At 71.3% G+C, this 57,671-nt stretch carries 42 protein-coding genes, 1 rRNA gene, 1 other RNA gene and 1 pseudogene (1 of these 45 running past the window's edge); 20 read left to right on the top strand and 25 right to left on the bottom strand.

From position 1 onward, the window contains the following. Together ACIOGX_RS05615 and ACIOGX_RS05610 are read right to left on the bottom strand one after the other, a co-directional pair. On the bottom strand, nucleotides 1-305 hold the 5' portion of the coding sequence (locus tag ACIOGX_RS05615; RefSeq protein ID WP_383973611.1) for a GNAT family N-acetyltransferase. 226 nt of this gene lie to the left of the window's left edge; 305 of the gene's 531 nt are visible here — the first part of the coding sequence; its start codon is at nucleotides 303-305; its stop codon lies off the left edge, out of view. Between the two features lie 95 nt (nucleotides 306-400). Next, complete coding sequence (locus tag ACIOGX_RS05610) at nucleotides 401-1,540, bottom strand: uroporphyrinogen-III synthase (RefSeq protein WP_401910631.1); 1,140 nt, start codon at nucleotides 1,538-1,540, stop codon at nucleotides 401-403. 527 nt (nucleotides 1,541-2,067) lie between these two features. On the opposite strand from ACIOGX_RS05610, the gene ACIOGX_RS05605 reads away from it, so the two are divergent. The 3 genes from ACIOGX_RS05605 (at nucleotide 2,068) to ACIOGX_RS05595 (ending at nucleotide 5,113) form a co-directional block, all read left to right on the top strand. Further along, nucleotides 2,068-3,120, top strand: coding sequence for a LacI family DNA-binding transcriptional regulator (locus ACIOGX_RS05605; RefSeq protein ID WP_401767836.1), 1,053 nt, complete (start codon nucleotides 2,068-2,070; stop codon nucleotides 3,118-3,120). A gap of 96 nt (nucleotides 3,121-3,216) precedes the next feature. Further along, a complete protein-coding gene (locus ACIOGX_RS05600) occupies nucleotides 3,217-3,909 on the top strand; it encodes an RraA family protein (protein WP_401767838.1) in 693 nt (230 codons plus the stop codon). A 151-nt stretch (nucleotides 3,910-4,060) separates the two neighbouring features. Continuing rightward, complete coding sequence (locus ACIOGX_RS05595) at nucleotides 4,061-5,113, top strand: hypothetical protein (protein ID WP_401910628.1); 1,053 nt, start codon at nucleotides 4,061-4,063, stop codon at nucleotides 5,111-5,113. A 36-nt stretch (nucleotides 5,114-5,149) separates the two neighbouring features. On the opposite strand, the gene ACIOGX_RS05590 is transcribed toward ACIOGX_RS05595, so the two are convergent. Then, entirely contained in the window at nucleotides 5,150-6,124 is a 975-nt protein-coding gene (locus ACIOGX_RS05590; protein ID WP_401910626.1) for a LysR family transcriptional regulator, read from the bottom strand. Between the two features lie 96 nt (nucleotides 6,125-6,220). On the opposite strand from ACIOGX_RS05590, the gene ACIOGX_RS05585 reads away from it, so the two are divergent. Beyond that, nucleotides 6,221-7,654 carry an MFS transporter gene (locus ACIOGX_RS05585; RefSeq protein WP_401910624.1) on the top strand — a complete coding sequence of 478 codons (1,434 nt, stop codon included), beginning with the start codon at nucleotides 6,221-6,223 and terminating at the stop codon, nucleotides 7,652-7,654. 44 nt (nucleotides 7,655-7,698) lie between these two features. On the opposite strand, the gene ssrA is transcribed toward ACIOGX_RS05585, so the two are convergent. From ssrA to ftsE, 5 genes are all read right to left on the bottom strand, one after another. After that, nucleotides 7,699-8,085: a transfer-messenger RNA gene (gene ssrA, locus ACIOGX_RS05580) on the bottom strand. A 149-nt stretch (nucleotides 8,086-8,234) separates the two neighbouring features. Next, entirely contained in the window at nucleotides 8,235-8,714 is a 480-nt protein-coding gene (gene smpB, locus ACIOGX_RS05575) for an SsrA-binding protein SmpB (RefSeq protein WP_129769107.1), read from the bottom strand. 34 nt (nucleotides 8,715-8,748) lie between these two features. Then, entirely contained in the window at nucleotides 8,749-9,936 is a 1,188-nt protein-coding gene (locus tag ACIOGX_RS05570) for a S41 family peptidase (protein ID WP_401910621.1), read from the bottom strand. Between the two features lie 67 nt (nucleotides 9,937-10,003). After that, entirely contained in the window at nucleotides 10,004-10,921 is a 918-nt protein-coding gene (gene ftsX, locus ACIOGX_RS05565; protein WP_129769109.1) for a permease-like cell division protein FtsX, read from the bottom strand. 53 nt (nucleotides 10,922-10,974) lie between these two features. Continuing rightward, a complete protein-coding gene (gene ftsE, locus ACIOGX_RS05560) occupies nucleotides 10,975-11,664 on the bottom strand; it encodes a cell division ATP-binding protein FtsE (protein ID WP_030355142.1) in 690 nt (229 codons plus the stop codon). Nucleotides 11,665-11,947: 283 nt separating this feature from the next. On the opposite strand from ftsE, the gene ACIOGX_RS05555 reads away from it, so the two are divergent. Beyond that, nucleotides 11,948-12,142: a hypothetical protein gene (locus tag ACIOGX_RS05555; protein WP_030355143.1), complete on the top strand. Its 195-nt coding sequence runs from the start codon at nucleotides 11,948-11,950 to the stop codon at nucleotides 12,140-12,142. Nucleotides 12,143-12,279: 137 nt separating this feature from the next. Here ACIOGX_RS05555 and ACIOGX_RS05550 read toward each other — a convergent pair whose 3' ends face one another. The 4 genes from ACIOGX_RS05550 to ACIOGX_RS05535 form a co-directional block, all read right to left on the bottom strand. Then, nucleotides 12,280-13,137 (bottom strand): hypothetical protein, encoded by an 858-nt coding sequence (locus ACIOGX_RS05550; protein ID WP_401767849.1) that lies wholly within the window; start codon nucleotides 13,135-13,137, stop codon nucleotides 12,280-12,282. A gap of 269 nt (nucleotides 13,138-13,406) precedes the next feature. After that, complete coding sequence (prfB, locus tag ACIOGX_RS05545; RefSeq protein WP_030355145.1) at nucleotides 13,407-14,513, bottom strand: peptide chain release factor 2; 1,107 nt, start codon at nucleotides 14,511-14,513, stop codon at nucleotides 13,407-13,409. A 151-nt stretch (nucleotides 14,514-14,664) separates the two neighbouring features. Next, on the bottom strand, nucleotides 14,665-15,912 hold the full coding sequence (locus ACIOGX_RS05540) for a serine/threonine-protein kinase (protein WP_356508752.1): 1,248 nt from the start codon (nucleotides 15,910-15,912) through the stop codon (nucleotides 14,665-14,667). 149 nt (nucleotides 15,913-16,061) lie between these two features. After that, nucleotides 16,062-17,699, bottom strand: a complete 1,638-nt coding sequence (locus ACIOGX_RS05535; RefSeq protein WP_401767852.1) for a serine/threonine-protein kinase — start codon at nucleotides 17,697-17,699, stop codon at nucleotides 16,062-16,064. A gap of 486 nt (nucleotides 17,700-18,185) precedes the next feature. On the opposite strand from ACIOGX_RS05535, the gene ACIOGX_RS05530 reads away from it, so the two are divergent. The 4 genes from ACIOGX_RS05530 to ACIOGX_RS05515 all read left to right on the top strand — a co-directional run bounded on the left by ACIOGX_RS05530 (nucleotide 18,186) and on the right by ACIOGX_RS05515 (nucleotide 25,715). Then, entirely contained in the window at nucleotides 18,186-21,863 is a 3,678-nt protein-coding gene (locus ACIOGX_RS05530; protein ID WP_401910616.1) for an FHA domain-containing protein, read from the top strand. Between the two features lie 204 nt (nucleotides 21,864-22,067). Then, nucleotides 22,068-23,480 (top strand): ABC transporter substrate-binding protein, encoded by a 1,413-nt coding sequence (locus tag ACIOGX_RS05525; RefSeq protein ID WP_401910613.1) that lies wholly within the window; start codon nucleotides 22,068-22,070, stop codon nucleotides 23,478-23,480. Between the two features lie 4 nt (nucleotides 23,481-23,484). Further along, the gene (locus ACIOGX_RS05520; RefSeq protein ID WP_383973634.1) at nucleotides 23,485-24,831 is read left to right on the top strand and encodes a carbohydrate ABC transporter permease; all 1,347 of its coding nucleotides are present in this window, start codon (nucleotides 23,485-23,487) and stop codon (nucleotides 24,829-24,831) included. Beyond that, on the top strand, nucleotides 24,828-25,715 hold the full coding sequence (locus ACIOGX_RS05515) for a carbohydrate ABC transporter permease (protein ID WP_356508762.1): 888 nt from the start codon (nucleotides 24,828-24,830) through the stop codon (nucleotides 25,713-25,715). The genes ACIOGX_RS05520 and ACIOGX_RS05515 overlap by 4 nt, the downstream gene beginning before the upstream one ends. Nucleotides 25,716-25,958: 243 nt before the next feature. On the opposite strand, the gene ACIOGX_RS05510 is transcribed toward ACIOGX_RS05515, so the two are convergent. Further along, entirely contained in the window at nucleotides 25,959-26,612 is a 654-nt protein-coding gene (locus tag ACIOGX_RS05510) for a TetR/AcrR family transcriptional regulator (RefSeq protein WP_401910609.1), read from the bottom strand. Between the two features lie 200 nt (nucleotides 26,613-26,812). Between ACIOGX_RS05510 and ACIOGX_RS05505 the strand changes: the two genes are divergently transcribed. Continuing rightward, nucleotides 26,813-27,715 carry an ABC transporter permease gene (locus ACIOGX_RS05505; RefSeq protein ID WP_401911972.1) on the top strand — a complete coding sequence of 301 codons (903 nt, stop codon included), beginning with the start codon at nucleotides 26,813-26,815 and terminating at the stop codon, nucleotides 27,713-27,715. A 31-nt stretch (nucleotides 27,716-27,746) separates the two neighbouring features. Next, entirely contained in the window at nucleotides 27,747-28,535 is a 789-nt protein-coding gene (locus tag ACIOGX_RS05500) for an ABC transporter ATP-binding protein (protein ID WP_401911969.1), read from the top strand. Between the two features lie 93 nt (nucleotides 28,536-28,628). Here the strand turns inward: ACIOGX_RS05500 and ACIOGX_RS05495 are convergent, their stop codons facing one another. Continuing rightward, the gene (locus ACIOGX_RS05495; RefSeq protein WP_401910606.1) at nucleotides 28,629-33,683 is read right to left on the bottom strand and encodes an NAD-glutamate dehydrogenase; all 5,055 of its coding nucleotides are present in this window, start codon (nucleotides 33,681-33,683) and stop codon (nucleotides 28,629-28,631) included. A 520-nt stretch (nucleotides 33,684-34,203) separates the two neighbouring features. Here ACIOGX_RS05495 and ACIOGX_RS05490 point away from each other — a divergent pair. Continuing rightward, nucleotides 34,204-34,770: a DJ-1/PfpI family protein gene (locus ACIOGX_RS05490; RefSeq protein WP_356508770.1), complete on the top strand. Its 567-nt coding sequence runs from the start codon at nucleotides 34,204-34,206 to the stop codon at nucleotides 34,768-34,770. Nucleotides 34,771-34,983: 213 nt separating this feature from the next. Here ACIOGX_RS05490 and ACIOGX_RS05485 read toward each other — a convergent pair whose 3' ends face one another. Together ACIOGX_RS05485 and ACIOGX_RS05480 are read right to left on the bottom strand one after the other, a co-directional pair. Further along, nucleotides 34,984-35,655 carry an HAD family hydrolase gene (locus tag ACIOGX_RS05485; protein WP_401910604.1) on the bottom strand — a complete coding sequence of 224 codons (672 nt, stop codon included), beginning with the start codon at nucleotides 35,653-35,655 and terminating at the stop codon, nucleotides 34,984-34,986. Nucleotides 35,656-35,773: 118 nt separating this feature from the next. After that, entirely contained in the window at nucleotides 35,774-36,280 is a 507-nt protein-coding gene (locus tag ACIOGX_RS05480; protein WP_356508774.1) for a DUF6912 family protein, read from the bottom strand. A gap of 436 nt (nucleotides 36,281-36,716) precedes the next feature. On the opposite strand from ACIOGX_RS05480, the pseudogene ACIOGX_RS05475 reads away from it, so the two are divergent. Continuing rightward, a pseudogene (locus tag ACIOGX_RS05475) lies at nucleotides 36,717-37,130 on the top strand (Rv3235 family protein); the annotation flags it as partial. A gap of 74 nt (nucleotides 37,131-37,204) precedes the next feature. Here the strand turns inward: ACIOGX_RS05475 and secA are convergent. Then, a complete protein-coding gene (gene secA, locus ACIOGX_RS05470) occupies nucleotides 37,205-40,033 on the bottom strand; it encodes a preprotein translocase subunit SecA (RefSeq protein WP_356508776.1) in 2,829 nt (942 codons plus the stop codon). 240 nt (nucleotides 40,034-40,273) lie between these two features. On the opposite strand from secA, the gene ACIOGX_RS05465 reads away from it, so the two are divergent. After that, on the top strand, nucleotides 40,274-40,864 hold the full coding sequence (locus ACIOGX_RS05465; protein ID WP_401910600.1) for a GNAT family N-acetyltransferase: 591 nt from the start codon (nucleotides 40,274-40,276) through the stop codon (nucleotides 40,862-40,864). A gap of 70 nt (nucleotides 40,865-40,934) precedes the next feature. After that, nucleotides 40,935-42,131 (top strand): winged helix-turn-helix domain-containing protein, encoded by a 1,197-nt coding sequence (locus ACIOGX_RS05460; protein ID WP_401910598.1) that lies wholly within the window; start codon nucleotides 40,935-40,937, stop codon nucleotides 42,129-42,131. Nucleotides 42,132-42,198: 67 nt separating this feature from the next. Here the strand turns inward: ACIOGX_RS05460 and ACIOGX_RS05455 are convergent, their stop codons facing one another. The 7 genes from ACIOGX_RS05455 to mtnA form a co-directional block, all read right to left on the bottom strand. After that, nucleotides 42,199-42,960 carry a response regulator transcription factor gene (locus ACIOGX_RS05455; RefSeq protein ID WP_129769387.1) on the bottom strand — a complete coding sequence of 254 codons (762 nt, stop codon included), beginning with the start codon at nucleotides 42,958-42,960 and terminating at the stop codon, nucleotides 42,199-42,201. Nucleotides 42,961-43,187: 227 nt separating this feature from the next. Continuing rightward, nucleotides 43,188-43,877 (bottom strand): ribosome hibernation-promoting factor, HPF/YfiA family, encoded by a 690-nt coding sequence (gene hpf / locus ACIOGX_RS05450; RefSeq protein WP_356508782.1) that lies wholly within the window; start codon nucleotides 43,875-43,877, stop codon nucleotides 43,188-43,190. A 314-nt stretch (nucleotides 43,878-44,191) separates the two neighbouring features. Next, a complete protein-coding gene (locus ACIOGX_RS05445) occupies nucleotides 44,192-44,914 on the bottom strand; it encodes a ComF family protein (RefSeq protein ID WP_356508784.1) in 723 nt (240 codons plus the stop codon). Between the two features lie 161 nt (nucleotides 44,915-45,075). After that, a complete protein-coding gene (locus ACIOGX_RS05440) occupies nucleotides 45,076-46,920 on the bottom strand; it encodes an LpqB family beta-propeller domain-containing protein (protein WP_383975039.1) in 1,845 nt (614 codons plus the stop codon). Further along, nucleotides 46,910-48,964: an MtrAB system histidine kinase MtrB gene (gene mtrB / locus ACIOGX_RS05435; RefSeq protein ID WP_401910594.1), complete on the bottom strand. Its 2,055-nt coding sequence runs from the start codon at nucleotides 48,962-48,964 to the stop codon at nucleotides 46,910-46,912. The genes ACIOGX_RS05440 and mtrB overlap by 11 nt, the downstream gene beginning before the upstream one ends. Nucleotide 48,965: 1 nt before the next feature. Beyond that, nucleotides 48,966-49,643 (bottom strand): two-component system response regulator MtrA, encoded by a 678-nt coding sequence (gene mtrA / locus ACIOGX_RS05430; RefSeq protein ID WP_005486885.1) that lies wholly within the window; start codon nucleotides 49,641-49,643, stop codon nucleotides 48,966-48,968. An 840-nt stretch (nucleotides 49,644-50,483) separates the two neighbouring features. Continuing rightward, nucleotides 50,484-51,626: an S-methyl-5-thioribose-1-phosphate isomerase gene (gene mtnA, locus ACIOGX_RS05425; protein WP_401910589.1), complete on the bottom strand. Its 1,143-nt coding sequence runs from the start codon at nucleotides 51,624-51,626 to the stop codon at nucleotides 50,484-50,486. A 194-nt stretch (nucleotides 51,627-51,820) separates the two neighbouring features. Between mtnA and ACIOGX_RS05420 the strand changes: the two genes are divergently transcribed. The 5 genes from ACIOGX_RS05420 to ACIOGX_RS05400 are packed head-to-tail and all read left to right on the top strand — an operon-like array spanning nucleotide 51,821 to nucleotide 57,260. Further along, nucleotides 51,821-53,056 carry a hypothetical protein gene (locus ACIOGX_RS05420; protein WP_401910586.1) on the top strand — a complete coding sequence of 412 codons (1,236 nt, stop codon included), beginning with the start codon at nucleotides 51,821-51,823 and terminating at the stop codon, nucleotides 53,054-53,056. Nucleotides 53,057-53,060: 4 nt separating this feature from the next. Beyond that, a complete protein-coding gene (locus ACIOGX_RS05415; protein ID WP_401910583.1) occupies nucleotides 53,061-53,750 on the top strand; it encodes a DUF4129 domain-containing protein in 690 nt (229 codons plus the stop codon). Further along, complete coding sequence (locus tag ACIOGX_RS05410; RefSeq protein WP_401910581.1) at nucleotides 53,747-54,937, top strand: DUF4350 domain-containing protein; 1,191 nt, start codon at nucleotides 53,747-53,749, stop codon at nucleotides 54,935-54,937. Before ACIOGX_RS05415 ends, ACIOGX_RS05410 begins: the two co-directional genes overlap by 4 nt. After that, on the top strand, nucleotides 54,934-55,935 hold the full coding sequence (locus ACIOGX_RS05405) for a MoxR family ATPase (RefSeq protein WP_356508796.1): 1,002 nt from the start codon (nucleotides 54,934-54,936) through the stop codon (nucleotides 55,933-55,935). Before ACIOGX_RS05410 ends, ACIOGX_RS05405 begins: the two co-directional genes overlap by 4 nt. Nucleotides 55,936-55,949: 14 nt before the next feature. Beyond that, nucleotides 55,950-57,260, top strand: coding sequence for a DUF58 domain-containing protein (locus ACIOGX_RS05400; protein WP_401910578.1), 1,311 nt, complete (start codon nucleotides 55,950-55,952; stop codon nucleotides 57,258-57,260). Between the two features lie 138 nt (nucleotides 57,261-57,398). Here ACIOGX_RS05400 and rrf read toward each other — a convergent pair. Continuing rightward, nucleotides 57,399-57,515 (bottom strand): 5S ribosomal RNA (gene rrf / locus ACIOGX_RS05395). Nucleotides 57,516-57,671: the final 156 nt, after the last annotated feature.

Here is a 57,671-nt window from a genome sequence, read left to right as displayed (position 1 = left end):
GTCGCCAGGCCGCGGCCGGTGTACGCGGCATCGATCCAGTAGCCGATATTCGCACTCCGAAACGGTCCGAGGGCGATGTTGTGGAGGGTCGCCTCGCCGACGACACGGGCACCGTCCACGAGATGCCAGCGCCGGACGGCGGGATCGGCGAGCCGGTTCGCCTGGGCCCTGGGGGTGTAGAAGTCCGCGGGGCGATCCGGCTCCCAGGGGCTCAAGTGGTCCCTGTTGCGGATGAGCGCCTCGGCGACGCGTTCGGCGTCGTCCGGGCTGGCGGGCCTGAGGCGGATCGAGGAGTCATGGGCCATCTTCGTACGGTACCCACGGGACCGCCGCCCACCGCGATCCGTTTCCGGCATCCGCGTCAGGCGCCCGCTTCAGGCCTCTGCTTCGGACAGCTGCGTCACGCGTCCGCGTACGGGGAGTCGGCCGACGGGTCCAGCGCGAGCCGGTAGCCGCGCTTGACCACGGTGTGGATCAGCTCGGGGGCGCCCAGCGCGGCCCGCAGCCGGGCCATCGCGGTCTCGACGGCGTGTTCGTCGCGGCCGGAACCGGGGAGCGCGCGCAGCAGATCGGCCCGCGACACCACCCAGCCGGGCCTGCGGGTCAGCGCGTGCAGCAGGGCCATTCCCGCGGGCGGCACCGGCCGCGGTTCGCCGTCGACCAGCACCGCGTGACCGCGGATCTCGACGCGGCGGCCCGCGACCGGCAGCGTACGGGCGCGCCCCGGCAGCTCCGTGCAGAGCACCTCGACGAGCGGCCCGAGCCGGTAGCGGTCCGGCTGGACGGTGTCGATGCCCCGCTCCTGGAGCGGCCGGGCGGTGACGGGCCCGACGCAGGCGGCCAGGACGTCGTGGCGCAGGGCCGCGAGCAGCTCCGGCAGCCGCCCGCGCTCACCGGCGCGCGCCAGCAGGGAGGCGGCGGCGGGGGCGCTGGTGAAGGTGACGGCGTCCACGGCGCGGGCGACGGTCGCGTCGATGAGCCGGTCGACCGGAACGAGATCCTCCGGGGGCATCCAGCGATGGACGGGGACGACGACGACCTCGGCGCCGCCCTCCCGCAGGGCGTCCACGAACCCGGGCAGCGGCTCCCCGTGCAGCTGGAGCGCGATCCGGCGGCCCTCGACCCCCTCCCCCAGCAGCCGGTCGAGGACCTCGGTCATCGACCCGGAGCCGGCGGACCACGCCTCGGTGAGCCCGGCGGCCCGGATGGCGGCCGTGACCTCCGGCCCGCGGGCGAGCAGTTCGACGGCGCGCAGACAGGAGAGGAGTTCCTCGCCGCGGCCCCATCCGCCGGCGGCCCCGATCCAGTCGCGGAAGCCGGCGGCCGTGGTCGCCACGACCGCGTCGGGCGCCCGGTCGATCAGCTCCCGGGTGGCGGAGAGCAGTCGCGTGTCATCGGCGAGCGGCACGATCCGCAGGGCGGGGGCGTGGACGACGGCGCCGCCGCGGCACCGGAGCAGCGCGCCCAGTTCATCGGCGCGCCGGACGGCGGTGACCCCGACCGTGAAGCCCGTGAGGGGGCCGTGCTGGTGGCCGTCCATGCCTCTCCTCTCCTCCTCTCCCGGTCGCTCCACATTCCCGTCGCGATCGCTCCACATTCCCGATCGCCGGTGCTCGCCCCGCTCACCGGCCACGGGGCGCCGTACGGAGGAAGCGGCCGAGCCTGCCAAACACGCGTGACAGGCTCGGTCCACGGGCATTTCGTCGACGTTACGCACGGCCGCGGCGCTACCGTCGCGTACGTACGGCGCAGCCGCCGGGATCCACACCTCCCCGCGGCCCCGCACGCGTTCCGCCGCCGCCGGTACCGCCCGGCCGGGGCGTGTGAAGGTATACCGCCGGAGCCGACGGCGCCCCGAACAAATAACTTCCGCGCGCCGCGCATATGACGGAAACTCAGATCTCCTGCGGAGCGGGGCTGTTACGTCGAACGGCATGGCCCGCGCGTCCGTATGGGATTCTGTACGCGACAAGATCGAACACCGACTGTCCCGCATGCCACCCCGAACTGGCGCGGTACCACCGCTTGTCGAGTGGACGGCACCCGGACCGGAGACGGAGGCGACTGATGGCACGTACGACCACGTCCGGCGGGCGCAAGGACAAGCCGGCCACGCTGGCGCTGGTCGCCCGGCGGGCGGGGGTGTCGCCCCAGACGGTGTCCAACGCCCTCAACTCCCCCGATCTGCTGGCCCCACAGACCCTGGAGCGCGTCCAGCGGGCGATAACGGAGCTGGACTACCGGCCGCACCAGGCCGCGCGCTCGCTGCGTACCCGCTCCAGCCGGCTGATCGGCTACGGCGTCCAGGCGACGCCCGACGGGGTGTCGGGGCCGGTGATGGAGCACTTCCTGCGCGCGTTCTCGGACTCCGCCAACGCGGCCGGGTACCGCGTGCTGCTGTTCGCCGCGCCCATGGACGCGGCGGACGAACCCGACTGCTACGCGGAGATGTTGCGCGAGCAGTCGGTCGACGCGTTCGTCCTGAGCAACACCTATCGGGGCGATCCGCGCCCCGGCTGGCTGCGCAAGCGCGACATCCCGTTCGTGGCGTTCGGCCGCCCCTGGTCGGCCCGTTCGGTCGGCGACTGGGTGGACGTCGACGGCTGCCACGGCACGGCGACGGCCGTCGACCACCTCGTCTCGCTGGGCCACCGCAGGATCGCCTTCCTCGGCTGGCCGCGCGGGTCCGGTGTCGGGGACGACCGGGCCCGGGGCTGGCGCGAGGCGATGCGCCGACACGGCCTGTCCGTCCGTGACCTGCGGGTCAGCGCGATGGACGACGTCGACGCCGCACGCGACGCGGTCGCCCGCCTCTTCCCGGGCGCCACGGCGGTCGTCGCGGCCAGCGACACCCTCGCCCTCGGCTGCTACCGCGCCCTGCGCGACAGCGGCCGTCTCCCGGGCCGCGACGTCGCGGTCGTCGGCTTCGACGACTCCTCCGCCGCCGCCCTGCTCTCCCCCAGCCTGACCAGCGTCCGCCAGCCCCTGGAAGAAGTCGGCCGGGCCTGCACCCGTCTACTCCTGACCAGGATCGGAGACCCGCAGGGCGCCGAGGAACACGTGCTGCTGACACCGGAGCTGATCATCCGGGAAAGCTCCGCGCTCCCGGTCGCCCGCTGACCTCCGGCCGCCTCCCGGGCTGCGTCTAGGATCGCTGCGCCGTCCCGCGTATCCGTGCGCCGCCGACGGTCAGGGAGCCGAGCCAGGGAGTTCGCCGTGCTGAAGGTCTTCGCCGGTCTGTCCACGCCGCTGGTGGCCGACGCCTGCGTCCGCCACGATGTGCCGCTGCGCGTCGCCCCGGCCGGGATCGGTGCCGTCGTACGCGGTCATCGCCTCGCCGGACGCGCGTTGCCGGTGCGGCACTACGGGAGCGTGGATGTGTTCCTGGAGGTGTTCGGCCGGGCCGAGCCGGGTGATGTGCTGGTCATCGACAACGGCGGCCGGACGGACGAGGCGTGCGTCGGCGATCTGGCGGTGCTGGAGGCGCGGGCGGCCGGGGTGAGCGGTCTGGCCGTGTGGGGACTCCACCGGGACACCCCCGAGCTGGCGGAGATCGGCCTTCCGGTGTTCAGCTACGGCGGTTGCCCGCCCGGCCCGGTACGGCTGGACGAGCGGGAGCCGGAGGCGCTGGACACCGCCCGGTTCGGGGCGCATCTGGTGAGCGCGGACGACCTGGTCTTCGGTGACGAGGACGGCGTGCTGTTCGTCGCCGCCGAGCACGCCGAAGAGGTACTGGCGACCGCGCACCGCATCCGGGAGACCGAGCGCGAACAGGCCCGCGGGATCGTGGCGGGCGAGACGCTGCGCCGGCAGACGGCCTTCGACGACTATCTGGCGCGGCGCGCGGCCGACCCGGAGTACACCTTCCGCCGGCATCTGCGGCGGATCGGCGGGGCCATCGAGGAGTAGCCGGACGGGCCGGACCCATGGCCGGACCGCCGGACCGGCCGTACCGTGCAAGGACTTTGACGGCATGTCACCATCCGTTTCCGTTCCTCTGCGCATATGGATCCGACGCGAGTCCGGAAACGTCCGGAGCGCACACCCACGGGGGGACATCTTGCGACCCATCACACGTACCAGAGGCGTTCTGCTCGCCCTCGCGCTGGCGGCCACGGCCGGTACCGCCTGGCCCGCCACGAGCACGGCGGCCGAGCCGGTGGCCGGGCGCGCGGCCGGGCCGGCCGGGGCGTACGGCGAACCGTGTGTCAGGGAACAGCTCGCCGTGCCCGCCGGGACCTACCGGGCCGAGGTGTACGACGCCGACCCCACCGGCCGGTTCCAGGTCGGCTTCACGATGGACCAGGACTTCGTGTATCACCTGATCCGGTGGACCGACGGCGTACCCGAGGACCTGGGCACCGCCCGCACCGGCGCCACGGGCATCAACGCCCACGGCGACATCGTGGGGTCCGAGTTCGACTCGGAGACCTACCGGTCCACCGGGTGGCTCTACCGGAACGGCGCGTTCACCGAACTCCCCGGTATCGAGCCGGGCTTCGACACCCTCCCGACGGCCGTGAACGAGGACGGCACGGTCTCCGGAGCCTCCGGCGCCCCCGGGCAGCGGCCCGTGCCGGTGGTCTGGTCGGCGGACGGCGAGGTGCGTCCGCTGGATCTGCCCCCGGGGGACTCCGGCGGGCGGGGCACCGACATCGACGCCGACGGCACCGTCGTGGGCTGGACCGTCGCGGGCCCCGACTCCGCCACGCACGCGGCCCGCTGGAGCCCCGACGGCACGGTGGAGCGCCTCCCCGAGCACCTGCCGGGACCGGAGACCGGGTCGACGGCCGAGGCCGTGGCGGGCGGCACGATTCTCGGGTACGAGGTCTACGCCACGGGCCCGACCACGATCCTGAGCTGGCCGGACGGGGCCACCGGCCCGGACGTGCTCGGTGCGGGCGAGCCGCAGGCGGTCAACCGGCACGGCTCCGTGGTCGTGCGCACCACGCCGGACACCAAGCTGTGGCTGATCCGGGACGGGGTCACGCGGTCGCTGCCCACGGACTCCACGCCCTTCCCCACCGGTGAGGTGGCGGCGCTGACCGACGACGGCATCGCCTACGGCCGCTGGAACAGCACCCCGGTGCGCTGGGACTGCCGGCTGCCCTAGGGCGTGTCTTCAAAGTCCCGCCTGCCCGGATCCGCTTCACGGGCTGTCGGGCGTCGACGCGCCGGCAGGGGTGGCGGCGCCGGGGAGCCAGCTCCCGGGGATACGTTCCCGCCACCCCTCCCGTGCGGCGAGCGCGTCGGCGGCGGTGCGCAGCGCGTCGACTCCCGGATGCTTCAGCCCCTTGCGCCACACCAGCGACAGAGGCGACAGAGGGACGGGGCCGACGAGCGGACGCAGCACCGCCCCCGGCATCTCCGGGAAGTCCACCACGGCGAGTACGGGCGTACGGTGCTTCGCCATCACCCGCCGGAACTCCTCGGCCCCGACCGCCATCGGCGCGGGCGGGGCGAGGGCGACGGAGCGCCCGGCGAAGAGCCGCCGCGCCAGCTCCGTCCACTCCAGGGTCCCGGGGTTGCCCGCCCCCGCGTACACGCTCTCGCCCGCGAGCGCGTCGAGCGGCACCTCCGCGCGGTCGGCCAGCGGGTGGTCGTACGGCAGCAGCACGGCGAGCGGCTCGTACCGTACGAGCTGATGGGCGAGGCCGGAGCGGAGGGCGGGCGCGAGTCCGTCGACGTATCCGAAGGAGGCGTCGAGCCGGCCGGCCAGGATCTCGGTGGCGGCGCGGGTCAGGCCGCTCTCGAAGCGGGCCATCAGCTCGTGGTGCGGGGCGAGTTCGCGCGCCCGCGCCAGCACGCGCCCCGAGACCATGCCCTCGGTGTTGAGATCCACGAGCAGCGGCCGTTCCCCGGCGGCGCGGGCGGCCAGCAGCGCCTCCTGGGCCGCCAGCACGCGCCGGGCGTACGGCAGCAGCCGCTCGCCCTCGGCGGTCAGCGTCACCTGGCGCGTGGTCCGTACGAACAGCTCGGCGTCCAGCTCCCGCTCCAGCCGCCGGATGTCGCGGCTCAGCGCCTGCTGGGCGACGTACAGCCGGGCGGCGGCCCGGGTGAAGTGCAGGTCCTCGGCGGCGGCGACGAAGCCGCGGAGCAGCCGGGGGTCGATGTCTCGGGCCATGCCGCATTCAACAACACACCACTGACAACACGCACGCGTGAATGCCCGCGGATCAGGTGTTGGACCGGGCGCGGGGCGTACGGCGAGGGTGAGGGCATGCCGTACTCCCCCGCACCCGACACTCCTCTGCTGGCCGTCACGGGCGACAGCCTGGTCCTGGCACGGCGGTACGACGCCCGCTTCGGCCCCGCTCCCGAACCCGGTCCGCCGAGCGCGCCGGAGCCACCGGAGCCGTCGGAACCGCCGAAAGCGGCGCGCCCGCCCCGGACGGCGCGCCGCCGGGCCAACCCGTACGCGCGGCTCTTCGCGATCCCCGGTGCCCGCGCCTTCACCGCCGGGAATCTGCTCGCCCGGCTGCCGATGGGCATGTTCAGTGTCAGCGCCGTGATCATGATCGCCGGGTCGCGCGGCTCGTACGCGCTGGCCGGAGCCGTCACCGCCACGGGCCTCGCGGCCACCGCACTGGTGGCGCCCAGGACCGCCCGGCTCGTCGACCGATACGGGCAGGCCCGTATCGCCGTCCCCGCCGCCGCGATCGCCGCGCTGGCCTCGCTCGCCCTGGTCCTGTGCGTACGGTACGAGGCACCGGACTGGACGCTCTTCGCCGCCTACGCCGCGACCGCCACCACCCCCAACACCGGCGGGATGTCCCGCGCCCGCTGGGCCCATCTGCACCGGGGAGCGACCCCGGAGAACGCCGCGGCCCTACATACCGCCAACTCCTTCGAGCAGGCGGCCGACGAACTCTGCTTCATGCTGGGCCCGGTGCTGGCCGCCTTCCTGTGCACCGCGGTCTTCCCGGAGGCGGGCACGCTGACCGGAGCGGTCCTGCTGCTGACCGGCGTGCTGGTCTTCGCGGCGCAGCGCTCCACCGAGCCGCCCGCCACCGGCCGTACGGACGCGGCGCGCGCCCCGCTCCACTCGCCCGCGCTGGCCGCCCTGCTCGCCGTCTTCCTCGCCACGGGCGCCGTGTTCGGCGCGACGGAGGTCGTCACGCTCGCCTTCGCCGACGACCGCGGTCACCAGGCGTGGGCGGGCGCGGTACTCGCACTCCAGGCCGCCGGTTCGTGTGCCGCGGGGCTGCTCCTCGGCACGCTGCGCCCCGCCCGCCGGGTCGGGCGGCGGCTGGTGCTGTGCGTCGCCGCGATGTCGGCGCTGCTGGCCCTGCCCCTGCTCGCGGCCACCGCGGGGGCGCCGGGGTCCGCGGGGGCGCCGGGGTCCGCGGGGACGCTCCCGCTGCTCGCCTGCGCGCTGCTGATCGCGGGCGCGGCGACGGCCCCGACGATGGTGACGGGCATGACGCTCGTCCAGCGCCTCACCCCGGCGGGCCGGCTCAACGAGGGCATGACACTGGCCGTCACGGCGCTGCTGGCCGGCATAGCCGCCGGCGCGGCGGCCGGCGGCTGGACCGTGGAACACACCGACCCGGCCCGCGGCTACGCCCTCCCGCTCTGCGCCGCGCTCCTCGCGCTGCTCTGCGCGGCGGCCGGGGCGCGCCGCTTCGGGCACGACGAAGGCCCCGCTGCCTGAGCAGCGGGGCCTTCGCCTGCGGTATTCAATTGAAAACATGGGAATTGTGGAGATGGCGGGAATCGAACCCGCGTCCAACGGTGCGGAACCAGGGCTTCTCCGAGCGCAGTCCGTTTCGCTTTTCTCGGCCCCGGAGATCACACGGACAAGTCTCCGACGGGCTCAGTCACTGTGTGGTTTCCCTCTGCTCCCCGTGACCGGGCTCAGAGGTTTAGTCCCCTAGCTGATGCCAGGATCCGGGTCGGGAACAGCCCCGGGCTGACACTCCGCAGAGTCTTCGCTAGCTGCTAATTAGGCAGCGAGGGCGAAGGCGGAGGAATCGCGCTTAGAAGTGGCGATTATTGTTTGCGACATATGGTTTACGAGATCATTGCCGCTTCCTCGGCTCGCTTCACCTGCTTCGACATCCGCTGTCGAAACCGATCATCCCCATGTTGTTTTTTCAAACATGCTCATTTTCGAGCGCGCACCCGCTGTGAGGTGCGGGACCCATCGTACGTGACCAACGCACGACGGTGCCAGCCCATTCCACCGCGGCCCGGCCGAAGCGGCGCCGACCCGGGAGAGCCGACGTGTCCGGTCAGGCCCGCTGGCGCCGCTTCGCCGCCGAGATCGCCCGGTCGGTCTCGCGCCGGTCCTGCTTCTCGCGCAGCGTCTGCCGCTTGTCGTACTCCTTCTTGCCCTTCGCCAGCGCGATCTCGACCTTCGCCCGGCCGTCCTTGAAGTACAGCGCGAGAGGCACGATCGTGTGACCCGTCTCCTGCGACTTGGACTCCAGCTTGTCGATCTCGACCCGGTGCATCAGCAGCTTCCGCTTGCGCCGGGCGGAGTGGTTGGTCCAGGTCCCCTGCGTGTACTCCGGCACATGGACGTTGTGCAGCCACGCCTCGTGTCCGTCGATCTGGACAAATCCGTCCACCAGGGAGGCCCGCCCCTGGCGCAGGGACTTCACCTCGGTACCCGTCAGCACGAGACCGCACTCATACGTGTCGATAATGAGGTAGTCGTGCCGCGCCTTCTTGTTCTGCGCGATCAGTTTGCGCCCAGTTTCCTTAGCCATAGTCCCGCCATTTTCTCACCCCGGCGCAACTTCTTTACTCCGCGCTGCCGAGCCCGCTCAGTACCGACCTCGCCCGCTCCTGGGCGCCGTCGCTCACCTGGAGATCCGGGGTGACGCCGCGGCCGTCGACCCCATGGCCGGCCGGGGTGCGGTACGTGCCGACGGTCAGCTCGGCGACGGAGCCGTCGGGAAGCGCGCTCGGCATCTGGACCGAGCCCTTGCCGAAGGTGCGCGAGCCGACGGTGACGGACCGGCCGCGGTCCTGGAGGGCGCCGGTGAGCAGTTCGGCCGCGCTCATCGTGCCGCCGTCCACCAGCACCACCACCGGGCGGCCGGTGTCGCCGCCGGGATCCGCGTACAGCGCCCGCTCCTCGCCCCTTATGTCGTACGTGGCGACCAGACCGCCGTCGAGGAAGGCGGAGGCGGCGGTGACGGCCTCGGCGACCAGTCCGCCCGCGTTGCCCCGCAGGTCGAGCAGGACGCCCGCGCCCTTCGGCGCGGCGCTGACCGCGTCCCGTACCCGCTGGCCCGTCCCCTTGGTGAACGCGTCCACCGTGATCCGCAGCGCGCCGCCCTCGATCGTGTCGACCGTGACGGATTCGGTGGTGAGCCGGGCGCGGCGCAGGCTCTCCGTCCAGCGGTGGCCGTCCCGCTCCAGTCCGAGCGCGACGGTGGTGCCGACGACGGACGCGCCGTCGCTCTTCCCCCCGCCGCGCAGCAGCGCCATGACCTCCGTGACGGGCCGCTTCCTGATGCCGCGGCCGTCGATGTCCCTGATGATGTCGCCCGGCCCGATACCGGCCCGCTGCGCGGGACCGCCGGGGTGGACCCGGGTGACCTCGACCAGACCGTCGGCGGTACGTCTCGCCCACAGCCCGACGCCGGTGTACGAGCCGTCCAGGGCCTGCTGGAACTCCTCGTACTCGCTCTTGTCGTACACCGAGCCCCAGCGGTCGCCGCTGCGGCTGACGACCTCCTCGGCCGCTTCCGTACCGGATTTTCCGTTGGCCATGGCCTCGGCGGCGGCCCTGGCGACCTCGTCGCGGTCGGCCGTCGACGCCACGGGCCGGGTGAGCACGCGGGGCGCGTCCTCCTCGCCGTACGGCAGGAGGCCCGTCGCCGCGGCGGTGCCGAGCACCCCCGCGAAGAGCAATGTCAGGGCGGCCCCGCGGCGTACACCGCGGGACGTTCGGTGCAACTGGTGCAACTCGGAACCCGACATGAGGTTGAGTCTAGGACAACACCGAACGGCAGAACGGTGCTTGACGCCTCCGCGCCAGGGGCGCTTGTCACACCCGGAGGTACTTGCGCAGCGCGACGAAAGCGGCCACGGCGGGCATCAGCAGACCGATCGCGAGCACCAGCGGAAGCTTGGCGAGCACCGCGTCCCAGCCGATGAAGTTGACGAGTTCCATCTTCTGGGCGAGCGCGAGACCGTTGTCGATCAGGAAGTAGCGGCCCGCCAGCAGCATGGCGCAGGCGACCACACCACCGATCAGTCCGGCGAACGCGGCCTCCATGATGAACGGCATCTGGATATAGAAACTGGAGGCGCCGACGAGCCGCATGATCCCGGTCTCCCGGCGCCGGCTGAACGCCGATACGCGAACGGTGTTCACGATCAGCATCAGCGCGATGACCAGCATCAGCGCCATCACACAGAGCGCCGCGATATTCATGCCGTTCATCAGGTCGAAGAGGTTCTGCAGGATGTTCCGCTGGTCCTGGACGGACTCGACCCCGTCCCGGCCCGCGAAGGCCGTCGCCACCACCTTGTACTTCTCGGGGTCCTCGAGCTTCACGCGGAAGGACTCCGGCATCTGGTCCGGGGTGATCGTGGCGGCGAGCGGGGTGTCGCCGTAGCGCTCCTTGTAGTGCTTGTACGCCTCGTCGGCCGTCTCGTGGTGGACCGTCTCGACGAGGTCCATCTTCTTCAGATCGGCCTCGATCTGCTGCCTCTGCTGGCTGGTGACCGAGCCCTTGGCGCACTGGGGCGCGGTCGCCGCGTCGTTCTTGTTGCAGAGGAAGATGGAGACATTGACCTTGTCGTACCAGTAGTCCTTCATCACGCTGACCTGCTCGCGCATGAGCAGCGCGCCGCCGAACAGGGCGAGCGAGAGGGCTACGGAGACGATGACCGCGAAGGTCATCGTGAGATTTCGGCGAAGACCGACGCCGATCTCCGACAGGACGAACTGGGCGCGCATGGCGTCCTTTCAGCTTTCGGTACTCAGTGCTCGGTACTCGGTGTGCTCAACGCTCAGTGCTGGTAGCCGTAGACGCCGCGTGCCTGGTCGCGCACGAGACGGCCCTTCTCCAGCTCGATCACACGCTTGCGCATCTGGTCGACGATGTTCTGGTCGTGGGTCGCCATCACGACGGTGGTACCGGTGCGGTTGATGCGGTCCAGCAACTTCATGATCCCGACCGAGGTCTGCGGGTCGAGGTTGCCGGTCGGTTCGTCCGCGATCAGCAGCATGGGACGGTTGACGAAGGCCCGCGCGATCGCGACGCGCTGCTGCTCACCGCCGGACAGTTCACCGGGCATCCGGTCCTCCTTGCCGCCGAGGCCGACGAGATCGAGGACCTGCGGTACGGATTTGCGGGTCTCGCCGCGGGACTTGCCGATGACCTCCTGCGCGAACGCGACGTTCTGCGCCACGGTCTTGTTCGGTAGCAGCCGGAAGTCCTGGAAGACGGTGCCCAGCTGGCGGCGCATCTGCGGCACCTTCCAGTTGGACAGGCGCGCGAGGTCCTTGCCGAGGACATGCACCATGCCGTGGCTGGCGCGCTCCTCGCGCAGAAGCAGTCTCAGGAAGGTCGACTTTCCGGAACCGGACGAGCCGACGAGGAAGACGAACTCGCCCTTCTCGATCTCGAGGGAGACATCACGCAGAGCGGGGCTGTTCTGTTTCGGGTAGGTCTTGGAGACGTTGTCGAATCGGATCACGGGTGCACCACGGTCGGCCGGGAGTAGGTGAGCGAGACCTTACGCGAACCGCGCTGCCGCGCGCAGTCCGCGTCCGTTGTTGGAACAGTGCCCGGGGACGGGCTTGGGCCGATTTATCACGGATGGCACCGGGCCGCCAGCGGTGAGGTCCACCAGGAATCCGGCCGACCGCGCCGAAACGGCCGGGAACTGGCAGAGTGGAGGGGGGAACGGTCGTGTTTCCCGGAGCGTTGAGCGGAGAGACACTGGCTGCGGCTCCGCCGCGCGGTGAGGAGGAATGCGCATGACCTACGACAGACTGGTGTGCGCCAACTGCGCGGGACCCGTCAGCGAGGGCCGCTGCCGCGTGTGCCGCGCCAACAGGGAGCGTCTTCAGCAGCAGGGCCCCCTGGGTGGCCTGAGCCCGGTGGCGCTGCTCACCCTGCTGGTGGTGCTCGTCGCGGCGGTGGCGCTGATGGCCGCGTATCAGCCCGCGTGACCTCCGCCCCGAGGACCTGAACGACCCCCGGACCCACGAAACCCACGAATGAGGGGCCCGGACGCCTGACAGGTGTCCGAGCCCCTCATTTTCATGTGCCTACGGTGTGGACCGCGGTGTGGTCCGTACTACACCGTTCAGACGGCCGTACGGCCGCCGCCGACCAGACGCGGCAGCATCCGGAAGCCGATGCCACCGGCGATCATGGTCGCGGCACCGATCAGCAGGAACGTGGTCTCGGCGGCGCCGGTCTCCGCCAGCTCCTCCTTGGCCGCACCCTGCTCGACCGGCTGCGAGCCGACACTGTCGGTGTCGGTGTTGTCGCCACCCGTGGTCGCGCCACCGGTCGCTCCGCCGTCGCTGCCACCGCCGGTGGTGGTCCCGCCGTCCGTGCTGCCACCGTCCGTGGTCCCGCCATCGGTGGTGCCACCGTCGGTCGTCCCACCGTCCGTGGTCCCACCATCGGTGGTCCCGCCGTCCGTCGTACCACCGTCGGTCGTCCCACCATCGGTGGTCCCGCCATCGGTGGTGCCACCGTCCGTGGTGCCGCCGTCGGTCGTCCCACCGTCCGTGGTCCCACCATCGGTGGTCCCGCCGTCCGTCGTACCACCGTCGGTCGTACCACCGTCCGTGGTCCCACCATCGGTGGTGCCGCCGTCGGTCGTGCCACCGTCCGTGGTCCCACCATCGGTGGTCCCGCCGTCCGTCGTACCACCGTCGGTGGTGCCACCGTCGGTCGTCCCACCGTCGGTCGTCCCACCGTCCGTGGTGCCGCCCACGGTCGTGCCGACCGTCGCGCCGCCGTCGGTGGTGCCCCCGTCCGTGGTGCCACCCGTGGTGTCGTCGTTACCGATACCCAGGCCGACATCGGCGATCGGAGTGGACACGCCGATACCAACGGCCTGAGCGGCGCCCGCGATGGTCAGCGAGGCGCCCGCGGCGATCACCGCGCCGGCCGCCACACGTGCCACGCGGATCCGCGTCTTCTTGGTCATCTGGCTGCTACCCCCAGTAGCTCATTCGTCAGTGGTGCAGCGTCCGGGGCAGCGGCCGCTGGGGGTTCGCGTACTCCGCCCCCGGTCTCACGCGCCCCGAATTACGCATGCCACGCGCCAGCGTCGCCGGTTTTCATATACGCGTCAAGGTCGTTGCGCGTGCGATGACCGATATCGCGTGGGTTGTCCGGCATGCGGGGATGCAACTGTGACGTAAAAGGGAACTGCCGCCCTACGAACGGCAGTTCCCTTGTCGACAAAGCGCGAATTTACTTGTCCTGCTGCTTGCGCCAGCGAATTCCGGCTTCCAGGAATCCGTCGATCTCGCCGTCGAGCACACCCTGCGGATTACCGACCTCGAACTCCGTCCGCAGGTCCTTGACCATCTGGTAGGGGTGCAGAACGTAGGAACGCATCTGGTTGCCCCAGGAGTTGCCGCCGTCACCCTTGAGCGCGTCCATCCGGGCCTGCTCCTCCTGACGGCGGCGTTCGAGCAGCTTCGCCTGGAGGACGTTCATGGCGCTCGCCTTGTTCTGGATCTGGGAGCGCTCGTTCTGGCAGGACACCACGATGCCGGTCGGGATATGCGTGATACGCACCGCGGAGTCAGTGGTGTTGACGCCCTGTCCGCCGGGCCCCGAGGCGCGGTAGACATCCACGCGCAGCTCGGACTCGTCGATCTCGACATGATCGCTGGACTCCACCACGGGGAGCACCTCGACACCCGCGAACGAGGTCTGCCGGCGGCCCTGGTTGTCGAACGGAGAGATCCGGACGAGACGGTGGGTGCCCTGCTCCACGGAGAGCGTGCCGTAGGCGTACGGCGCCTTGACGACGAAGATGGTCGACTTGATGCCGGCCTCCTCCGCGTACGAGGTCTCGTAGACCTCCGTCGGGTAGCCGTGCCGCTCGGCCCAGCGCAGATACATGCGCTGAAGCTGCTCGGCGAAGTCCGCGGCGTCCACGCCACCGGCCTCGGCGCGGATATTGACGAGCGCCTCGCGCTCGTCGTACTCGCCCGAGAGGAGGGTACGGACCTCCATCTCGTCCAGCGCCTTCTTGACCGACAGCAACTCGGACTCGGCCTCGGCGCGGGTGTCCGCGTCATCCTCGGCCTCGGCCAGCTCGAAGAGCACTTCCAGGTCGTCGATGCGCCCACGCAGCGCCTCGGTCTTACGGACCTCGGCCTGCAAGTGCGAAAGCTTGCTGGTGATCTTCTGCGCCGCCTCGGGGTCGTCCCAGAGGGACGGGGCCGCGGCCTGCTCCTCGAGCACGGCGATGTCGGCCCTCAGTTTGTCGAGGTCCAGGACGGCCTCGATCGACCCCATGGTCGAGGAGAGGGACTTCAGCTCTTCGGATACATCGACGACTGCCACGGCACCAGCGTAACCCCTGTTTTTTGAGGGCTCGGTTCGCCATCGGAGAGACCGCGCCCGGAACGCACCGGCACCCCACCCCGGCCCGCGCCCCGCGACAGGACGGGGCGACCACCGGCCCGTACCCGCACCACGCCCCCGCCGGGAGGCGCTACGGCGACGGCGACGTCGTCCGCTGGGAGTCCCGGGGCGCCTCCGCGCCGTCCTCGCCCAGCGCCAGCCAGCCCCCCACGCCCACCGCCGCGACCAGCAGCACCGCCATCGCCCCCAGCGTGATCCGGCGCTTCCGCACCGCCTCCGCCTTGTGCCGCGCCGATCCCGGCCGCCGCTGCCCCGGAGACCGCGGCGCCCGCGCCGTGCCGCGCGCCCCGCCCGCCAGTTCGTCCGGTCCCGGCACCCGCATGCTCGTATGCGTGTCGCGGTTGGAGTCGGGCACCGCGCCGGGGACGAGCGGCACCGCTCCCCGGCGGCGCGGCTCCTCGGAGGCCGACGGCGCGGACGTCGCCGGCGAATCCGGTTCGTACGGCCGCTCCGCGGGCTCCGCGTCCGGCTCGTCCACGTCCAGCGGCGGGATGCCCGCGAGCGTCGGCAGCTGTTCCCGCAGCCGCGCCGCCAGCTCCGAGGCGCGCAGCCGGGAGGCCGGGGCCTTCGCCAGGCACTGGACGAGCAGCTGCCACAGCTCCTCGGGGATACCGGGCAGCGGTACGACGGTCTCGGTCACATGCCGGCGCAGCACGGCGCCGGGGTGGCCGCCGCCGAACGGGGTGAAGCCCGCGAGGAGCTCGTACAGGACGGTGGCCAGCGCGTAGATGTCGACGGCCGCGCGCGGCGGCAGGCCCTCCACGATCTCGGGGGCCAGATAGTCGGGGGTGCCGATGATCTTGGACGCCTTGGTGCGCCGGGGGGTGTCGATGAGCTTGGCCACACCGAAGTCGGTGAGCAGCGCGGGGTGCGCGCCGCCGGGGCCGAGCGGGCCCTCCATGTCGAGCAGGATGTTCTCGGGCTTGACGTCGCGGTGGACGACGCCCGCGGCGTGCGCGGCGGCGAGCCCGTCGGCGACATCCGCGATGATCGCGACCGCGGCCTCGGGGGCGAGGCGGCGCTCGCGGTCGAGGCGGGTACGGAGATCCGTTCCGCGGACCAGCTCCATGACGAGCGCGAGGTCGTTGCCGTCCACCACGAGGTCCCGGACGGCGACCACCCGGGGGTGGTCGAGTCCGAGCAGGGCGGTGCGCTCCTGGACGAAGCGTCCGACCAGTTCCTGGTCCGACGCGAGGTCCTCGCGCAACAGTTTGATGGCGACGGGGCCCTCGGGGCCTTCCCCGAGCCACACCGTGCCGGCGCTGCCCCGTCCCAGGATCTGGTGGGCGGTGTACCGGCTGCCGATATTCCGTGCCAAGACTGCTCCCTCAGCGGCTGGCGTTGCCCCTCAAAGTACGCGGGTATCGGGGTGTTCCGTGCCCTGGTCGGCACCGTCACCCGCTCCGGCGGGGGAAATAGCACGATCCGGGGGATACGTCCCTCATCCCCCGGCCACGCGTGCCCCCGTCACTGTCCCGAGCTCGTGCCGCCCAGTTCCGAGATCCAGTCCGTCACCGTCGAGATCGCGTCACCGATCGCGGTCCAGTAGCTCTGGCCCTGGGCCACCCAGTCCTGAAGCGGCGTCAGTTCCCAGATGAGCCAGCCCGCGACGAAGAGCAGGACCAGCGTGAAGAGACAGCCCTTGAGGCAGCCCAGGCCGGGGATCCGCATCGGGTTGGCGTTGCGCTGGCGGGGCGGGCGCGGCTCGCGCTGCTGGCGGGGGGCCGGTGCCTGCGGCTGCTGGGGCGGCGGCTGCGGGGGCGCGTACTGCTGGCGCGGCGCCGGAGCGTACGGCTGTTGCTGCTGCGGGGGCGGCGCGTACCGCTGCTGGCGCTGGGGCGGCTGCGAGGACCGCTGATGCCCGGGGGGCTGCTGGGGCGGGTGCTGGGGCTGTCGTTGCGGGCGGCGGCGCAGCGGGTCCTGGCTCGGGTCGAGGTACTGGACCTGCGTCTGCTCGTTGCGGTCGCGGGCGGCCCGCATCTGGCCCTGCCAGGGGTGCGGGCCCTCGGGGTCCACCGGTACGGGCGGCATGACCGCGGTGGGGTCGGCGGCACCGGGGCCGTGACCGGGGCCGCCGCCGGGACCGGTGGACGGCATGACGCTGGTCGCCGCGTTCGGGTCGTACGAGCCGGCGTTGCTCGGCAGGACCTGCGTCGGGTCGGCAGCGCCCGGTGTGTCGGGCACGGGCGCGGGCGCCGGGTCGGGCGCGAGGAGCGCGCCGACGCCGAGCGCGGCGTCGACCTGGGCGGGCGTGGAGTGCACGCCGACACCGGCGGCGACGGTCCGCAGTCCGCGGGCGAGGTTCTCGGCGCTCGGCCGCTGGTCCGGGTCCTTGCGCAGGCAGCGCTCGATGACCGTCCACAGCGGCTCGGGCACGGTGGTGGGGCGGCGCGGCTCCTCGCTGAGGTGGCGCTGGAGCACTTCGAGCGCGGTCGCGCCGGCGAACGGCGGGCGTCCCGTGACCAGTTCGTACAGCAGGATGCCCGCGCCGTAGATGTCGACGGCGGAGGTCTGCGGACGGCCCTCGGCGGACTCCGGCGCGACATAGGCGGGGGTGCCGACGAACTCGTGCGTGCGGGTCAGTCCCGGGGAGTCCGCGAGGCGCGCGATACCGAAGTCGGTGAGCATCGGGTGCAGCCGCTCGCCGTCGTTCCTGAGCAGGACGTTGGCGGGCTTGAGGTCGCGGTGCACGACGCCGTCCGCGTGGCTGGCGGCGAGCGCGTCCGCGATCTGGGCGGTCAGCAGAGCCGCCGCGACGGGGCTGAACGGCCCGTTCTCGCGCAGATAGCGGTGCAGGTCGGGGCCGTCGACCAGATCCATGACGAGCGCGAGGAGATCGCCCTCGACCACCAGGTCGCGGGTGCGCACGATATTGGGGTGGGTGAGGCGGAGCAGTACGGAGCGTTCGCGCAGGAAGCGCATCACGACATCCGCGTCGTTCGCCAGCTCCTCCTTGAGGACCTTGATCGCGACGGTCTCGCCGGGCTGGCCGGCCACGGCCGCCTCGGCTCCCGCGGTCTCACGCTGACGGGCTCGCCAGACGGTGCCCGTGGCGCCGCGTCCCAGCGGCTCCTCGAGCAGGTACTTGCTGCCTACCGGCCGCACGTCATGCGCTCCCTGCTGGTCGTGGTCATCTCGTCCCCCGGCCCCGCCGGGTCTCCGACCCACTCTAGACGGGCCCCGCAAGTCACCCGCCCGTCCTCTTCCGGTCCGCTCCGATCCCGCTCGGATACGGTCCCGACCCGACCCGGCCCGGGTCCGGTCGGGTTCGGAAGAAAGACGTACGCATCGTACGGATGGTTGCGGAAGTGCGGTGCGGACGACATCACACCCGGTCCCGAGGCGTCTCGAAGCCGTTCCCAAGCAGGTACTTTTGCGCCAACAGCCGACTATTCAAGATCACTTGTCGTCGGTACCCGGGCGTGTTGTCAGTGGCAGGTGCGAGGATGCCCCCAGCACGTGACGTGTGGAGTGGGGATTTCACACCGCCCCGTGCCGACCTGTACCGGACGACGCGTCCGTGCGCGGTGGGGGGAGATCAGCGGGTATTCCTCTGTCGGGCACCCCGCGCAGAAGGGACCGCTGACGGCGATGCAGATCCGGCTGACCGTCCTCGCGCCGCGCGGCGGCCACGCCGCCGTGCGCGCGTGCGACGTGCTCGTCACCGCCCCGGCAGGGACGGCGCTGGCCGCCGTCGCCTCCGGGCTCGCCACGGCCGTCTCGGGCCTCGACGCCTCCTCCGGCGCCGTCGTCCTGTACGCGGGCCGCGAGCGGCTCGACGCCCAGCGCCGCACCCTCGGCGAGCCGCCGCTGATCGACGGCGCGGTGCTCTCGCTCCAGGTCCCCGGCGAGGACGACGCCCCGGCCGACGACGTCCCGGCCCAGCTCCATGTCGTCGCGGGCCCCGACGCCGGCGGGGTGCATCTGCTGCACGGCGGACAGATCAGAATCGGCCGCTCCGCGGAGGCCGATGTGCCGCTGGACGACCCGGACGTCTCACGGCTGCACTGCGCGGTGACGGTCGGCGAGGACGGCCGGGTCTCGGTCGCGGACCTCTCTTCCACGAACGGGACGACGCTGGAAGGCGTCGCGGTGGGCGGCCGGCCGGTCCCGCTGGCGCCCGGCGCGCTGCTGCGGCTCGGGGAGTCCGCCCTCCGGCTCACGGTCGGGTCCCGTACGGCCACGCTGCCGACGGCGCCGGACGGCGAGGGCCATCTGCGGATCGTCCGGCCGGGCAAGGACGGCCGGGGCCCGCTCCCGCACGGCGCGGACAGCGGCCAGGACGGTGCGGCGTACCGCTCGTCGGAGGACCACGCCCCGGTCCGCGGCGAGGGCGGCGCGACGGCTGCCACCGGCGCCGGTCCGGAGACGGGCGCGTACGGCACCGGCGGTTACGCGACGGACGGTTCCTCGTACGGGCCCGCGGGCGCCTCGCCGGGTCCGCAGTACGGCGGCGGGCGGCGCGAGCCCGCCCCCGCCCACGGCCCGGCCGCACCCGGCGCCCCTGCGCCGGGGGCAGGACCGGGCGAGGCCCCGGCCGAGGAGACCCGGAGCCGTGGCGAGGGTCATACGCCCCGCGCGTACGGCGGCTCCGTTCCCTCCGGCGCGTCCAGCCGGGTCCTGGGCCCGCAGTACGGCAACCCCCCGGGCGCCCCGCGCGTGCCCGACCCCCGCAGCGCCGACACGCACTTCGGCAGCCGCCCGACGGCGGGCTCTCCCGACGGCACGCACAGCAGGGCCGCGGCGCCGGACCCGGCGTACGGGACCGGCGCGGTCGCGGGCGCCGGGGGCGTGGACGCGCGCGGCACCGACGACGGGCCGCAGTCGCACAGCAGGACCTCCGGTTCGCGGCGGCAGGCCACGCCCCCGCGCGGGACCGAGGCACCCGACGCCGCGGCCAGGCGGCGTGGCGGCATAGGCGCCTGGGCCCGGCGGCTCACCGGAAGCCGCGGCGAGGAGCTGCCGGAGTCCGGCCCAGGCCCGCTGCCCGCCGCCGGTACGGCCGGGCGCGCCCCGCGCGCGGAGACCTGGCCCGATCCGGCCGCGATCCTGCTGACGGCGCTGGGCCCCGGCCCCCGGCTGTGGGAGCGGGACAGCCGCCATCCCGAGGCGCTCACCGTACGGCTCGGCACGGCCGACAGGTCCGCCCCGGACGGCGGCGGACCGGTGCCCTCCGTACCGGTCACCGTCGGCCTGCGCGAGGCCGGGTCGCTCGGTCTCGCGGGCCCCAGGGAGCGGCTGGCGGGGCTGGCCAGGGCGGTCGTGGCGCAGCTCGCCGCGCTGCACTCCCCCGCCGATCTGGAGATCGTGCTGATCAGCACGGACCGTACGAGAAGCCTGGAGGAGCGCAGACGGGACTGGGGCTGGCTCGGCTGGCTGCCGCATGTGCGGCCCGCCCACGGCCAGGACTGCCGGCTGCTGCTCGCCTACGACCGCGAGCAGGCGACGGCCAGGACCGCCGAGCTGACCCGGCGGCTCGACGACGGCCCCATGGGGCCCGGCTGGGCCTCGGCCGACCCGTGGACCATCACGGAGGCCGCCGCCCGCCATGACGGCCCGTACACGGTCGTGATCGTCGACGGCGACCCCGGGACCGCCGCGCTGCGCGAGTCGGCGGCGCAGCTGGCGGGCGCGGGCGCGGCGGCGGGCGTCCATGTCATCTGTCTCGCCGAGACGGACGCCGCCTCGCCCCTCTCCCCGATCGCCGCGACCTATGAGACGGCGTGCGCGGCCTCGCTCCCCTTCCGCGAGTGCGGGGCCGTCGCCCTGCTGAGCGGTGATGTGGCGACCGCGCTGCGGCTGCTGCGTACGGCGGTGGGGCAGCCCGCCGGGCATGGCACGGTCGCCGTCGTGGACGCGGTCTCGGCGGCCTGGGCGGACCGCTTCGGGCGGGCGCTGGCGCCGCTGCGCGCGTCGGGGGGCGGCGGCCGGGGACGGCCCGCGGCGGCGCTCCCGCGCTCGGCCCGGCTGCTCGACGAGCTGGGGCTGGCGCGGGCCACCCCGGCGTCCCTGATGGCCCGGTGGGCGTCGGCCGCCGACCGCACCGGCGACTGCACGGCGGTCCTGGGCGCCGGTCCGCGCGGCCCGGTGAGCGTCGATCTGACCGAAGAGGGCCCGCATCTGCTGATCGAGGGCCCGGCGGGAAGCGGCCGTACGGAGCTGCTGCGCTCCGTCGCCGCCTCGCTGGCCGCCGCCGGCCGGCCCGACCGGCTGGGGCTGCTGCTGGTCGACGGCGCCGGGGGCGAGCGCGGCGAGGGGCTGTCCGTCTGTACGGAACTGCCCCATGTGACCGAGCATTTGATCGCCTCCGACCCGGTCAGGATGCGGCAGTTCGCCCAGGCGCTGGGGGCCGAGCTGAAGCGCCGGGCCGAGCTGCTGGGACGGCTCGACTTCACGGAGTGGCACAACCGGCACGAGGTGGCGGAGCGGATAGTCGGCCAGCGCGTGCCGGGCGCCGCCGAGCAGCGCGCGGGCAGGCGCGGCGAGTCCCGCCCCGAGCGTGGACCCGATCAGCGTGGACCCGATCAGCGCGGACCCGATCAGCGCGGAGGCGATCCGCGCGCGACCGATCCGTACGGTACGGACCAGCACCACCCCGACCAGTACCGGACCGACCCGCACCGCGGCGATCCGCACCGCGGCGACGCGGACCCGCACGCGAGCGGCACGCTCCGGCTCAGGACCACCTCGGCCCGTACGGAACAGCCGGGGACCCGGCAGCAGCCCCAGGACCCCGCGCCTCTCCCCCGGCTCATCGTGCTGGTCGACGACTTCGACGCCCTGGTCGCGCCCGCGCTCGGCAGTCCCGGCCGGCCCGCGGCCGGTTCGGTCGTACGGGCCCTGGAGGCCGTGGCCAGGGAGGGCGAGCGGCTCGGCGTCCATCTGGTGGCCACCTCGGCCCGCCCCGACCGTACGGTCGACACGGAGCTGGCCCAGGGCGCGCGGCTGCGGGTCGTGCTGGACGCGCCGCCCGTCGCGCCGTCCCCGGACGATCCGGCGCCCGGCCGCGGCAGGCTCGGCCATCCGGACGGCCGGGTCACACCGTTCCAGGGCGGGCGGGTCACCGGCCGTATCCCGCGTACGGCGACGCTGCGGCCCACGGTCGTCCCCCTGGAGTGGGAGCGGATGGGCGACCCGCCGGCCCGCCGGCCGGTGCGGGAGCTGGGCAACGGTCCGACGGATCTGGCGCTGCTCGCGAGCGCTCTCGAACGGGCCGCCCGATCCGTCGATGCCGTACCCGTCGCACCACTGACCCCGGCTCACCCCTGAAGATCCCCGGACAGGGCATACGTCCGTCGTGGCACGTCACGAGCCCATCACGATCAACGGTCCGGGACCGGGAAGGCTATTGCGGCGCCCTCCCACGCGGCGTAGGACTGTGCGCACGGGACGAGTGCAGCGCTGCCACGTCACGGCCGCGACGCCGGTCCCGCTTGCGTAGATCCGTACGCACACGGGAGAGACGGGGCAGTGATGCGCACAACTCGTAGAGCTAACAAGGCTCTTGGGACCGACAGGAGCGGGCTCGGCAGGAACGGGCTCGGCACGCGCCGGGCCGCGGTGGCGATCGTCGCCGTCGGCGCCGTGGCCCTCAGCGGCTGCGGCGGCGATTCCAGCGACGACAAGGGCTCGGGCGACAGCGCGAGCAAGGCACCCGCGGCCACGGTCCAGCTGCCCAAGCTGAACGGCGAGACGATCCAGGTCGCGGCCGTCTGGACCGGCCCCGAGCAGGAGAACTTCACCAAGGTCCTCAGCGAGTTCGAGAAGCGCACCGGCGCGACGGTCACGTTCGTCCCCGCGCAGGACCCGATCGTCAACTTCCTCGGGACGAAGATAGCCGGTGGCAGCCCGCCGGATGTCGCGATGCTGCCGCAGGTCGGCGCCATCCAGCAGGCCGTGGAGAAGAAGTGGGCCAAGCCGGCCGGCGCCGAGGCCAAGGCCCAGCTCGCGAAGAACTACAGCAAGGGCTGGCAGGACCTCGGCGCGGTGGACGGCACGCAGTACGGCGTGTACTTCAAGGCCGCCAACAAGTCGCTGGTCTGGTACAACAACGCCGCGTTCGAGAACGCGGGCGCCGTGGCCCCCAAGACCTGGCAGGACCTGCTGAAGACGGCCGAGACGATCTCGGCCTCGGGTGTCACCCCGGTCTCGGTCGCGGGCGCGGACGGCTGGACGCTCACCGACTGGTTCGAGAACATCTATCTCTCCCAGGCGGGCCCGGAGAAGTACGACCAGCTCGCCAAGCACGAGATCAAGTGGACCGACGGCTCCGTGAAGGACGCGCTGACCACGCTCGGCCAGCTCTTCGGCAAGCCGAACCTGATCGCGGGCGGTACGGACGGCGCGCTCCAGACGGAGTTCCCCGCCTCCGTCACCCAGACCTTCACCGGCGGCGACCAGCCCAAGGGCGCGATGGTCTTCGAAGGTGACTTCGTCGGCGTCAACATCGGCCAGACCGAGGCGAAGATCGGTACGGACGCGAAGGTCTTCCCGTTCCCCGCGGTGGGCCCCGACGCCCCGGTGGTGACCGGTGGTGACGCGGCCGTGGCGCTCAAGGACACCAAGGGCGCGCAGGCGCTGCTGACCTTCCTGGCGTCCACGGACGCCGCGAAGATCTGGGCGGAGACGGGCGGATTCGTCTCGCCGAACAAGTCCCTGGACCCCGCCGCGTACCCGAACGACGTCCAGCGCGACATCGCCAAGGCGCTGATCGCCGCGGGCGACGACTTCCGCTTCGACATGTCGGACCAGATGCCGCAGTCGTTCGGCGGTACCCCCGGCAAGGGCGAGTGGAAGGCGCTCCAGGACTTCCTGAAGAACCCGAAGGACGTCGCGGCGATCCAGCAGCAGCTGGAGGCGGCCGCGGCCAAGGCGTACACGAGCTGACGCGATGAAGTCGGCGGTCTCGGGGGGCACCGCGGCGGTGCCCCCCGCCAAGGGCAAACGCAAGAGTGTGACAGGCACACGCAAACTGGTCGCGGCCGGCTTCCTGCTGCCCGCGCTGGTGCTGCTGGGCGCGCTCGTGGTCTACCCCATCGGGTTCTCGGTCTACCGGTCCTTCTTCGACAAGTCCGGTGACAGCTTCGCCGGGCTCGACAACTACATCGAGCTCTTCTCCGACGACACCATCCTGACCGCGGTCAAGAACAACGCGATCTGGGTGGTGGTGGCGCCCACCATCGCCACCGCGCTCGGGCTGATCTTCGCCGTACTCACCGAACGAGTGCGCTGGAGCACGGCCTTCAAGCTCGTCATCTTCATGCCGATGGCGATCTCGATGCTCGCGTCGGGCATCATCTTCCGGCTCGTGTACGAACAGGACCCGGAGCGCGGCATCGCCAACGCGGTCGCGGTGGGGGTGCACGACACGTTCAACGAGTCGGCGGGCTTCCCCCGAGCGCGTCCGCTGCCGGTACATCCGCTGAAACCGGCGGGCGGCGGCGCGTTCGTCACCAAGGAGCCCGTGAGAGCCGGGACGGAGGTCCTGCTCCCGCTGGTCGGTGTGGCGCCCGCGAAGATGCCGTCCGACGCGGCGCCCGCCAAGGCCGCGCAAACGGCGGACGGCCGGGTCACCGGCACCGCCTGGCTGGACTTCACCAAGGGCGGCGGCGGCAAGCCCAATGTCATCGACTCCAAGGAACTGGGCCTCAAGGGCATCACGGTGGAGGCGGTCAAGGACGGCAAGGTCGTCGCCTCCGCGACCGCGGGCGCCGACGGTACGTTCAGCCTGCCGGAGGCGGCCGACGGTGCCCAGCTCAGGCTGCCCGAGGCCAACTTCAGGGAGCCGTACAACGGCGTGGACTGGCTCGGGCCCTCCCTGGTCACGCCCGCCATCATCGGCAGCTACATCTGGATGTGGGCCGGGTTCGCGATGGTGCTGATCGCGGCGGGGCTCGCGAGCGTGCCCCGTGAACTCATGGAGGCCGCGCGGGTGGACGGGGCCACGGAGTGGCAGGTCTTCCGCCGGATCACCGTGCCGCTGCTGGCGCCGGTGCTCGCGGTCGTCATGGTCACGCTGATGATCAACGTGCTGAAGATCTTCGACCTGGTCTTCATCATCGCGCCGGGCTCGTCCCAGGACGACGCGAACGTGCTGGCGCTCCAGCTCTACCGCTCGTCGTTCGGTACGGACGCGGATCTCGGCGTGGGCAGCGCCATCGCCGTACTGCTGCTCCTGCTGGTGATCCCGGTGATGCTGTTCAACATACGACGCATGCGAAGGGAGACTCGCCGATGACCACGAACGACGGTGCGATCAAGGTCAAGGCGAAGCAGCCCCTCGCCGGCCGGATCGCCGCCCGCGCGGGCGGCGGGGTGATGCGGGTCTTCCTGGTCCTGGTGGGTCTGTTCTGGCTGATGCCCACCATCGGTCTGCTGATCTCCTCGCTGCGCGACGCCACGGACATCAGCGCGAGCGGCTGGTGGCAGGTGTTCACCGCGCCCGCGCAGCTCACCACCGAGAACTACTCGCGGCTCTTCGACAACGACATCATCACCAACTCGCTGCTCTCCACGATCGTGATCACCGTTCCGGCGACGCTCCTGGTCGTGGTGATCGGCTCGCTCGCCGGATACGCCTTCGCGTGGATGGACTTCCCGGGGCGCGACTGGTGGTTCCTGGTGGTCGTGGGGCTGCTGGTGGTCCCGGTGCAGGTGGCGCTGGTCCCGGTCTCGAAGCTGTTCGGCGCCGTCGGGATCTTCGAGACGACCTTCGGCGTGGTGCTCTTCCATGTCGCCTTCGGTCTGCCCTTCGCGATCTTCCTGCTGCGGAACTTCTTCGCGGAGATCCCGAGGGAGCTGCTGGAGGCCGCGCGGCTCGACGGGGCGGGCGAGATACGGCTGTTCCTACGGGTCGTGATGCCGCTGGGCGGTCCGGCGATCGCCTCGCTCGGTATCTTCCAGTTCCTCTGGGTCTGGAACGACATGCTGGTCGCGCTGATCTTCGCGGACTCGAAGAACCCGCCGATCACCGTCGCGCTCCAGCAGCAGGTACGGCAGTTCGGCAACAACATCGACGTCCTGGCGCCCGGCGCCTTCGTGTCGATGATCATCCCGCTGGTCGTGTTCTTCGCGTTCCAGCGGCAGTTCGTGACGGGCGTGATGGCGGGAGCCGTCAAGTAACGCCCATGTAGTGCCACCGGCAACGGTGTTGGCGGGGGAGGACGGGCCGCGGGACGGCCGGCCCTCCCCCGTCGCGCTGTCCGGCCGGACACCTGTTCCGCGGGCGCTTCTGCCCGTACGACGACGGGCGGGCGGCGCAGCGGGTCGTACGCCATGCCTTCCTCGCGTCGTACGCCCTGCCTTCCTCGCCGGGACGGCGGACCCTCTGACGGCCGTTCCGCTCGGGCAGCCGGCGGGCGCCGGTCAGTCGCGGTGGCCGAGCGCCGCGACCGCCGAGGCCGCCAGATCGTCCAGATACCCCGGGGGCAGGTCGCTCCTGACCACCACCAGCCGCCAGTAGAGCGGTCCGACGATCAGATCCAGCGCCCGGTCGGCGTCCGCGCCCTCGGGAAGCTCACCGCGCTCGACCGCCGCCCGGACGATCACCGCGGCGATGCCCCGCTGTCCGTCGAGCAGCGCCGCCTTGATCGCGTCGGAGATCTCGGGGTGCCGGGCGGCCTCGACCAGAAGATCCGGGATGACCTGCGACGCCACCGGGTGGCGCAGGGCGTGTGAGGCCACTTCGAGCAGGGCGCGCACATCGCCGTGGAGCGAACCGGTCCCGGGGGCGGGCAGCCCCTGCGCCGCGAAGGCGGAGACCAGATCGAGGACGAGCTCCAGCTTGGACTTCCAGCGGCGGTAGACGGCGGTCTTGCCGACCCCGGCCCGGCGCGCGATGCCCTCGATGGACATCCGGGCGAAGCCGACGGCGGCCAGTTCCTCGAAGACGGCGGCGCGGATGGCGTCGGTCACGTCCTCCCGGAGCACGGCGGCACCCGCCGGGACGCGTCGAGCGGTGCGCGGGGCTTTGCCACGGGGATCCGTGGCGCCGGGGCCGGTGGCGGGGTCGGTAGTCATCGCGTACGAGCATAGCGCCGATCGGCGTGACGACGACACGGTTGCGTTGCGACGTACTCCGTCCTACCTTTGGCGTTACGACGATACGTACCCGTTCCGTCGCCGGGACGGCCCATGCCGCCGACCGGCGCGACCTCAGAACACGTCGAAAGCGACCCCCCGTGAGCCAGACGATCGCATCGGCCACACCGGCCCCATCAGTGCCACCGGCCCCAGAGTCCGCTACAGGGACCGGGACCGATCTCAGCGCCCTCGCCCGCCGCCACGGCCTGACCGTGAGCGGCGCCCGCCCCGCCCTGCCCGACTACGTCCGCGCCCTGTGGTCGCGCCGGCATTTCATCGCCGCCTTCGCCACCGCCCGGCTGACCGCCCAGTACAGCCAGGCGAAGCTGGGCCAGATCTGGCAGATCATGACCCCGCTGCTGAACGCGACGGTCTACTACGTCATCTTCGGTGTGCTGCTCAACACCAGGCACGGCGTACCGGACTTCATCCCGTTCCTGGTCACGGGCGTCTTCATCTGGACCTTCACCTCGAACTCGATCATGACCGGTACCCGCGCGATCTCCGGCAACCTCGGTCTCGTACGGGCCCTGCACTTCCCGCGCGCCGCGCTGCCGATCGCGCTCGCGCTCCAGCAGCTCCAGCAACTGCTGTTCTCCATGGGCGCGCTGGTGGTGATCCTGGTCTGCTTCGGCCAGTACCCGGCGGCCGGCTGGCTGCTCGCGCTGCCGGCCCTGCTGCTCCAGTCGCTCTTCAACACCGGCGTCTCGATGGCCGTGGCCCGGCTCGCGGCCAGGACTCCGGACATCTCGCAGCTGATGCCGTTCCTGCTGCGTACCTGGATGTATGTGTCCGGCGTGATGTGGAGCGTCGACAAGGTCACGAGCGGCGACGAGCTGCCGCATGCGGTGACGGTGATCCTTCAGTGCAACCCGGCCGCGGTCTACATCGATCTGATGCGCTTCGCGCTCATCGACAGCTACACCGCCGGTCAACTGCCCCCGCACATCTGGGCCGTCGCCCTCGGCTGGGCGCTGCTCGCGGGCGTCGGCGGGTTTCTGTTCTTCTGGAAGGCCGAGGAGGAGTACGGACGTGGCTGAGGAGAGAAGGAGTACGGACGCGGGCACGGACATCTCCGGGCGGCCGACCGCGCCGGAACGCGTCCCCACCGTCGTCGTCGACGGCGTCCACGTCACCTATACGGTGCACGGCACCCGGGGCGGCCGGGGCAGCGCCACCTCGGCGCTGAGCCGGATCGTCTCGCGCCGGTCGGCGCCCGGCGCGCGTGAGGTGCACGCCGTCAGGGGTGTGAGCTTCGCCGCGTACAAGGGCGAGGCCATCGGGCTGATCGGCTCCAACGGGTCCGGCAAGTCGACCCTGCTGAAGGCGATCGCGGGGCTGCTGCCACCGTCCCGGGGCACGGTCTTCACCCGGGGCCAGCCCTCGCTCCTCGGCGTCAACGCGGCGCTGATGAGCGATCTGACCGGCGAGCGGAACGTGATCCTCGGCGGGCTGGCGATGGGCATGTCACAGGAGCAGGTCCGCAGCCGCTACGACGACATCGTGGAGTTCTCCGGGATCAACGACAAGGGCGACTTCATCTCGCTGCCGATGCGGACGTACTCCTCGGGGATGGGCGCCCGGCTGCGCTTCTCGATCGCCGCCGCCAAGAGCCATGACGTGCTGCTGATCGACGAGGCGCTGTCCACCGGCGACGCCCGGTTCCAGCGCCGCAGCCAGGAGCGCATCACCGAGCTGCGCGCGGAGGCCGGCACGGTCTTCCTGGTCAGCCACAGCGACAAGTCCATCCTCGACACCTGCGACCGGGCGCTCTGGCTGGAGTCGGGGACGCTGCGGATGGACGGCCCGGCGGCGGATGTCGTCGCGGCGTACGAGGAGTTCACCGGCAAGAAGAAGTAGCCCCGCAAGCCCCCCACGAGTCGGGCGCGAGGCGGACGCGAGAAGGGGCGCCCGGCTCATCGCGAGCCGGGCGCCCCTCCTTTCGTGTACCGGTCAGCTGTGCGTACGCAGCAGCGTGCGCATCGTCCGCATCGCGACCGACAGATTCGCCAGATCGAACGCGTCCGACCCCTGGATCTCCTCCAGCGTGGCCCGCGAACGGCCGAGGATCGCGGCGTTCTTCTGCTCCCACGCCGTGTAGCGCTCCTCGGGCGTCGAGTCGCTGTCGCCCACGGCGAGTACGTCCGCCGTCAGCGCGGCGTGCGCCGCGTACAGGTCCTCGCGGATGGAGGCGCGGGCCATGGACTGCCAGCGGTCGGCCCGCGGCAGCTCCACGATCCGGTCCATCAGCTGGGTGATCCGCAGCCGGTCACCGAGGTCGTAGTACACCTCGGCGACGGCGAGCGGGTCCTGGTCCGTACGGTCCGCGATCGCCACGATGTCGAGCGTCGGGAAGGCGGACGAGAAGCTCGCCACCCGCAGGGCCAGCTCCTCCGGGATCCCCGCCTCGGTCAGCTCCGCCAGGATCCGCTGGTACCACGCCAGCTCCGCGCCGCGCAGCATCGGCGGCAGCTGTGCCCAGACCCGCTCGACCCGCGCCGCGAAGAACTCGATGGTCCCCGCGATCTCCAGCGGCTGCGGCCGGTTGCCCAGCAGCCAGCGCGTACCGCGCTCGACCAGCCGGCGCGAGTGCAGCCTGACCCGGGTCTGGACATCGGCCGCCACCTGGTTGTCCAGCGCCTCGACGGCGTCCCAGACAGCGTTCAGCCCGAAGATCTCCCGGGCCGCGGCCTGGGCCCGTACGATCTCCTCGGTCGACGCGCCGGTCTCCTCCCGCAGCCGGTGCAGGAAGGTCGAACCACCGGTGTTGACGGTGTCGTTGACGAGCACCGTCGTCACGATCTCGCGGCGCAGCGCGTGCGCGTCGATCTGCTCGGCGAACTTCTCCCGCAGCGCCTGCGGGAAGTACGCGTGCAGCAGCTTGCGCAGATACGGGTCGTCGGGCAGCTCGGTGTGGATCAGCTCCTCCGCCACCGTGATCTTGGTGTAGGCGAGCAGCACCGCCAGTTCGGGCTGGGACATGCCCTTGCCCGCGTTGAGCAGTTCGCGGATCTGCCGGTCGCTGGGCAGGAACTCCAGCGCCCTGTCGAGATGTCCGTCGCGCACCAGGCGGCGCATGAACCGCTGGTGGGCGTGGAGCAGGGACGGGGCCTGGGCGACGGCGTTGGCGAGCGCGGTGTTCTGCGCGTAGTTGTTGCGCAGCACCAGCGCGCCGACCTCGTCGGTCATCGCCGCGAGCAGCGTGTTGCGCTGCTTGACGGTCATGTCGCCGTCCGTGACCAGGCTGTTGAGCAGGATCTTGATGTTCACCTCGTGGTCGGAGGTGTCGACGCCCGCGCTGTTGTCGATGGCGTCGGTGTTGACCTTGCCGCCCTCGCCGCCGGCGCCGCGCCGGGCGAACTCGATACGGCCGAGCTGGGTCAGTCCCAGGTTGCCGCCCTCGCCGACGACCTTGACCCGCAGGTCCTCGCCGTTGACGCGGATCGAGTCGTTGGCCTTGTCGCCGACGTCGGCGTCGGTCTCGGTGGAGGCCTTCACATACGTACCGATCCCGCCGTTCCACAGCAGGTCCACCGGCGCCTGGAGGATCGCCTTCATCAGCTCGGCGGGCGTCAGCTTGGAGACACCGGGCTCGATGCCGAGCGCCTCCCGCACATGCGCGTTGATGGGAATCGCCTTGGCCGTGCGCGGATGGATACCGCCGCCCTGCGACAGCAGTTCCTTGTCGTAGTCGGCCCACGACGAGCGCGGCAGCTCGAACAGCCGGCGGCGCTCCGCGTACGAGGTGGCCGCGTCCGGGTGCGGGTCGAGGAAGATGTGCCGGTGGTCGAAGGCCGCGACCAGCCGGATGTGCTCGGAGAGCAGCATGCCGTTGCCGAACACGTCGCCGGACATGTCGCCGACACCGACGACCGTGAAGTCCTCGGTCTGGGTGTCATGGCCCAGCTCGCGGAAGTGCCGCTTCACGGACTCCCAGGCGCCGCGCGCCGTGATGCCCATGCCCTTGTGGTCGTAGCCCGCGCTGCCGCCGGAGGCGAAGGCGTCCCCGAGCCAGAAGTCGTAGGCGACCGCCACGTCGTTGGCGATGTCGGAGAAGCTCGCGGTGCCCTTGTCGGCGGCGACGACCAGATACGTGTCGTCCTCGTCGTGCCTGACCACATCGGCCGGCGGCACGACCTCGCCCGCCACCATGTTGTCCGTGATGTCGAGCAGCGCCGAGATGAAGATCTTGTACGAGGCGATGCCCTCGGCCAGCCAGGCGTCCCGGTCCGCGGCCGGGTCGGGCAGCTGCTTGGCGACGAAGCCGCCCTTGGCGCCGACCGGCACGATCACGGTGTTCTTCACCATCTGCGCCTTGACCAGGCCGAGGATCTCCGTACGGAAGTCCTCGCGCCGGTCGGACCAGCGCAGACCGCCGCGGGCGACCTTGCCGAAGCGCAGATGGACGCCCTCGACACGCGGGGAGTACACCCAGATCTCGTACGCCGGGCGGGGCGCGGGCAGATCGGGGATGGCCTGCGGGTCGAACTTCATCGACACATAGCTGTGCTGCTCGCCCGCAGCGGTCTTGTGGCCCGCCTCGCCCGTCTCCCGCTGCTCCGGCTTGTCGCCGTCGCCCGCGCGCTGGAAGAAGTTGGTCCGCAGCGTGGCCTTGATGAGGGTGAGGAAAGACCTGAGGATACGGTCCTCGTCCAGGCTCGCGACCTGGTCCAGGGCACCGTCCAGCTCCTCCAGCATCGCCTCCGTCAGCTCGATGCCGGCGCGCTGGCGGCCCGGCGACATCCTGGCCTCGAAGAGGGAGACCAGCAGCCGGGTGGTGTGGACATTGCTGCGGAGGGTGTCCTCCATGTAGTCCTGGCTGAAGGTCGAGCCGGACTGGCGCAGGTACTTGGCGTACGCGCGCAGCACCATCGCCTGCCGCCAGTCCAGACCGGCCCGCAGGACGAGCGAGTTGAAGCCGTCGTTCTCCGCGGCCCCGGTCCACACGGCGGCGAAGGCGTCCTGGAAGCGCTGACGGTCGTCCTCGGTGAGATAGTCGCCCCCGCCGCCCTGGGGCAGCCGCAGGCCGAAGTCGTAGATCCAGGCGTGGGTACGGTCCGAGCAGCGCAGCTCGTACGGACGCTCGTCGACGACCTCGACGCCGAGCCGCTGGAGCACCGGCAGGACGGCGGAGAGGGAGACCTGCTCGCCCGAGCGGTAGATCTTGAAGCGGCGCTCGCCGGGGCCGGCGCCGACCGGCTCGTACAGCGAGAGCGCGAAGTCCGAGCCCGCCTCGGCGCTGGTGACCGCCTCCAGATGGGCCAGGTCGGCGACGGCGGCGCGCGGGGAGTGGTCGGCCTTGTAGCCCTCGGGGAAGGCGGAGCCGTACCTGCGCAGCAGTTCGGCGGCGCGCTCCTCACCGCACTCGGCGGTCAGCGCCTCGCCGAAGGCGTCGGCCCAGGAGCGGGCGGCCTCGACGAGCCGGGCCTCGATCCGCTCGGTGTCGGCGTCGGTGAGCTTCGCCAGCTGGGTGCCCCGGGGGACCCGGACGACGAAGTGCAGCCGGGAGAGGATCGATTCTGTGTTCCACGCGGTGAAGTCGACACTGGTCCCGCCGAGTTCCTCCTTGAGGATCTCGACCAGCCGGAGCCGGACGCCGGTGGTGTAGCGGTCGCGCGGCAGATAGACGAGGGCGGAGTAGTAGCGCCCGTACTCGTCCTGGCGGAGGTAGAGGCGCAGACGCCTGCGTTCCTGGAGATACAGCACGCTGGTGACGATCGAGCGGAGTTCGTCGACGGACGTCTGGAACAGCTCGTCGCGCGGATAGGTCTCCAGGATCTGGAGCAGATCACGGCCGTCGTGGCTGTTGGGCGAGAGGCCCGCGCTCTCCAGGACCTCGGCGACCTTGCGGCGGATCACCGGCACCCGGCGGACGGACTCGGTGTACGCGGCGGAGGAGAAGAGCCCGAGGAAGCGCCGCTCGCCGACGACATTGCCCTTGGCGTCGAACTTCTTGACCCCGACGTAGTCGAGATAGCCGGAGCGGTGGACCGTGGCGCGGCTGTTGGCCTTGGTGAGGACGAGCAGCTTGTGCTCACGTGCCTTGGCACGGGCGTCGGCGGGCAGCCGGCTGAAGGACGGGCTGACCGGGTGGTCCTCGTCGCCGGTGTGCGCCGGGTCGGAGCGCAGCACGCCGAGTCCGGTGCCGGGCACGGCGGAGAGGGCGTCACTGTCCGTCAGCTGATACTCGCGGTAGCCGAGGAAGGTGAAGTGGTCGGCGGCGAGCCAGCGCAGCAGCTCCCGGGCCTCCTCGACCTCCTGGTCGCGCAGATCGTCGGCGGTCGGCTCGCTGGGCAGTTCCTCGGCGATCCGCAGCGCCGCGTCCCGCATCTTCTCCCAGTCCTCGACGGTCTCGCGGACGTCGGAGAGGACCCGCAGCAGGTCGGCGGTCATCTGCTGGAGATCGGCCTGGTCGGTCTCGCGGTCGATCTCGACGTGGATCCAGGACTCGATGAAGAGGTCGTGCCGGGGCTCCGCGGCGGTGACCGCCTCTGCGGGCAGCACCTCGATCAGCTTGCCGGTGACATCGCGGCGTACGGCGATCTGAGGATGCACCACGGCGTGGATGCCGCGGCCCTGGCGCGAGATCTCGTTGGTGACGGAGTCGACCAGGAACGGCATGTCGTCGGTGACGACCTCGACCACGGAGTGGCGGCAGGTCCAGCCGTTCTCCTCGACGGTCGGGGTGTGCACCCGTACGCTCGCCGTGCCCTGGGGGCGATTCCCGGCCAGTCGGTAGTGGGAGAGCGCCGCACCGACGACATCGACCGGGTCGCGGTCCGCCAGGTCCTCGGGAGCGGTGTGCAGGTAGTAGCGGTGGAGGTACGCGAGAAGGCCGTCCCGGTCGGGACCGTCCTCCTGGCCACCGGCGCCGCGGGATCCGGCCGAGGCCTCGTCCTCCCGGGAGCGGGCCCCCAGCCCCCCGGTTCCCCCCACCGGGCTGTTCTCAGCGGCCCGAGCCGCCTGTTCGAGCAGCTCGGCCTTGGCTTCGTCCAGCTTGGTCTGCATGTCCTCTGGCTCCTGTCGCGCGCCATTGCGTGACGTAGGTGAAGGAAGCGACACAACGCCACGACGCGGGGTTTCCGGTCTGGGTCGACGTTATGCCGCGATGAGAGATGTCCGGGGCGTTATTGGCCAATTTTGGCAGTCGACCCGGGTCAAGATCCTGTCCCGAGTCCTGTCCCGAGGGGACCGGCCCTGGGGGACCAGCGATCACCCGGGCGCTGTCGCGCTCCGGGCGCAGGCGGGGGGCTTCGCTGCCCCCACGGCATATCGCGCTGATCACGGGCACCAGGCTATCGCCCTTGACCGGGGCGCCGTCATGGGCCGCATGTGTACAAATACGGGGTACCAACTTTGACACTCTGGACAGCGACACGGACGCCCGTCGCAGGCTCACGGCCCCGCCCGGCACGGAAGCGCTCGCCGACGCACCCTCGCCGACGCGCGCCGACCGGGACGACACTGGTCCACAGGACGACACTGGTCGACAGGTGGACAGACCGACCCACTCTCTCCGGGAGCAGTCATGGCAGCCAAGGTTCTGATCGTCACCGGCGACGCCGCCGAGTCGCTGGAAGTGCTCTACCCGTACCAGCGCCTGCGCGAGGAGGGTTACGAGGTCCATATCGCCGCTCCGACCCGTAAGAAGCTTCAGTTCGTGGTCCATGACTTCGAGCCCGGCTTCGACACCTACACCGAGAAGCCCGGCTACACCTGGCCCGCCGATCTGGCCTTCGCCGAGGTCGACGCGACGCAGTACGCGGCCCTGGTCATCCCGGGCGGCCGTGCCCCCGAGTATCTGCGGGGCGACCCGGAGCTGCGCAAGATCCTCAAGTCCTTCTTCGACGCCGACAAGCCCGTCGCCCAGATCTGTCACGGGCCACTGCTGACGGCCGCGATCGGCGAGCTGGCCGGCCGCCGGGTGACGGCCTATCCGGCGCTGGAGCTGGACATGCAGGCGGCCGGGGCCACTTTCCAGGACACGGAGGCGGTGGTGGACGGCACGCTCGTCTCGTCCCGCGCCTGGCCCGACCACTCGGCCTGGATGCGCGAGTTCCTCACCGTGCTGCGCGCGAAGGCCCCGGTGACCTGACGGGCGGAGCCCCGGTGAACCCGGCGAGGTGACGCGACCGCGCGCCCGCCGGGGCCAGGCCCGGAGCCGGCCGGGGACAGGCCCGGAGCCGGGTGCACTCCCGACGGTGCCCGGCTCTCGGCCGTCCCGCGGCCGTCCTGCGGCCGTCGCCCGACTGGCCCCCGGTCGTCCCCGCCGGACTCTCCCGCGTCAGGCCGTCAGGCCGTCAGGCCGTCAGGCCGTCAGACGCCGCGCCGTCTCGACCGCCTCCGCGAGCGTGTCCACCACCGGTACGCCCACCGCCTCCAGGCTGGCCCGGCTGTTCGAGCCCCCCGTGTACAGCACGGCACACGCGCCGACATGCGCCGCCGCCAGCGCGTCGTCGACCGCGTCACCGATCACCACCGTCCGCTCGGCGGATATCGCGCCCGCCGACGCCAGCGCGGTCAGATGCCGCTCCATGTGCACCGCCTTGCTGCCACCGGACGGCCCCGTCCTGCCGTCGACGCGGACGAAGTGGCTCTCGATCCCGTACCCCCGCACCACCGGGACCAGTTGCTCGTGCCCGTACATGCTCAGCAACGACTGGCTGTCCCCGGCCAGCCGCCACTGCGACAGCAGTTCCTCGACGCCCTCCGTGAGCCCGCAGCCGGTCCGCCGCTCCGTGTAGTGCCGGTGGAAGGTCTCGTCCATGACGGCCCACTCGGCGTCGCTCGGCAGGCGGCCCATCAGCCGCTCGTAGAACTTCGGGACCGGGACGCAGTACAGCTCGCGGTAGGTGTCCAGCGTGATGGACGCCAGCCCTATTTCCGCGAAGGCCGCGTTGGTGGCCCCGATGACCGCCTGGATGTCATCGAGGAGGGTGCCGTTCCAGTCCCAGACCAGATGCGTGTTCTGCTTCCCCATGCCGAAAACGGTACCGGCCGGGTCCGACAACGGCCCCGCCGGAACCCCGCGGACCCCTGTGACCTGCGAGGGATCACCAACCCGGGGCACGACCCGGGCGAGGGCCGCCGTCGGCCGCTCAGCCGATCAGGTTCGGGATCTCCTGGACGCCGTACCAGAGCAGTTCGTGGTCCTCCGCGCCGTCCACCGTGAACTGCGCGTCGTCGTCCCCGTGGTCGGCCGCGCCCAGCGCCGCCGCCGCGGCCGACACATCGGCGTCCGCCTCGTCGGAGTCGACGTGCACCGCCGCCGCCTTCGACAGCGCGATCGAGTCGGCGATCCGCACCTCGCCGAGGCCCGCGTCGTCCAGTCCGCGGTCGGGATCCGACACGGCCTCCCTGTCCGGCACATCGGCCGCCACGACCACCCTGCGGCGCCCGGCCGCCGGATCGGCGGCGAGCAGCCGGAGCGAGGCGGCGGCGGCGCGGTTGAGGGCCGCGTACTCCAGTTCCTCGATGTCGTCGGAGACGTACCACTCGCGCAGCCCGGGGGTCACGGCGTACGCGGTCAGCGGTCCCGGTCCCAGCTCACCCGTCTTGTGCGCCTCAGCGAGACCAGGAAGGGTCAGGGGGACGTAGACGCGCATGGCTGGCCGCTTTCGTAGTCGGGAGAGCACCTAAGGATACGTGCGGGAGTCCCTCTTCGGGGTGACGCTCATGGAGCCCCCAGACGTCCACCGGGAACCGCACGCCACCTCGCCGCCGGGCCCCGTATCGTCCGCCGATCACTCTGATAGGTGATTTCGGCTCCGCGCGCTCCGTGTCCGCACGGGCCTTGCGGGCGTCCCCCAAGGGCACGTAAAAGATCCCCCAACAGAAGTTACCGACCGGTATCCCGACCGGCCGGGCAGAACGGGGGCGATCTGCGTGAACACGACCAGTACCACCACGGCGACCGGCACCACCGCTCCGAGCGGTACCGCCGCTCAGAGCCGCAGCACCGCTCAGAACCGCACCACCACGGGGACAAGCACGGGAACAGGCACAGGAACCGGCGCGGGGACAGGCGCGACGCGGAGCCGGACCACCGCCGCCGCGAGGCCGCCCGGCCGGCGCGACCAGCGCAGGCCGGGTGCCGTACGCCCGCAGCGGCGCCCGCACCTCCCGCCGCCGCACGAACTCTTCGCGGAGCGCCTGCTCGCCGTCCTCAGCGGCCACCGTCCCGTGCACTGGATGCTCGGCCAGACCATCGGCGAGGCGTACGACCAGCTCGTCCGGCTCGCGCCCGGCACCCCGCTCCGGGCACGGGGCGCCCGTCCCGTCATCCGTACCTGCCGCGCCTTCCAGCCGCGCCCGGGAGCGGTCGAGGCCGCCGCCAGCATCTCCGCGGGCGATCAGGTGCGCGCCATGGCCTTCCGGCTGGAACAGGGCGCCGACCTGCGCTGGCGCTGCGCCGCGGTCGAGCTCGGCGGAGACCGGACAGGAGACCGCACATGAGGGCGGGCCGGGGCGCGCACTCGCTGTGCGCCCCGGCCCGCCCTCGTCCGTCGTACTGTGCCTCCGGCGGAGGCTTACTTCTTGCGGCGACGCCCGCCGCTCGTGCCCTTCTGGGCCTTGCGCCGCTCGGCGCGCGTCATCCCGTCCGACGTCGACCGCGTCGGACCCTCGGCGCTCTGGAAGTCGCCCTCGACGATGCCGCCCTCGCCGTCCACCGTGGGAGCGGAGAAGTGCAGCCGGTCGGGCCGCTGCGGCGCGTCGAGACCCTTCGCGCGGATCTCCGGACGGGAGGTGCCCGCGGGCACCGCGTCGTCCTTCTTGGCGAGCGAGGGACGCTCGGCCGCGTCCTGCACCGGAACCTCCTCGACCTGCTGCTCGACCTGGACCTCCAGGTTGAACAGATAGCCGACGGACTCCTCCTTGATGCCGTCCATCATGGCGTTGAACATGTCGAAGCCCTCGCGCTGGTACTCGACCAGCGGGTCCTTCTGCGCCATGGCACGCAGGCCGATGCCCTCCTGGAGGTAGTCCATCTCGTAGAGGTGCTCGCGCCACTTGCGGTCCAGGACGGACAGCACCACGCGCCGCTCCAGCTCGCGCATGATGTCCGAACCGAGCTGGTTCTCGCGCTCCTCGTACTGGGCGTAGATGTCGTCCTTGACGGACTCCGCGATGAACTCGGCGGTGATCCCGGCGCGGTCGCCCGTCGCCTCCTCCAGCTCGTCCACCGTGACCTTCGTCGGGTAGAGCTGTTTGAAGGCTCCCCACAGCCGGTCGAGGTCCCACTCCTCGGCGAAGCCCTCGACGGTCTCCGCCTGGATGTACGCGTCGATCGTGTCGTCCATGAAGTGGCGCACCTGCTCCTGCAGGTCCTCGCCCTCCAGGACGCGGCGGCGCTCGCCGTAGATGACCTCACGCTGCCGGTTGAGCACCTCGTCGTACTTCAGGACGTTCTTGCGCGTCTCGAAGTTCTGCTGCTCGACCTGGGACTGGGCGGAGGCGATGGCGCGCGTCACCATCTTGTTCTCGATCGGGACGTCGTCCGGCACGTTGGCCATGGCCATCACGCGCTCGACCATCTGCGCCTTGAACAGCCGCATCAGGTCGTCGCCGAGGGAGAGGTAGAAGCGGGACTCGCCGGGGTCGCCCTGACGTCCTGAACGACCGCGCAGCTGGTTGTCGATACGGCGCGACTCGTGCCGCTCGGTGCCCAGGACGTACAGCCCGCCGAGGTCCTTGACCTCCTCGAACTCCGCCTTCACCGCCTGCTCGGCCTTCTCCAGCGCGGCCGGCAGGGCGGCGGCCCACTCCTCGACGTGCTCGACGGGGTCCAGGCCGCGCTGGCGCAGCTCCGCCTCCGCGAGATCGTCGGGGTTGCCGCCGAGCTTGATGTCCGTACCGCGTCCCGCCATGTTCGTGGCGACGGTGACGGCGCCCTTGCGGCCGGCCTGGGCGACGATCGTCGCCTCCCGGTCGTGCTGCTTGGCGTTGAGCACCTCGTGCTGGACACCGCGCTTGTTGAGCTGCTGCGAGAGGTACTCGGACTTCTCGACCGAGGTGGTGCCGACCAGGATCGGCTGCCCCTTCTCGTGCTTCTCCGCGATGTCGTCCACGACCGCCGCGAACTTGGCGACCTCGGTGCGGTAGATCAGGTCGGACTGGTCCATACGGACCATGGGCCGGTTCGTCGGGATCGGCACGACGCCCAGCTTGTAGATCTGGTGGAACTCGGCGGCCTCGGTCATGGCCGTACCGGTCATGCCGGAGAGCTTGCCGTAGAGGCGGAAGAAGTTCTGGAGGGTGATCGTGGCGAGGGTCTGGTTCTCGTCCTTGATGTCCACCCCTTCCTTCGCCTCGATCGCCTGGTGCATGCCCTCGTTGTAGCGGCGGCCGGCGAGGATACGGCCGGTGTGCTCGTCGACGATCATGACCTCGCCGTCGATGACGACGTAGTCCTTGTCGTTCTTGAACAGTTCCTTGGCCTTGATGGCGTTGTTCAGATAACCGACGAGCGGGGTGTTCACCGACTCGTACAGGTTGTCGATGCCCAGCCAGTCCTCGACCTTGGACACACCGGGCTCATGAATGGCCACGGTGCGCTTCTTCTCGTCGACCTCGTAGTCGCCGGTCTCCTCGATGCCCTTGAGCGGGTTGCCCGCCTCGCCCCTCGTCAGCCGGGTGACCAGCTTGGCGAAGTCGCCGTACCACTTGGTGGCCTGGTCGGCGGGGCCGGAGATGATCAGCGGCGTACGGGCCTCGTCCACGAGGATCGAGTCGACCTCGTCGACGATGGCGTAGTTGTGGCCGCGCTGGACCAGCTCCTCCTGGGACCACGCCATGTTGTCGCGCAGGTAGTCGAACCCGAACTCGTTGTTCGTGCCGTACGTGATGTCGCAGGCGTACTGCTCACGGCGCTGCGCGGGCGACATGTTCGCCAGGATGCAGCCGACGTCGAGGTCCAGGAACTTGTGGACGCGGCCCATCATCTCGGAGTCGCGCTCGGCCAGGTAGTCGTTCACCGTGATCAGGTGGACGCCCTTGCCCGACAGCGCGTTGAGATACGCGGGCAGCGTGCCGACGAGGGTCTTGCCCTCACCGGTCTTCATCTCGGCGACATAGCCGAGGTGCAGGGCGGCGCCGCCCATCAGCTGCACGTCGTAGTGACGCTGGCCGAGGACGCGCTTGGCCGCCTCGCGGACGGTCGCGAAAGCCTCGGGGAGCAGGTCGTCAAGGCTCTCACCGTCGGCGTACCGCTCTTTGTACTCGGCGGTGAGCGCCCTCAACTCGGCGTCGGAGAGGGTTACGAAATCCTCTTCGATGGAGTTGACCTGGTCCGCGATGCGGTGCAGTTTGCGCAGGATCTTGCCTTCGCCTGCACGCATGAGCTTGTTGAAGACGGACACTGAGGTTGGTCTCCTTGCCGGTCGGGCCTGGCACGTGGGTCGGATACGGACACGGGCGCGGGCACGGCAGGCGGGCCCCACCGCAACGGCCATCGTAAGCGAGGACCCGCCCGCGCCGGGAGGGCCGAGGTCACGCGGGCCCGCCGACACCCGCAAGGAGAACGCTCGGAACCCGTGGAAGGTGCCGGTGAGACGGGAAAAGCACTCGTGCCGGGGGACCCGGCTCAGCAGAATCCGGCTATGGAACCCGTCACTCTCACCACCGAGCGCCTGCTGCTGCGCCCCCTCACCCCGGATGACGTCGACGACGTCCTCGCGGCCTGCCAGGACCCCGAGATCCAGCGGTGGGTCCCGATTCCCACACCGTACGAGCGGCAGCACGCGGAGCACTTCGTCACACGGATGGTCCCGGACGGCTGGCGGACGGCGACCAACTGCACCTTCGCCATGGTGCCCGGAGGCGGGGGTCCGGTGATGGGCGCGGTCAACGCGCACTGTCAGTCGGGCACCTGGGAGGTCGGCTACTGGACGGCGAGGGAGCACCGCGGCCGGGGCTATACGGCCGAAGCCGCGCGGGCGGTGGCCCACTGGGCCTTCACGGCACTGGGCGCGCAGCGCCTGGAGTGGCGCGCCGAGGTCGGCAACGCGGGCTCGCGCGCCGTCGCGGAGAAGGCCGGTTTCGCGATGGAGGGCGTGCTGCGCGCCGCCCTGCTCCACAGGGACACGCTGCGGGACATGTGGATAGGCGCGCTGCTCCCGTCCGATCTGGGGCTGCCGGGTGCCCAGCCGTACCTGCCCGCCCAGGAGAGGCATGTGCCGGCGGGCGCCTGAGCGCGGCCACCGGGACCGGGATGCGCCCGCGCGGACCTGACTGTCAGTGCCGCGGTCTATCGTGCGGTTCATGACGACTGTGCCGCCCGCCACCACCGAGCTGTCCGCCGACGAAGCCCGCCGGATAGCGCTGCGCGCCCAGGGGTTCCTCGGCGCCCCCGACCGGCGCGGGGGCGTGCGGGGCGTGCTGCGCCATCTCGGAGCCGTCCAGCTGGACACGATCTCGGTGCTGGCGCGGTCGCACGAACTGATTCCGTACGCGCGCCTGGGCGCCGTCGGCCGCAGGACGGTCGAGGACGCGTACTGGACCCCGGCCCCGGCCGGTACGTCACCGTCGCGGCCGCACGCCTTCGAGTACTGGTCGCACGCGGCGTGCATCCTGCCGGTCGAGGAGTGGCCGCACTTCGCCTTCCGCAGGCGCGCCTACCGCGCCCGGCCGCACTGGCACCACGAGCTGGCGGACGGCGCGTACGACACGGTGATCAAGCAGCTTGCCTCGGAGGGCCCGCTGACCGCCACGGAGCTGGGCGGCGCCAAGAACGGCGGGCCGTGGTGGGACTGGTCCGAGGCGAAGGTCGCCGTCGAGCGCGCGCTCATGTACGGCGAGGTGGTGTGCACCGAGCGGCGCGGCTGGAAGCGGGTCTACGACCTCGCGGAGCGGGCCGTCCCGGACGAGTTCCTCCATGACGATCTGGATGACAGGGAGTGCCTGCGCCGCCTCGTACGGCTCGCGGGCCAGTCGCTCGGGGTCGGTACGCGCGCCGACATCGCCGACTACCACCGGCTCAAGGGCGAGCAGGTCGACGCCGTGCTCGCGGACTCGGGGCTGGTGCCGGTGACGGTCGAGGGCTGGGGGAAACCGGCCTGGGCCGACCCGGAGGCGCTGGCGACCGCACCGAGGGGGCGGCACCGCACGACGCTGCTGTCGCCCTTCGACTCCCTCATCTGGGAGCGGGCCCGCACGGAGCGGATCTTCGGCTTCACCCACCGGCTGGAGGCGTACGTCCCCAAGCCCAAGCGGGTGTACGGCTACTTCGCGATGCCGCTGCTGTCCGGGGGGAAGCTGCTGGGCCGTGTGGACCCGGCGCGCGAGGGGAAGACGCTCGTGGCGAAGCATGTGTCCCTGGAGTCCCCCAGGGCAGTGCCCGCGATGGCCCAGGCCCTGCGGGAGGCGGCGGAGTGGGTCGGCTGCTCGGACGTGCGGGTGGAGCGGGTCGACTCGCCCGCGCTGCGCGGCCCGCTGGCGGACGCGCTCACCGCGCTCTGAGCGGCGCCGCCGGGTCCGAACGCGTCGCCGGGTCCGCCCGCCCGGATGCCGTCCTGCCCGGATAGCGTCAGCGGATTTCGAGGATCTTCTCCCGCATCGCATAGACCACGGCTTCCATCCGGGAGTGCAGTTGCAGCTTCTCCAGGATGTTGCGGACGTGGTTCTTCACCGTGTTCTCGGAGATGAACAACTCCTTGGCGATATCACGGTTGTTCATTCCCGTGGCGACCAGCTTGAGGACTTCCAGTTCGCGGTCGGTGAGGCGCGGCGCCGGAACGAGCCTGCGTTCGTCCGTACGCTGAATCATCGATTTGAACTCGGTCAGCAGTTTGGACGCCATCGACGGGCTGATCTGTGACTGTCCGTCGGCCACGGCGCGGATCGCGGTGGCCACTTCATCGGTGGAGATCTCCTTGAGGAGATAGCCGGTGGCGCCCGCCTTGATCGCGTCGTAGAGGTCGGCCTCCTCGTCACTGATCGTGAGCATGATGATCTTGGCACTGGGAGCCACCTCCTTGATGGAGGTACAGGCCTCGATCCCGCCGCGCTTGGGCATCCGTACATCCATCAGCACGATGTCCGGCAGCAGATCGGCGGCCTTGTCGACGGCCTCCGCGCCGTCCCCAGCCTCTCCGACGACCTGGATGTCCTCCTCCTGGGCGAGGACGATCTCCAGTCCGCGGCGGAAGAGGGCGTGGTCGTCCACGACGAGGACCCGGATCGGCTCCCTCGGGGAGTCGCCCCGTTCCGCGGCGGCATCGGATCCGGCGCCGCCGATCGTGTCGTCGGCATCGTTCGCGTGATGCACCGGACCGAAGCTGTCCGCCATCGTTCCCTCCCCTGGAGGCCACGGCCCGAATGTGCCGGGGCCGGCCAACCGCAGTTCGCGGGCCACGTGTTGGCCGCGACGCCATGATTTCATGCCCGGACGCCGAAGCGATGGCCCTTGGGGGCGCACAGCGGTGCCCCTGAGGCCGCGAAGGGCGCTCAGGGGCACCACGGGGGCATGGATTCCGGACGTATTCCGGCCGGATTCCGGCGGTCCCGGCCGGTGCGTCAACCGCCGAGGGCACCGCCCGCGCCGCCCGCTTCCGATCCGGCGAACGGGTCCGTCCTGAGATGAATGACGCCGTAGTCGTAGGCATGGCGCCGGTAGACGACGCTGGGTTCCTTGGTGTCGGAATCGACGAACAGATAGAAGTCGTGCCCGACCAGCTCCATTTCGTAGAGCGCCTGATCGAGCGTCATCGGTGCGGCGACATGGGTCTTCTCCCGCACCACGAGCGGTCCTTCGCCCTGCACCTCGAGAGAGCCGATCATCGTGGTGGGAACCGCCTGTGCCGCCTCCTCCGCCGCGGTCTCGCCATTCGCGTTCAACTGGGCGACCCCAGGAACGACCTCGACGACCTCGGCTGCCGACAACCGGCCGTTCCCCCGGCGGTTGTGGCGCTTCTCGTGCTGCTTGCGCAGCCGGGCCTCCAGCTTGCCGGTGGCCAGATCCAGCGCCGCGTACGGATCGGCCGCGGCCGCCTCCGCGCGGATCACGGGGCCGCGGGAGTGGAGCGTGATCTCCACCCGGTCGCACCGGTCGGCCTGCCGCGGATTGTGCTCCTTGGACACCTCGACGTCGAGGCTGATCACCTTGCCGTCGAGCTTCTGGATCTTGTCCAGCTTCAGCTTCTCGGCCACGTGCTTGCGGAACCGCTCGGGCACCTCTGTCTTGCGGCCCTTGACGACGATGTCCACGCAGAACTCCGTTCCCGGATCACTCCGCCTCGCTGCGGAGTTACTCCCTGTTGCACCAGGCCCCGGTAATCACCGGAGCCTCGGACTTGGCGACTTTCACCTCCTCCTCCCCCATCGGCGTGATCCCCATCCCCCGAACTTCCAAGGTTCTGAAAAACGCCGACGCAACACGGGGTATTCAGCGAGTCATGACTCGCGCCACTCCTCATATCCGAACATAGACCTCCCGGACGGGTGTCGGCACCCGCTACCGGTACGTATCTCTGTTCAGTTGATTTCCTGCCCTCTTTGCCAGGAACGATGCACGCCTCCGGTCAGTTCCGATTTATTTCGAAGGAGAGGGGCGGCGCGGCGACAACTGCCGCGCTCACCCGGCCGCATCGCGGAATGCCGGGGCCGGTCGCGGCACGCAGTGCCCTCGCCGCCTCGACGAGCGAGGCGCCCGTCGTCATGAGATCGTCCACCAGCACCACCCTGCCGCCCTCCAGCAGCCTCGCGCCCCCGACGGCGACCTCCAGCGCCCCCGACAGGTTCGCCAGCCTCTGACGGGCGCCGAGGCCCGTCTGGTCGGCCACCGCGCGCCGCTGCCGCAGCACCGGAAGGACCCGGCACGGCCTGTCACCGCGCCGCAGCTCACCGGCGGCGGCCAGCGCGATCCTGCGGGCCGCGTCATGTCCCCGTGCCCCGACCGCACGGCGCGTGGACGGCACCGGCACCAGCAGCAGCGGACCGACCCCCGTGCCCGACGGCGCGGCGGCCTGTACGGCCCCGGCCAGCGCCCGCCCCAGCGGCGCCGCCATCCCGAGCGCCCCGCGCTCCTTGTGCGCCAGCAGCACGGCCCGTACAGCGTCCTCGTACGGCGCCGCGGCGTGGACGGCCGGCAATCCCACGGGCTCCGGCGCGGGCCGCACCCGGCACGGCCAGGTGCCGTAAAGGGCCCGTCCGCAGTCCTCGCACAGAGGTGTCCTGGGGCTCCCGCAGCCGCCACAGGCGACCGGCAGCACCAGGCCGGTGATCTCGCGCCACCACGCCCGCATGACAACCACTGTGCCAACGACGAGGGCACCCGGCCACCCCTGTGGACAACTCGGTCAGGCAAAGATCCGGTTCGCTCCGGCACACCCCCGGGCGCCCGCTCCCGCGCGCGTCCGCGACGCCGCGACCGGCCGCGTACGCCTCTCCCGGCGGCTGCCCCGTATCAGCCGGGGTACACGGGCGACGAGCCCACCTCGACCATCGTCTGCCAGTTCCCCCCGGAGGGCAGCCGGACGATCCCGGCGTCGTCGGAGTCGGCGACCAGCGGCTGCCGGTCGTCGTTCGCCGCCGCGATCGCGGTCACCTGGTTCAGACCGGGCAGCACGCCCGCGGCCGACGTCGATCCATCGGTCTGGATGTAGCGCACCTGCTGCACACCACCGGACTCCTTGCCGACCACCACCAGTCGGCTCGGCCCCGCCCAGGACACCGCGGTCACCGTCTCCATCTGTGGTGCCACCGACTGGAGTTGCGCCACGGACACCGTCGGATCGGCCGCCGGGCCGCTCCGCTCCACCCGCCCGATCCGCAGCGTGGTCCGTCCGCCCTCGGACACCAGCAGGGCGATGCGTACGCCGTCCGCCGACACCCGCAGCCCCTGGATACGCCCGTCACCGAGCCCGTCGACCGTGACCGGCAGCGGCGTACCGGTGCCCTCCGCGAACCTCAGCAGCCGCGGCTTGCCGGGGTCGCGGTCCGCGATCCACAGATCGCCGTGCCCGTCCCAGCTCGGCGGCGACAGCCGGCTGCGGGCCGGACCGTCGCTGGACACCAGCGCGGGAGCCAGCTCGCCGTCCGACAGTATGGAAGACACATAGAGCGACTTGGCGTCCTCCGTGACACCCGCCGCGCGCTTCTCGTCACGGGCCACCGCGACCGAACCGAGCTTCACGCCGCCACTGCCGAACGGTCCGATGACATGCGACCGGTCGGCGGCCTCGTCGACGCCCGCCTGCAGCAGCGACAGCCGCCCGTGGTCGTCGACGAAATACGGGCTGTCGGGCCGGCCGGTGGTGCGGTCGGGCGCGAACTCCTCGGCCTGGTCGCCGCTGAGCACACAGAGCGAGGACCCGTCGGCCAGCAGCTCGACCTGCCCGACCGGTGTGGACGTGAGATCCCGCAGGGTGAAGAGCAGTTGCGCCGCCATCTTCCGGCACTGCGTACGGCCCGCCTTGGACGCCTTGTCGTTCAGCGGCACCTTGAGGGCGTTGCGGTCGTCGAACTCCAGCGACCTGGTGCCCTTCTGGAGCGCCGTCCCGCGAGGGAAGGGCGAGTCGACCACCGGCTTCAGCCAGTTCGTCGGCCCGTCGAGCAGCACCTTGACCGCCTGGGTCACCGGATCCATCCGGGTCGTGGGGTCTATTCGCTGACGGATGTAGACGGGGTCGGCGACCAGCCAGTTCTCCCCCGACGCGAAGTAATACTTATTGACCGAACGGTAGTTGCGCTGGAAGTCCGACTCACCGAGCACCAGCCCCTGCGGCAGGCTGTCGATGCGCCACTCCTTGGCGCCCCCGGCGTTCTGCCGGACCAGCCTGATCTCTCCGGCGTACTCGCTCGGTTCGGTCGGCTGATAGGCGTGTACGGAGTCGACATCCGCGATCCGGTCGCCGTACAGCGGGTAGGTGAGGGTGGAGGAGGCGGTGCCGGAGAGTTCCTTCGGGCCCGCGGGGTCGGGAGCGGCGCGCAGCACCGTCGTACCGGCGCCCGGCTGCCAGTACTCCGAGGCCTTCTTCGTCAGATACTTCCTGGCCATCGCGAAGTCGGGATCGTCACTGGTCATGGCTTCGAGGAAGCCGTTGACGATCTCGTCGGGCTCCGCCTTCTCCCGGGGCGGCACGGCATACACCCGCACCTGGGACTCACCGGGCGGCGATGCCTTGACCGGCTCGACATCGCCGCTGTCGGGAATCGCCGCGCACCCGGTCAGCAGCGCGGCGACGGCCGTGAGCAGCACCGGCGTCCGGACCGCGCTCCCCGGCCGACGGCGACGGCGATCAGCGCCCACGAATGGTGTCCTCCCGCTCCGGAGCCAGGTGTGCAGAGTGATCGGAGCGATCGGATTCGCTCTCGGACGGTCGTTCCCCCGTGGCACGCGCCACCACCCGCGCGCCGCTGCCGGGCAGAGCCGCCGGGTCCACCGTCGCGGTCGTACGGGGCGGGGCGGGCACACCGGGTGCTCCGGCCGGCGCGGAACGGTCCGCACCCGGCTGGAGCGGCACACTGGCCAGCCGCTGCGCGGTCTCCTTGAGGTCCTGTCCGCCACCGCGCTCGCGGTTGCGCCGGGAGTCCTCGGGCTCCAGCGGTATGGGCGAGCCGCGCAGCGCCTCGTCCGCCGTGCGCGGCAGCGTCAGCCGGAACTGGGAGCCGCCGCCCGGCTCTCCCCACGCCTGGAGCCAGCCGCCGTGCAGCCGGGCGTCCTCGACGGCGATCGACAGCCCGAGACCGGTCCCCCCGGTCGTCCTGGCACGGGCGGGATCGGCCCGCCAGAAGCGGTTGAACACCCGCGTCGCCTCGCCGGGCTTGAGCCCCACGCCGTAGTCGCGCACGGCGATCGCGACCGCCCCGCCCGCCGCGCCCAGCCGTACGACGACATCCCGTCCCTCGCCGTGCTCGACGGCGTTGACGACGAGATTGCGCAGCACCCGCTCGACCCGGCGCGCGTCGGCCTCGGCGACGACCGGCTGCTCGTCCCCGAGGACCCGGATCCTGCTGCCCTTGCGCTCCGCCAGCGGCTCGGCGCCGCCGATCACCCGCCGCACCACTTCGCGCAGGTCTATCGGCTCGGCCTCCAGCGCCGCCGCGCCCGCGTCGAAACGGCTGATCTCCAGTAGATCCGACAGCAGCGACTCGAAGCGGTCCAGCTGGTCACCGAGCAGTTCGGCCGAGCGTGCCGTCACCGGATCGAAGTCGCCGCGTGCCTCATGGATGACGTCGGCGGCCATCCGCACCGTCGTCAGAGGCGTGCGCAGCTCGTGCGAGACATCGGAGACGAAGCGCCGCTGCATCCTGGAGAGCTCCTCCAGCTGCTGGATCTTGAGCTGGAGGTTCTGCGCCATCTTGTTGAAGGCTTCACCGAGACGGGCGATGTCGTCCTCGCCCGTGACCTTCATCCGCTCCTGGAGGCGGCCGGTGGAGAGCCGCTCGGCGATCCCCGCGGCCATCCGTACGGGCGTCACGACCTGCCGTACCACCAGCCAGGCGATCGCCCCGAGCAGCACGACCACGAAGAGCCCGGCCGTGGCGAGCGTGCCCTTCACCAGGTTGAGCGACTGCCCCTCCTGCGTCAGCGGAAATATGTAGTACAGCTCGTACGCGTTACGGTCCACATCGTTCAGCCGCTTGCCGATGATCAGCCCCGGCTCCGGCGCCCGAGCCTCGGTGGCCCCGGTGTATTTGATCTGGGCGTACGCCTGGAACGCCCCGGTCCCCTGCGCGACCGCCGCCCGCAGATCCGCGGGAACACTGGCGAAGTCCACCCCGCCCGAGACGCGCGGCGCCCGGCTCGTGGACACGGCGTCCGCCGCGTCGGGGCTCAGCGCCACCACGTTGAACGCGCCCGGACCGCCACTGGCCAGCTGCTCGACGAGGTCGGACCGCCAGTTGACGGAGTTCCTCCCCGATCTGCCGTTCGTCCCGTCGCCCTCCCGGGCCCCGGGCGCCGCCGGAGCGTCGGCCTTCTCCTTCGCCACGGTGAACCCGCCGGCCGCCTGGCTCTGGGCGGCCTTCTCCTTGGCCTCCAGCAGACCGTTGCGGACCTGGCCGAAGACCACGAACCCCAGCAGCAGCACCACACCGAGCGACATCAGCAGCGTGGCCGCGACGACCCTCAGCTGGATGTTGCGCCGCCACAGCCGTACGGCGGGCAGCAGCGGACGCCGCACCCAGCGCACCAGGAGCCGCAGCACCGGTCCGCCGGGCGAGCCGTCCTGAAGCAGCCTGCCGCTCTGGAACAGCCGGACGAACCGGGCCAGCGCATGGCCCGGCCCGGCAGCCCGCCCCGCACGGACTCCCGGCTCACCGGGCTTCGGAGCAGCGCTGCCGCCGGTCATGTCAGCTCGGTCCCGCCTTGTAACCGACCCCGCGGACGGTCACCACGATCTCGGGCCGCTCGGGGTCCTTCTCGACCTTGGAGCGCAGCCGCTGCACATGCACATTGACCAGCCGGGTGTCCGCGGCGTGCCGGTATCCCCACACCTGCTCGAGAAGCACCTCACGGGTGAACACCTGCCACGGCTTACGGGCGAGCGCGACCAGCAGGTCGAACTCCAGCGGAGTCAGGGCGATGGACTGCCCCTCCCGCTTCACCGAGTGACCCGCCACATCGATGACCAGGTCACCTATGGCCAGCTGCTCCGGCGCCGGCTCCTCGGACCTGCGCAGCCGCGCCCTGATACGCGCCACCAGCTCCTTCGGCTTGAACGGCTTGACGATGTAGTCATCGGCCCCGGACTCCAGCCCGACCACCACATCGACCGTGTCGCTCTTGGCCGTGAGCATGACGATGGGCACGCCGGACTCGGCCCTGATCAGCCGGCACACCTCGATACCGTCCCGGCCGGGCAGCATCAGATCCAGCAGCACCAGATCCGGCTTCGCCTCACGGAAAGCGGCGAGTGCCTTGTCACCGTCCGCTACGAACGACGGCTCGAAACCTTCACCACGCAGCACAATGCCGAGCATCTCGGCCAGTGCGGTGTCGTCATCGACGACAAGGACACGTCCCTTCATATCGACATCATCCCATTTTCATTTCCGTTGCGTAGACAGGCGTGACCCACCTCACTGAGCAGCGGCAACGTGCACCGATGTCCGTCAGTGACCGTCGCTGTCCGCTGTCATTGATGTCAACCACTGATGTCAAGCTCGTCCCCCATCGATCCGGCCATGGCCGGCAACCAAAGTGCCCGCTGCGGCCATCCCCGTCTCCCGTCGTCAGCACACGGTAGTGGAGCAGACGGGTCCACAGGGTGTTCCGACCGAGCGCGACGCGAGACAGCCCGGCCGTGGTCACCAGGATCGACGCCCCGGAGATCGGCTTTCCGGGCCTCGATACGTCCAGTAGCGGGGAGACCCTCCGCCTCGCGATCGCACGCACCGGACGGCGTCACTCTGAGGACACGACCTACCGGCTGCGGCCACGCAAGCGGCGCAGGCGGCGCACTCGCGACACAGCCCAGATCCCGACCCCGATGACCGGGAGCACGACCAGCGACATCCTCACGATGGCGACGACGCCCCCGAGGAGAAACGCGAACAGCAACCCCCATATCGACGGATCCGGTTCCATGGCCTGCCTTCTCGTGTGTGGTCACGCGACGCCGCTCCGGCGACGACGCATATGCCGAACCTGCCGGTTCCGCGACGCGACGGGGGAACATCGACCTGGACAACCGCGTCTCGTGATCGCGGCTGTTCGGACAGCTCGACCGGCTGCTCCGGCAACCGGCTCGGATCGGGCGGTGGAAAGCCGCCCACCGGCCGGACGCCGATCCGGACGGATGTCACCGAAGGACGCCATGGCCCCTCTCCCCGCCCGCAGCAGCGCAGGTCGAGGGGCCGTTCCGTCGCTCAGCGCGCCTGCCGGGACCGGGCGCAGAGCTCCGCGATTCCGTCCCCGGTCACCGGGGACAGCGCGCCGTACTCGGTGACGATCGCCGTCACCAGTTCCGGAGGGGTGACATCGAAGGCAGGGTTGAACGCCTGCGTTCCCAGCGGTGCCACCGGCATCCCGCCTCCCGCCTCCGCTCCCGCCACCGCAGTCCGCGGCGGCGTGAGCTCCGTCACTTCCTGTCCCGGCCGCTGCTCCACTTCGATCGACGCCCCGTCCGGGGTGTCGAGATCGATCGTCGTGGTCGGGGCGACCACGACGAACGGCACATGGTGGTACCCGGCCAGTACGGCGAGCGGATAACTCCCCACCTTGTTCGCCACCGATCCGTCGGCCGCGATCCGGTCCGCCCCGATCAGGACGGCGTCCACTTCGCCCGCCGCGAAGAGCGAACCCGCCGCGTTGTCCGTGAGCAATGTGTACGCCATCCCGTTGCGAGCCGCCTCGTACGCCGTCAGCCGGGCACCCTGGAGAAGCGGACGGGTCTCGTCCACCCACAGGCGCCGCAGCCGGCCGGCCCGGTGGGCCGACAACGCCACGGCGAACGCGGTGCCCTCCCCACCCGAGACGAGCGCCCCGGTATTGCAGTGGGTCAGGATCCTGTGACCGCCACCCGGCAGCAGTTCATCGAGGAGCGAAAGCCCGAACGCCGCCATCTGGGCGCTGGCCTCGGCATCTTCGCGGTGAAGCCGCCTGGCCTCGGCGAGAGCCGCGGCCCCCGCCTGCTCCGGACCGGCGCCCTTGCCGACAGCGGTCCGGTACGCGTCATGCGCCCGTCGCACCCCGTAGCCGAGGTTCACCGCGGTGGGCCGCGCCCCGGCCAGCCGCTCCGCCGCGTCCTCCACGTCGAAGCCCCGTACCGCGGCCAGCGCCACCCCGTACGCGCCCGCGATGCCCAGCAGCGGCGCCCCGCGTACCGCCAGTGCCCTGATCGCCCGCACCAGAGCCGGTACGTCCGTGCAGACCAACTCGGTCTCCTCGGCCGGAAGTCTCGTCTGGTCGAGAAGTACGAGTACGGGCCCTTCCGGCGGCTCGTCCCAGCGGATCGAGGGAAGCATGGGCGGCCCGGAACCGGCCCGGGTTCGTGCGTACTGATCAGCCATCCGCTCAGTCTGCCCGCTACGGCACGGACAATGAAGGCGAGGAAGGAGCCAAGAAGGAGATACAGCCCCCGGTCCGCCGGGGCACGACGCGTGGCACGATGGCTGCCAGCCCGCCGCCCCGCTCCGCGGACAGGCGCTGTCGAAGTGCCGGCTCGACGAGCAGGCCCCGCAACCACACCACGAGGTGGACGACCGTGAACGACACTCCGGGCTGGGCCTCGCCCGGATCCGCCCCGTCCGACGGCCAGGACTCCGGTGTCCCCGGGCCCGCCGCGCCCGCAGACGACACCGGCTCCTCCTCGAAGTGGTCCGCGGCCCAGCCGCCGCCCGGTCAGTGGTCCCCGCCGAGCGCTCCCGGCACAGGACCCGCCATTCCCCGGCCCACGCAGGGCTGGGGCGGGTCCGCCCGGGGCGGCGGTCCCGGTCACGGCTGGGGCCCGCCGCCCGCCGCCAAGCCGGGCGTCATCCCGCTCCGGCCTCTCGGGGTCGGCGAGATCCTCGACGGCGCCGTCTCCACCATGCGCACCCACTGGCGGGTGGTGCTCAGCGTCGCCCTCGCCGTCGCCGTGGTCTCCCAGATCAGCGACATCCTCTTCCGCCGCTACCTGCTCCCGGAGCCGGTCGAACTCGACCCGAACGCGACCCCGTCGGAACTCCTCAGCCAGACCGCCGACTCGCTCTCGTCCACCCTCGTATCCGAACTCCCGTCGCTCGCCATCCTGGTGATCGCCACCCTGTTCACCACGGCGGTGCTCACCGTCGTGATCAGCCGGTCCGTACTGGGGCGCCCCGTCACCCTCTCGGAAGCCTGGAACGAGGCCCGTCCCCGGCTCCCGCAACTGCTGGGCCTGACCCTGCTGCTGCCGCTGATAAGCGCCGCCATCATGACCGTGGCGATCCTCCCCGGCCTGCTGATGGGCTCCGTCGGAGGGGCCGCGCTCACCGCGCTCGGCGGCATGGCCGGCCTCGTCGTCATCGTGTGGCTGATGGTCCGCTTCAGCCTCGCCTCCCCGGCGCTCATGCTGGAACGCCAGAGCGTGCTGTCCGCCATGCGCCGCTCCGCCAAGCTCGTCACGGGAGCCTGGTGGCGCACATTCGGCGTGCTGCTCCTTACGCTGCTGATTTCCTTCTTGATCTCCCTGATCATCGCCATCCCGTTCGTCATCATCGCCACCGCGGTGGACAGCGAGGGTCTCGCCGGTCTGTACTCCGGCAACGGCCCGGACTACGGCTGGCCGTACCTGATCGTCACCGGCATCGGCTCGGTGATCGCCTCCACGATCACCTATCCGATCTCCGCCGGCGTGACCGTGCTCCTCTACATCGACCAGCGCATCCGGCGCGAGGCCCTCGACCTCGAACTGGCACGGGCCGCGGGCGTGGCGGGCTACGGCACACAGCCCCCGGGCCACGGCTCCCCGGGGAACTGACGCGGTGTCCACCACGGGGGCAGCGGCCGTCGCACGGCAGGTGATCCGCGCGGACGACGGCATACCGGTGGACACCCCTCGTGCTCCCGCCCGCGAAGCGGCGGAGCGGGAGCTGTCCAGGCCGATGTACCACGAGAACGACCCGAACCTCCTCCAGCGCGCGCTCAACCGCTTCTGGGAGTGGGTCGGCGACCTCTTCGACTCCGCCTCCGGCGTGGCCCCCGGCGGCCCGCTCGGTCTCCTCGTCATCGCGCTGATCGTGGTCGCCCTCCTGGCCGCCCTCTGGTGGCGACTGGGCACCCCGCGCCGCATACCCGGAACAGCGCGCACGCTCTTCGACACGAGCCCCCTCAGCGCGGCGGAACACCGCGCCACCGCGGAAACACACGCCGCCGCCGGACGCTGGAGCCAGGCCGCCCAGGAACGCATGCGCGCCATCGTCCGCTCCCTGGAGGAACGCGCCCTGCTCGATCCCCGCCCCGGCCGCACCGCCGACGAGGCCGCCTCCGAAGCCGGCCGCCCCCTCCCCGGCCACGCGACCCGACTGCGCACGGCCGCCAGGGAATTCGACGACATCACATACGGAGGCCGGACCGCCGACGAGGACACATACCGTCGGCTGAGCGCACTCGATCTCGATCTGGAAAGCGCGAAGCCGCAGCTGAGCACCGCCTCCGGAGGAACGGCCGAGTGACCTCCACGATCAGCTCCTCCTCGCTCTCCCCCACCACCCGACAGGTCTGGACCCGCAGCCGCGGAGTGGTCCTCGCGCTCGTCCTTCTGCTCGCGGCCGGAATCACCATGGCCGCCCTCAGCTCCGGTGACCAGCACGGACGCCTCGACCCGCGCTCCGCCGACCCATTCGGCAGCCGCGCCGTGGCCGAACTCCTCAAGGACCGGGGAGTCTCCGTCGAACCCGTCACCACGCTGGACGACGCCACCGCCGCGGCCGGTCCCGACACCACGCTCCTCGTCACCAACCCCGACCTGCTGACGGAACATCAGCAGCGCTCCCTGCGTACCGCGACGGCGTCCTCGGGAGGCCGCACCGTTCTGCTCGGCGCCGGCCCGCCCTCCGTCGGCACCCTGGTGCCCGGCGTCCGTACGAACGTCCCCGCGCCGGTGTCGGCACGAGCCCCGCGCTGCTCGCTGCCCGCCGCCGACCGCGCGGGCACCGCCGACATCGGCGGGGAGCGGTACGTCACCGACACCGCCGACATCGACGCCTGCTACATGAGCGACGGCGTGCCGACCCTGGTCAGGATCAGGGACACCGGCACGGAAGCCGGTGACACCGTTCTCCTCGGCTCTCCCGATATCCTGTACAACGACCGCCTCGACCAACGCGGCAACGCGTCGCTGGCCCTTCAGCTCCTCGGCTCCCGGCCTCATCTCGTCTGGTACCTCCCCTCGCTCAGTGATGGATCCGCCGCCGAGACCGGCGGCGACAGTGACTTCCTCGGCCTCATCCCCTCCGGCTGGCTCTGGGGCGCCTTCCAGCTCTTCCTGGCCGCGGTGCTCGCCGCCGTCTGGCGTGCCCGCAGGCTGGGCCCACTCGTGGCCGAACGGCTCCCTGTCGCCATCCGGGCCTCGGAGTCCACCGAGGGCCGTGCCCGCCTCTACCGCAAGGCGAACGCCAGGGACCACGCCGCCGCGGCCCTGCGCTCGGCGACCCGCGACCGCCTCGCGCCCCTCCTCGCCGTGCCACCGGCCGACGCACACTCCCCCGACGTCCTGATCCCCGCCGTCTCCGCACGGCTCCCGGACACCACCCTGGATCCGCGCACCCTGCTCTTCGGTCCGGCGCCGACCGACGATGCCGCTCTTGTCCGCCTCGCGGACCAACTCGACGCCCTCGAAAGAGAGGTACGCACCTCATGAGTGCCCCGACCGCACAGAACGCCGCGAACACCGATGACGCCGGGAACCCCGACAGCGCCCGCGCTTCCCTGGAGGCCCTGCGCACGGAGATCGCGAAGGCGGTGGTCGGCCAGGACCCCGCCGTCACCGGGCTTGTGGTCGCCCTGCTCTGCCGGGGGCACGTGCTCCTCGAAGGAGTCCCCGGCGTCGCGAAGACCCTCCTCGTACGGGCACTCGCCGCGTCCCTCGAACTCGACACCAAGCGCGTCCAGTTCACCCCCGACCTCATGCCGAGCGACATCACCGGCTCCCTCGTCTACGACGCGAGAACCGCGGAGTTCTCCTTCCAGCCAGGTCCCGTCTTCACCCATCTGCTCCTGGCCGACGAGATCAACCGCACGCCGCCCAAGACCCAGTCGGCGCTGCTGGAGGCAATGGAGGAGCGACAGGTCACGGTCGACGGCACCCCGCGCGCGCTGCCCGACCCGTTCCTGGTGGCCGCCACCCAGAACCCGGTCGAGTACGAAGGCACGTACCCCCTCCCCGAGGCTCAGCTCGACCGATTCCTCCTGAAACTGACCGTCCCGCTGCCGTCCCGCGAGGACGAGGTCAGTGTCCTGACTCGCCACGCGCAGGGCTTCAACCCGCGTGACCTCCAGGCCGCAGGGGTACGGCCCGTTGCCGGGCCCGCCGACCTGGAAGCGGCACGCGCCGCGGTCGCGAGGACAACCGTCACCCCCGAGATCGCGGGCTATGTCGTCGATATCTGCCGTGCCACTCGTGAATCCCCCTCACTCGCACTCGGCGTCTCCCCACGAGGCGCCACCGCCCTGCTCTCCACCGCTCGCGCCTGGGCCTGGCTCACCGGCCGGGACTACGTCACCCCCGACGATGTGAAAGCCCTGGCCCTCCCCACACTCCGCCATCGCGTCCAACTCCGGCCCGAGGCCGAGATGGAGGGCGTCACGACCGACTCCGTCATCACCGCGATACTCGCCCATGTCCCCGTCCCCCGATGAGACGGTGAACTCTCGTGGCCCTCACCGGACGAACCGCACTGCTCGCGGCCCTCGGCTCACTCCCCGTCGGCCTCTTCGCCCCCAGCTGGGCGGGCATCCTTGCCGTCAACGCCCCGCTCTCGCTAGCAATTCTGTGCGACTACGCCCTCGCCGCACCAGTGCGAACGCTCCGATTCACCCGAAGTGGTGATACGTCAGTTCGACTCGGTGACGGCGCCGAGGTCCATCTCACCGTCACGAACCCCTCGGGCCGAAGCCTGCGCGCCCATCTCCGCGACGCCTGGCCGCCCAGCAGCTGGCTCCCCGGCACCGAGCCGACGGCATCACGCCACGAGGTGCTCGTGCCCGCAGGCGAGCGCCGACGGCTGACCACGGTGCTCCGCCCCACTCGCCGCGGCGACCGGCGTGCTGAACGGATCACGGTGCGCTCATTCGGGCCCATGGGTCTGGCAACCCGCCAGGGCCACCACGAAGTCCCTTGGACCGTGCGAGTGCTGCCGCCCTTCCACAGCCGCAAGCACCTGCCCTCCCGACTCGCCCGCCTGAGAGAACTCGACGGCCGAGCGAGCCTGCTGACCCGCGGCGAGGGCACCGAGTTCGACAGCCTCCGCGCGTACGTTCCCGGTGACGACACCCGGTCCATCGACTGGCGGGCCACCGCACGCCAGTCCGCCGTGGCCGTACGGACCTGGCGTCCCGAACGGGACCGGCACATCCTCGTCGTGCTCGACACCGGCCGCACCTCGGCCGGCCGGGTCGGCGATGTCCCCCGTCTCGACGCGGCCATGGACGCCACACTGCTCCTCGCCGCGCTCGCCTCGCGAGCAGGTGATCGACTGGACCTCCTCGCCTACGACCGCCGCACGCGCGCCCAGGTCAGGGGCTACGCGGCGGGGGACGTTCTGCCCGCACTGGTGAACGCGCTGGCCCCGCTCGAACCGGAGCTCGTGGAGACGGACACGCGCGGCCTCGCCGCGGCCACGCTCAAGAACGCCTCACGCCGCTCCCTCATCGTGCTGCTCACCACCCTCGACGCCGCATCCGTCGAGGAGGGGCTCCTCCCGGTCCTGCCTCAGTTGACCCGACGCCATACGGTCCTGGTGGCGTCCGTCGCGGATCCTCACGTCGAGAAGATGAGCCGGGAGCGGGGCACAGTGGACGCGATCTACGAAGCCGCCGCCGGCACACAGGCACAGGCTCAGCGACGTCGTACGGCAGAACAATTGCAGCGCTATGGCGTCACTGTCGTGGATGCCACCCCGGAGAACCTCGCGCCGGCCCTCGCGGACGCGTATCTGGCACTCAAGGCCGCAGGACGTCTCTGAGAACGACGCACGGCTACAGCCCTGTAATGGGCCGCCCCAATTGAACCGGCGGCCCATTACAGGCCGCTGCCTCAAGATATGGACCCACAACGCAGAAATGCCCCGCACCAAAGGTGCGGGGCATTCCCATCAAAAATTGTTCGGCGGCGTCCTACTCTCCCACAGGGTCCCCCCTGCAGTACCATCGGCGCTGTGAGGCTTAGCTTCCGGGTTCGGAATGTAACCGGGCGTTTCCCTCACGCAATGACCACCGAAACACTATGAAGATATCGAACCACTCCGGATGACAACACGGCCGTTCGTTACTTCAGAACTAACACAGTGGACGCGAGCAACTGAGGACAAGCCCTCGGCCTATTAGTACCGGTCAACTCCACCAGTCACCTGGCTTCCATATCCGGCCTATCAACC

The organism is Streptomyces sp. NPDC088147 (genome assembly GCF_044741565.1).
Lineage (GTDB): Bacteria > Actinomycetota > Actinomycetes > Streptomycetales > Streptomycetaceae > Streptomyces.
This window is presented reverse-complemented; position numbering and strand designations above follow the sequence as displayed.

Bases quoted from the DNA above. Each gene is read 5' to 3' on its own strand.
- ACIOGX_RS05550 (WP_401767849.1), bottom strand. From the start codon at position 13,137: ATGACCAAGAAGACGCGGATCCGCGTGGCACGTGTGGCGGCCGGCGCG.
- ACIOGX_RS05570 (WP_401910621.1), bottom strand. From the start codon at position 9,936: ATGTCGGGTTCCGAGTTGCACCAGTTGCACCGAACGTCCCGCGGTGTA.
- mtrA (WP_005486885.1), bottom strand. From the start codon at position 49,643: ATGAAGGGACGTGTCCTTGTCGTCGATGACGACACCGCACTGGCCGAG.
- mtnA (WP_401910589.1), bottom strand. From the start codon at position 51,626: ATGGCTGATCAGTACGCACGAACCCGGGCCGGTTCCGGGCCGCCCATG.
- ACIOGX_RS05485 (WP_401910604.1), bottom strand. From the start codon at position 35,655: ATGGGGAAGCAGAACACGCATCTGGTCTGGGACTGGAACGGCACCCTC.
- ACIOGX_RS05465 (WP_401910600.1), top strand. From the start codon at position 40,274: ATGGAACCCGTCACTCTCACCACCGAGCGCCTGCTGCTGCGCCCCCTC.
- ACIOGX_RS05515 (WP_356508762.1), top strand. From the start codon at position 24,828: ATGACCACGAACGACGGTGCGATCAAGGTCAAGGCGAAGCAGCCCCTC.
- ACIOGX_RS05530 (WP_401910616.1), top strand. From the start codon at position 18,186: ATGCAGATCCGGCTGACCGTCCTCGCGCCGCGCGGCGGCCACGCCGCC.
- ACIOGX_RS05490 (WP_356508770.1), top strand. From the start codon at position 34,204: ATGGCAGCCAAGGTTCTGATCGTCACCGGCGACGCCGCCGAGTCGCTG.
- ACIOGX_RS05610 (WP_401910631.1), bottom strand. From the start codon at position 1,540: ATGGACGGCCACCAGCACGGCCCCCTCACGGGCTTCACGGTCGGGGTC.
- ACIOGX_RS05495 (WP_401910606.1), bottom strand. From the start codon at position 33,683: ATGCAGACCAAGCTGGACGAAGCCAAGGCCGAGCTGCTCGAACAGGCG.
- ftsX (WP_129769109.1), bottom strand. From the start codon at position 10,921: ATGCGCGCCCAGTTCGTCCTGTCGGAGATCGGCGTCGGTCTTCGCCGA.
- ACIOGX_RS05460 (WP_401910598.1), top strand. From the start codon at position 40,935: ATGACGACTGTGCCGCCCGCCACCACCGAGCTGTCCGCCGACGAAGCC.
- ACIOGX_RS05605 (WP_401767836.1), top strand. From the start codon at position 2,068: ATGGCACGTACGACCACGTCCGGCGGGCGCAAGGACAAGCCGGCCACG.
- ACIOGX_RS05455 (WP_129769387.1), bottom strand. From the start codon at position 42,960: ATGGCGGACAGCTTCGGTCCGGTGCATCACGCGAACGATGCCGACGAC.
- ACIOGX_RS05590 (WP_401910626.1), bottom strand. From the start codon at position 6,124: ATGGCCCGAGACATCGACCCCCGGCTGCTCCGCGGCTTCGTCGCCGCC.
- ACIOGX_RS05445 (WP_356508784.1), bottom strand. From the start codon at position 44,914: ATGCGGGCGTGGTGGCGCGAGATCACCGGCCTGGTGCTGCCGGTCGCC.
- ACIOGX_RS05555 (WP_030355143.1), top strand. From the start codon at position 11,948: ATGACCTACGACAGACTGGTGTGCGCCAACTGCGCGGGACCCGTCAGC.
- smpB (WP_129769107.1), bottom strand. From the start codon at position 8,714: ATGGCTAAGGAAACTGGGCGCAAACTGATCGCGCAGAACAAGAAGGCG.
- ACIOGX_RS05585 (WP_401910624.1), top strand. From the start codon at position 6,221: ATGCCGTACTCCCCCGCACCCGACACTCCTCTGCTGGCCGTCACGGGC.
- ACIOGX_RS05520 (WP_383973634.1), top strand. From the start codon at position 23,485: ATGAAGTCGGCGGTCTCGGGGGGCACCGCGGCGGTGCCCCCCGCCAAG.
- ACIOGX_RS05510 (WP_401910609.1), bottom strand. From the start codon at position 26,612: ATGACTACCGACCCCGCCACCGGCCCCGGCGCCACGGATCCCCGTGGC.
- ACIOGX_RS05525 (WP_401910613.1), top strand. From the start codon at position 22,068: ATGCGCACAACTCGTAGAGCTAACAAGGCTCTTGGGACCGACAGGAGC.
- mtrB (WP_401910594.1), bottom strand. From the start codon at position 48,964: ATGACCGGCGGCAGCGCTGCTCCGAAGCCCGGTGAGCCGGGAGTCCGT.
- ACIOGX_RS05480 (WP_356508774.1), bottom strand. From the start codon at position 36,280: ATGCGCGTCTACGTCCCCCTGACCCTTCCTGGTCTCGCTGAGGCGCAC.
- ACIOGX_RS05405 (WP_356508796.1), top strand. From the start codon at position 54,934: ATGAGTGCCCCGACCGCACAGAACGCCGCGAACACCGATGACGCCGGG.